This is a genomic window from Acidobacteriota bacterium (assembly GCA_020845575.1).
Classification (GTDB): Bacteria; Acidobacteriota; Vicinamibacteria; order Vicinamibacterales; family Vicinamibacteraceae; genus Luteitalea.
The window spans coordinates 1-57,012 of the sequence record JADLFL010000032.1; the positions used below are offsets into that span (position 1 = coordinate 1).

Below are 57,012 nucleotides of genomic sequence, written 5' to 3' on the forward strand. Positions count from 1 at the left end.
CGACGTGCTGCGCAAGGGCGTCCCGGGCTGCCGCTTCTCCTTCTACGTGATTTCCGCCGCACCTCGTGAGGTCATCTGCGCGGCACTGGAGGGCGTGGTCCCCGAAGACCACATCTGCGGCACCGAACTCGAGTTCGACGAGGACAGCGGCGAGGTCAAGGCCGTGAAGCACGTCCCCGCCGGTTACGGCAAGGTCGCCGTCCTGGAACAGCTCGAGGCACGCGAGGGCACCCTGCCCGTCCACACGATCTACGTGGGCGACGGCAGTTCCGACGTACACGTGATGCTTCACGTGAACAACCGTGACGGCTTCACCATCGCTGTGTCGGAGAACAGGCATCTGGCGCGTATCGCGCGGCGCACGCTTCTCAGCGACAGCGCACTGAGCGTGATGGTACCCATCCTCGGCCACGCGGCCGGCTGGGGCTCCACGCGGATTCGCGAACTCTTCGCCAGCTACGGCCTGACGATGCAGGATTGGGAGCGCGCACGAACCGACAGGGTCACGCTGCGCGAGATACCGGCACTGCTGCGCGCGGAGTCGGCGTGACGCTTGCGGATTCCATCGGCTGGACGGCCACGGCCGTCTTCACCACCTCGTACCTGATGACGGGCCAGGCCCGGCTCCGTCGCCTGCAGATGGCCGGCGCGTCGCTCTGGCTCACGTACGGGCTCGTCACGCAGGCACCACCCGTCATCGGCTCGAACATCCTGGTGCTCAGCGCCGCGTGTTGGGCCGAGTACCGGCAACGTACGGCTGTCACGCGATCGTGATCGCGCGCGTCGTCTCACCATCGATCGCGATCCTGACGTTGATGACGTGAGGTGGAGGAGCCGCAAGGCGTTCGGGCCACTCGATCGCCAGGATGCCTTCTTCGGCCGCCTCGTCGAGGCCGAGATCCTCCAGCGACGCTCCTGACGTCAGGCGATAGAGATCCACGTGGAAGAGCGGCACGCGGCCGCCGCGGTACTCGTGTACGAGCGTGAACGTCGGACTGCTGACGTCTTCACCGCTCACACCGAGCGCCTCGGCGAGACCGCGCACGAACGCCGTCTTGCCGGCGCCGAGATCGCCGTGCAGCAACACGATCGCGCCCGGTACGAGACGACGCGCCAGGTTGCACGCAATCGCGCGCGTGTCGTCTTCAGACGACGATGCGTGCGTCGTCATGCGTCCTCGTCACCCGCATCATCTGCGTCCGACGTCAGCGCCACGACGGCATCGCCCAGGTGATCGAGCAGGTCGGTCGCCACCAGCGCGGTCTCGCCCAGGTCGGCTCTGGCGATGTCGCCGGCCTGCCCGTGCACGTACACCCCCAGACGCGCGGCGCCCTCGGCATCGCGCAACTGCGCCAGCCACGCGGCGACGACGCCCGTGAGCACGTCGCCGGTTCCACCGGTGGCCATTCCCGGATTGCCCGTCATGTTGATCGCGACACGACCTTCCGGTGCCGCGACGATCGTCCGATGGCCCTTGAGCACGACGTGAATCTGCTGTGCCTCGGCCAGCGCGCGCGCGGCCGCCACGCGATCGCCCTGCACCAGGTCCACCGTGCTCCCCAGAAGGCGCGCCATCTCCGCGGGATGCGGCGTGACGATGACGTCGCGCCCTTCGCGGCCGCGCAGGAGCGAGACGTGCTCGCCCGCGCAGGCGTTGAGCGCGTCGGCGTCGAGCACGAGCGGTGCCCTGGCACCGCCGATCACGCCGTGCACGAACGCGCGCACGCCGGCGCCACTCCCGAGGCCCGGCCCCATCGCGATCACGTCAGCCTGCAGGCTCAGCACTCGCGCCACGGCGTCGGCGGTCACCTGGCCGGCCTCGTCCTCCGGCAGGCCAATCGTCATGTACTCGGGCGCCATCGCGGCGAGGATCGGCTGCACCGATCGCGGCGTGGCGACCGTCACGAGACCTGCGCCGGAACGCAGCGCCGCCATGGCAGCCAGGTGCGCGGCCCCGGTCTTCCCCATCGAACCGGCAACGATGAGCACACGACCGAACTGCCCCTTGTGCGCATCCACGTCGCGTGGCTCGATCACCGACCGCACCATCCCCGCGGTGATCACCTCGACCTGTGGTCCGTCGAGGCGGTCGAGAATCATGTCCGGGATGCCGATGTCGGCCACGACCAGTTGTCCGCACATGCGCTGCGCCGGCGGCAGCACATGACAGATCTTCGGTGCGGCCAGCGCCACCGTCGCGGTAGCCAGCACGGCGTCGCCCTGGATCTCGTGCGAATCGGCGTGCAGCCCGCTCGGGACGTCGACCGACACCACCGGGAGCGAGCTGCCGTTCAGATCTCCCACGATGGTGGGATACATGCCGTCGAGGGGACGGCCGAGTCCCGTACCGACGATCGCGTCGACGACGAGATCGCAGGTCTGGATCTCGGAGAAGTGCAACTCCCAGGCCTGCTCGTCGGCGATCTCCACCACGGACACGCCCAGGTGCCCGAGAACTTCCAGGTTGTGCCTGGCGTCACCGCGAACCTCCGAGAGGGGACCGATGACGAAGACGGGCACGTCGGCAACGCGTTCGAGCAGCGTGCGCGCGATCACGAAACCGTCGCCGCCGTTGTTGCCGCGCCCAGCGAGAATCGCCACGCGGGACGAGGCGAGATCCGGGAACAGGGCTTCGATCGCGGCGGCCACCTGCCGCCCCGCGTTCTCCATCAGCACGAGCGACGGGATGCCCACGTCTTCGATGGTGATCCGGTCCGCTTCGCGCATCTGCGCCGTCGTCAGCACTCGCATCGATGCATGGTACCCTCGACGACTGTGTCAGTCGCGGTGAACATCGACGGAACGTTGTACGGTGCGAAAGATGCGCGCATCTCCGTGTTCGATCACGGGTACCTGTTCGGCGAGGGCGTCTACGAGGTCGTGCGGACCTACGGCACGCGGATCTTCCTCTATCCGGAACACATGCGCCGGCTGCGCGCGTCCGCCGATCGCATCGCCCTCACCTGCCCCGTCGACGATGAGGTGATGCTCGGGCGGATCCGGGAGACCCTCGCCGCGGCGGCGCTCGATGGTGATGCCTATGTGCGCATCCTGCTGACGCGCGGCGTCGGAGAGATCGTGTACGACCCCTCGGCATGCCCGTCGCCGTCGGTGGTGGTGATCGTGAAGCCGCACGCCGACCCGCCGGCTTCGGCGCTCGCGGACGGTGTTCGCCTCGCCCTCGCCGACATCGTCCGTAACCACCCGGGCAGCGTCGATCCCGCGATCAAGTCGAACAATCTGCTGAACAACGCGCTCGCGATGCAGCAGGCCTACCGCGAGGGCGCGTTCGAAGCGCTCATGAAGAACCACCGCGGCGAGCTCTGCGAGTGCGCACAGTCGAACATCTTCTTCGTGCGCAACGGCGTGCTCCTCACGCCACCGGCGTCGGCGGGGCTGCTGGTGGGCATCACGCGTGCGTTCGTGCTGGATCTGGCCGCCGGGATCGGCGTCCCCGTCGAGGAGTGCGTGCTGCGCGAGGACGACCTCGCGTCGGTGGACGAAGCCTTCATCACCAGCACCACGCGCGAGATCGTGCCTGTCGTGACGATCGGCTCCCACACGATCGGCGGTGGACGCCCGGGCCCTGTCACGCAGTCCCTGATCGCCGCCTTCACGGCCGCGATCCCGAACCACCTCTCGTAATCGGATTGCCGTCCGCCGGATAGAATCCGGCGGCTGCGCCACGTTTGGCGTGTTCAGACGCCGACGGGTTCCTCGGCGTATTCGGCCATCGGGGGACACGCGCACACCAGGTTGCGATCGCCGTACGGGTTGTCGACGCGTCCGACGGCGGGCCACACCTTGTGGGTGCGCAGGTACGGCAGGGGGAACGCAGCGTGACTGCGCGAGTACGGCCGCGTCCACTCGTCGGCCATCACCACGGCCGCCGTGTGCGGCGCGTGCTTCAGCGCGTTGTCCTTCGCGTCGACGGTCCCGTCGACCACGGACTGGATTTCGGCCCTGATCGCGAGCATGGCGTCGCAGAAGCGATCGAGCTCCGCGCGGTCCTCGCTCTCGGTCGGCTCGCTCATGAGCGTCCCCGGTACCGGGAACGACACCGTCGGCGCGTGGAAGCCGAAGTCCATGAGGCGCTTGGCCACGTCCATCTCGTCGATGCCAGAGGCCTGCTTCAACGGACGCAGATCGAGGATCAACTCGTGCGCCACGCGCCCGTGGCGCCCGGTGTAGAGCACCGCGTACGGGCCTTCCAGCCGCGCCTTGATGTAGTTGGCGTTGAGGATCGCGTGACGCGTGGCCTCGGTCATCCCGTCGCCGCCGAGCATCGACATGTAGGCGTACGAGATCAGCAGGATGAGCGCGCTGCCCCACGGCGCCGCCGCCACCGCGTGGATGCCCGTTGCACCACCGCCCGTCGCCACGACGGGATGCGACGGCAGGTACGGTGCGAGGTGGCTGGCCACACCGATGGGGCCCATGCCGGGACCGCCGCCGCCATGCGGGATCGCGAACGTCTTGTGGAGGTTCAGGTGGCACACGTCGGCGCCGATGAGCGCCGGGCTGGTGAGGCCTACCTGCGCGTTCATGTTCGCGCCGTCCATGTAAACCTGACCGCCGTGCGCGTGCACGATCTCGCAGATTTCGCGGATGGCGTCCTCGTACACGCCGTGCGTCGAGGGATAGGTGACCATCAACGCGGCGAGCGTGTCGGCGTGCTCCGCCGCCTTGGCGCGCAGATCCGCGACGTCCACGTTGCCGTTGGCGTCGCACGCAACGACCACCACCTTCATGCCCGCCATCACCGCACTCGCGGGATTGGTGCCGTGCGCAGACGAGGGGATGAGGGCCACGGTGCGATGCACGTCTCCGCGCGACCGGTGGTAGGCGCGGATCACATTCAGGCCGGCCAACTCACCCTGCGCACCGGAGTTGGGCTGCAGCGACACGGCCGCGAAGCCCGTGACGTCGCACAGGATGCGCTCCATGTCCGCGAAGATGGCGGCATATCCGGCCGCCTGCTCGACGGGCACGAACGGATGCAGGGCCGCGAACCCCGCCCAGGTGATGGGCAGCATCTCCGCGGCGGCATTCAGCTTCATCGTGCACGACCCGAGCGGAATCATCGACGTGTCGAGGCCGATGTCCTTCCGCTCGAGGTGACGGATGTAGCGCGTGAGCTGCAGTTCCGATCGGTGCGTGGTGAAGACCGGGTGCGTGAGGAACGCCGACGCGCGCCGCAGGCCCGTCGGAATCGCCGATGCCGTGGCACCATCGAGTTGAACTGCGCACCCCGTCGAGGCGAACACGTTCGCGACCGCTGACACATCCGCGTCGGTGGCCGTTTCGTCGAGGCTGATGCCAATCGAGCCGTCGGCCAGGTAGCGCAGGTTGATGCGCGCGGCCTCCGCGGCAGCACGCACGGTACCGGCGTCGACACCGGACACGCGAATCGTGTCGAAGAACGCGGCGTTGTGCTGCGTGAGCCCCATCGACGTGAGCACACCGGCCAGTCGCGCGGCACGACCGTGCACGCGGCTGGCGATGTGCGTCAACCCCTCGGCGCCATGATGAACCGCGTAGAACGCGGCGATGTTGGCCAGCAGCGCCTGCGCCGTGCAGATGTTGGACGTCGCCTTCTCGCGGCGGATGTGCTGTTCGCGCGTCTGGAGCGCCATGCGGTACGCCGGCGTGCCCTGGGCATCCACAGACACGCCGATGATACGGCCCGGCGACTGCCGCACGTACGCCTCGCGCGTGGCAAAGAACGCCGCGTGCGGGCCACCGTAGCCGAGCGGCACCCCGAAGCGCTGCGCCGACCCGTAGACGACGTCGGCGCCGAGCTCACCCGGCGGCACGAGCAGCGTGAGGGCGAGCAGGTCGGAGCCCACGGCCACGAGCGCGCCGGCATCATGCGCGCGTGTGATGAGCGGCGCGATGTCGGTCACCGCACCATACCCATCCGGGTACTGCACCAGCACACCGTACACATCGTCGGCCAACGTCGTCGCCTCGGCGGCGAACTCGACGGTGAGGCCGAGCGGCTCCGCGCGAGAGACGAGCAGTTCACGCGTCTGCGGGAACACCTCGCCAACCACGAGGAAGCGCAGCGCAGACGCCGGCTTCTTGCTGACGCGGCGCAGCAGCGTCATGGCTTCGGCGGCGGCGGTCGCCTCGTCGAGCAGCGACGCGTTGGCCACGTCCATGCCGGTGAGGTCGCTGACGGCGGTCTGGAACGTGAGGAGCGCCTCGAGACGGCCCTGCGCGATCTCGGCCTGGTACGGCGTGTAGGGCGTGTACCAGCCCGGGTTCTCCAGCACCATCCGCTGAATCACCGCCGGCGTGTGCGTGCCGTAGTAACCCGTCCCGATGAACGAGCGGAAGGGCGCGTTCATGGATTCCAGCGTGCGCAGCCGCGCGAGGAACTCCGCTTCCGTCTCCGCGCGTGGCTGCACGAGCGGGTCGGCGCGACGAATGTGCGGCGGCACCACCTGGTCGACGAGCGCGTCGAGCGTCGGCACGCCGAGCGCGCGCAGCATCGCGTCGCGATCGGCGGGACCCGGGCCTACATGTCGGAGCGTGAATGCGTCAGGAGCGGCTTGCGCGTCGGTCATGTACTGCTCTGTCACCCGATGTGCTGTTGGTAGGCGGCGGCGTCGAGAAGCGCGTCGACATCAGCGGCCGATGAGGGGCGTACGCGGATGATCCACGCGGCGTGCGGGTCGCTGTTGACCTGTTCGGGCGCGCTCGTGAGGGCCTCGTTCACCTCGACGATCTCTCCGGCTACAGGCGAGAACAGCTCGGAAACCGCCTTCACCGATTCGATCGTGCCGAACACCTCGCCCTGCGTGAGCACGCGGCCCGCCTGTGGCAACTCGACGAACACCACGTCGCCGAGTTGCTGCTGCGCGTAGTCGGTGATGCCGATGTCGGCCGTCTCACCGCTGCTGCGAATCCATTCGTGGTCCCTGGTGTACTTCAGGTCGGCTGGGTACATCGCGTGTCAGCTCCTCGGCCGCTTGTAGAACGGCATGGGGACGATGCGGGCGGCGGCGCGCCGTCCGCGAACCTCGACGTGAATCGGGCGATCGGGCTCGGCCAGCGGTGCAGGCACGTACGCCATGCCGATGGCCTTTTTCAGGAACGGCGTCTGCGTGCCGCTCGTCACCGTGCCCACCGCCACGTCGTCCACGATCACCGGGTAGCCATGGCGTGCGATGGCGCGGTCCACCATCTCGAACCCGACGAGCGTGCGTTCGATACCATTCGTCTTCTGCGCCTTGAGTACGTCGGACCCGTTGAACGACTCCTTCTTCCACCCGACTACCCAACCGAGTCCGGCTTCGAGCACCGTGGTGGTGTCGTCCATGTCGTTGCCGAACAGGCGCATCGACGCTTCGAGACGCAGCGTGTCTCGTGCGCCAAGGCCCGCGGGGATGACACCCGCATCGGCACCGGCGCGCAGGATGCTCGTCCACACGTGCGCGGCCTGCGCCGGCGGCACGAATACTTCGAAGCCGTCCTCGCCGGTGTAGCCCGTGCGGGAGATCGTGCTCCGCACGCCGGCCACTTCACCGGGTTCGAACCAGTAGTACTTCATGTCGGCGAGCGGCACGGCGGTGAGCGACTGCAGGACCTCGGTGGCCAGCGGTCCCTGCAACGCCAGCAGCGCGTAGCGGCTGCTCGTGTTCACGGCGGGCGCATCTGTGAACTCGCGCACCTGACTCTGGATCCAGGCGAAGTCCTTCTCGATGTTCGAGGCGTTGACCACGAGCAGGTAGTGGTCCTCGGCCATCCGGTACACGAGCAGGTCGTCCACGAACGTGCCCTGGGGCGTCGTGAGCGCGGAGTACTGGATCTGGCCAACGGCGAGCCTCGACGCGTCGTTGGACGAAATCTTCTGCACGGCGGCGAGCGCGTCGGCGCCGGCGATCTCGATTTCGCCCATGTGACTCACGTCGAACAGGCCCGCACGCGTGCGCACGGCCATGTGTTCGTCGGTGATTCCCGAGTACTCGACGGGCATGTCCCATCCGCCGAAGGGCACCATCCGGGCCTTGTGCGAGAGGTGTGTCGCGTGGAGCGGTGTCTGTTTGAGACTGGTGGCAGGAGTGTCTGACATGCACGGAAGGCGCGCCCCGGATGGGGCGCGGCCGTTCAACAATACAGGCTCAGGGGCGTGAGGCTCAAGGCAGGCGGCCCGTCAGCTGTTCGGGATCGCGGCGCCCTTCACCTTGATGTTCCGGAACGACACGCGGTTGCCGTGATCCTGCAGGAGGATGTGGCCGCTCTTGGCCTTGCCGAACCCGGTGAAATCCTTGTACTTGCTGATCGCCACCAGCGTGTCGAACTCGGCGCTGGCCCTGTCGAACTCCACGATCTTCGTGCCGTTCAGCCAGTGCTCGACCTTCGTGCCCTTGGACAGGATGCGGGCCGTGTTCCACTCGCCGACGGGCTTCACGGGCTTGCTGGCCGATGCGGTGATGAGATCGTAAAGCGACCCGAACGTGCGGTTGCCGCCGCGCCCTTCCTTGGCATCCGGATGGACGGCATCGTCCAGGAGCTGGTACTCGAGGCCGATCGCAGACCCGCGCCCCGGCGTGCCGAGCTTCTCGGTGACGAAGTACTTGATGCCGCTGTTGGCGCCCTTCGTGAGGCGAACGTCGACCTTCAGTTCGAAGTCCCCGTACTCGTCGAGCGTCACGATGTCGCCGCCATGCGCCGCTTCCCCACCGCCAGACTCGATGACGGAGAGGATGCCGTCCTTGATCTCCCAGCCCCTGGCCGGGAACGTGTCGGCATGCGCGTTGCGCCAGCCCGCCGTCGTCTTGCCATCGAACAGCAGGCGCCAGCCGTCGCTCTGTTCCTGCGCCGTCAGGGTGTTGTCGGCGTGCACGACCACTCCCATGACGGACGGTGCGGCAGAGGCCGCCAGCAGGGACGCGCCCAACGCGAACGAGGCCACCCCCACGACGGGAGCCATGAGGCGGTACGGGTTCGGTGATGACGACATGATGACGCTCCTCGGCCGCGAACACGCGGGCCCTGCAAATAGGTGTATCGCCGCACTGTAGTGCACTCGCCGCCGCGTGTCGAGTCGGCCCCGTGGCGCGTCGCGGACCGCAGACGCGGGTCTTCCCGGAATCGGTCGACGCACATCGTCATCGACGCGATGGCCGGCGTGGACGCCGACGAGCCGACGATTGCCACACGCCGGGCGGCGTACGTCTCCATGGGTTTCATCCCGGTGCGGGCAACGCCTGACCCGGCTGGCGTCACTTGACCCTGCAGGAGGCGGGATCCACACTCCGCGACAGGAGACCACTGCAATGACCAGTGACAAGGGCGAACGCGTCGAAGTGCTGCAGGGCACGCTCGATCTCATCGTGCTGCGGGCATTGGCCACCATGGGTCCACAGCACGCGTACGGTCTCGCCGCCAGGCTCGCGCAGGTGGCAGACGATCCGTTCCCGCTGAACCAGGGCACGCTGTACGTGGCCCTGACGCGACTCGACCAGCGGGGCTGGATCACGGGCACCTGGCAGCGCACCGAGTCCAGTCGCGAGGCGAAGTTCTACAGCATCACGCGCGCGGGCCGGAAGGCCCTCGACCACGAAACGCAGCGCTGGCATCGGCTGGCCGGATTCGTGGAGAAACTCCTACGGGAGCCGCCGTGATCGCCGAGAGGGCACCGAGGCTGTCAGTTCCCATCATGGATTGAGGGGTATGGCGTCGGCGTCTGGCATGGCGTTCCGGTGACAACCCCTGCCAAGGCTTCCCACATGGGCGAGAATGGGCGCAATGACTCCATCCATGGATGCCCTGACTGCCCTTCAGACCCGCACGGCCAGTCCGAAGTTGACCGACCCGGCGCCGACGGCCGCCGAACTCGAACAGGTGCTCAAGGCGGGCCTGCGCGCGCCCGATCACGCCAAGCTGCGTCCCTGGCGGTTCCTCGTCGTCTCCGGCGAGGGGCGCGAGCGCCTCGGCCAGTTGCTGGTCGACGCCCGCGCGCCGGAGACCGACGCCGAGCGCGACTCGCTTCGTGCCACGATGCTGCGGGCACCGCTGATCATCGTCGCAATCGCGAAGATGAAGGAACATCCGAACGTCCCGCGGCTCGAACAGGTGGCGTCGACGGCGGCGGCCGTGCAGAACATGGCCGTTGCGCTGCATGCGCTCGGCTACGCGTCGGTCTGGCGTACGGGCCCGACAGCCTCCGATCCGCGCGTCAAGGCCGCACTTGGGCTCGACGCGCACGACGAGATCGTGAGCTACCTCTACGTCGGCACGCCCGTCGTCCCCGATCGTCCGGCGCCGGAGCATGCGCTGAGCGACTTCGTGGAGTTCTGGAGCTAGCATCTGGATCCGCCAGGGGTGGCCCCCTGGCCTCCATCTGCCGAAGGTCCCTGCCTTCGGCCGTCCCTCAACACGGTTGCCCGCTACCGATGGCCGATTGTCCCGCGCGCCATGACGCCGCAGGCGCGAAGGCGAGCCGGGATCATGGTTTCAGCTTCGGCGGTGGGCCGTCGTGGACAAGGCTTGGATGAAGCGTGGCTGTGACGTTCGTGTACGTGTCTCGGGCGCGGCGGACAGGTGGCCGGACCGCGTCGGGCTCCTCCGGGATCGCCGTACCCGTGAGCACGGCATCGTTGGTGCGCGCATGCGGCGTCTTGTACGCGAGGTAGGCACATAGCGTGTGGTAGCTGATGTCGAGCACGCGGCACGCTTCACGCTTGTTGCCACTGGTGCGCGACAGCACGTAGCGCGCGTACCGGCTCGCCCACCCGCGCATCGTCTCGTCGCCCGGATCGGGAGGCAGAAACGTATCCCTGTATCGCCCCGTGACGGCACCGGGCAGGTCGTCGAGGCGGATGACGTGCGACGCCGACAGCGTCACCGCGCGCTCGATCACGCGTTCGAGTTCGCGCACGTTGCCCGGCCAGTCGTACACGACGAGCGCTTCCATCGCCTCGACGGACAGACGATACGGCTGTTCCCCCGCACACCGGCGCAGCATCATGTCGGCCAGGAACGGCACATCGTCCTTGCGTGCGCGCAGGGGTGGGACGGCAATCTCGATTGCATTGAGGCGATAGAACAGGTCCCAGCGGAAGTCCCCGCTCCGGCAGAGCGCTTCGAGCGGTCTGTTGGTGGCCACGACGATGCGGACGTCCACGCGCCGGCTGCCATGTCCGCCGACGCGTTCGACCGTCGGATCCTGGATCACGCGCAACAGCTTGGCCTGCGCCGACGGCGACAGATCCGACACCTCGTCCAGGAACAGCGTGCCGCGATCAGCGAGCTCGAACTTGCCGCGACGGCCACGCACGCCCGTTGCCGTCCGCTCCTCGATCCCGAACAGCTCCGCTTCGAGCAGCGTCTCGACGATCGCCGCGCAGTTGAGCGTCACGAACGGTCCGCCGCGCCGATCGCTCATCGCGTGTACACGCCTGGCGACCAGTTCCTTGCCAACCCCGCTTTCACCTTCGATCAGCACGATGAAGTTCTTGCTGGCCGCCCTGACGATGCGCTCGTGCAGCGTCCGCATGACGAGCGAGGCGCCGAGCAGATCGCCCTGCTCGGCGCTGAGCGCCTGAACGATGCAGTCCACGTCGACCTTACGCTCGACGTCGCGCAGCAAGGGCTCGAGCGAGCCCAGCAGCGACACCACAGACACGGCCGGGCTCATCATCTCCACCGAACCCACCGCCGTGACACGCAGATCGTCGCTGCCGCCCGGCACCAGCGCGCGGGTCGCGGTGAGCGCGAGCGGTTCGTCCGCCAGGTGAATGGCCGGAGCCACGAGCCCGCACGCCCTCGCCAGCAGGCGCTCCAGCGCTTCCCTCGGGGCTGCCTCCCCGCGGAGAACCAGAACGGCCTCACGCAGGAAGGCGTCGGGTGCAAGTCGGCCTCCTGTCTGGGCCGGCTGGATGGTTCGCTCGGACATGGCCACTCCTGGTGACGCGACAGCGCCTCGACACGGACGTGCTGACACTCCGCTGATTCAAGCCGACGGCCAGCGGATGCCGAAACCTTCATGGTCTTCGGACACGCGATCCGTCTCGACCGCTTCACGCGAGGCGAAGGCACCCGGCGCGGATGGGAAGTTGCTACACATGTCGCCACGCACGCTCCAGCGCCCACGCCGCCTCGTATTGCGGCCCCTGCCGCGTGAGCCGGCACACCTCACACCGCACCACGTGCGCGGTCGACGTCGAACTGCCGTACTGCCCTGTCGCGAGCCGCAGCGTCATGAGCCGGCCGGGCCGGACGGGCGCCGTGAGCCGGCAGCGCAACCCGTGCGCGGACACATCGATGACTTCGAGCACGCGCGCACCCGGCACCTGCGGTGGCTCCGCGGATACGACGTGCGAGCCGTGCACGCGCGCTTCGCGCCGGCGTTCGTTGAGGATGAAGTCGGCCATCAGCACGCCTCCCAGTCCATCGACACGCTCAGACACAACAGTCTGATCCGCTGCGTACTGCCAAGCACCCTGATCGCGTACACGCGATCGCCCGTGCCCGCGACGTAGATCGACGCGGCCGTCGCCGTTCCGCGCGGCGTGACGACGAGGCGCGTCATCGCACCGAGTTGCACCGGCGCGCTCCCCGCCGCGATCGTGCCCGTGCCATCGGCGTTGGGGATGCTCCGTTCGATAGCCAGACGTGCACGCCCTTCCCGGAACACTCGCGTCCACGGCGTGACCGGCCCATCGGCGCCGCTCGCCACGTCGGCCGACGTGATGCCGTTGCCGTTGCCGTCGGCGATCACGCGCCACCGCTCGGGCTCTGACAGATCGAACTCGAGCGCGAGGCTGCGCCGCTGCCGGCGGGCGTCCTGCGCCAGGCGCCGCAGGTCGGCCGCCACGCCGCGCGCGGCTTCACGACTCGCGCGCGCGTCGCCCAGATCGGCGAGCGTCTGCCAGCTCCCTGCCGCGACGAGGCCGACGATCGCGAGCACGATCAGGACCTCGATGAGCGAGGCCCCGCGACGCGGGCACCTCGCTCCCGGCGACTCACTTCGCCGTGGGTTTGGCATCGGCCTGCGCACCGATAGTCAGGTACTGCCGCAGCTTCAGGAACGACTTCTCGCCGATGCCCTGGATGACCATCAGGTCCTCGAGCTTCTTGAACGGGCCGTTCTTCTCGCGGTGCGAGACGATGCGCCGGGCCATGCTGGGGCCGATGCCGGGCAGGGCTTCCAGTTGGACCGCGGTGGCGGTGTTGATGTTGACGGTCTGCGTCGGCGCGGCGGCGCGCGACTCCTGCGTTGCGGCGTGCGACGACACGGGCACTGCCAGCGGCAGCGTCAGCGCCAGGATCAGGGCGATCAACGAACGGGTCATGACACTCCTCCTCCGCCCGCGCGATCGCGGACGTGACGCGCGCAGCCGGGAATGGCCGCGAGCCGAGATGCGCGGCGCCGACATCAGCCGGGAGGTTGTTCCGCTCACGTGACGAACAGTCACACGCCGGGCCGCGCACGACGTCAGGAATAGCAAGGCGCGCGCCAGTCTCGGTACCGCTGGCGGTCCGTTCACGTAACCTGTTGTCTACGAATAAGATGGCGTGTCGCGATGACGGACCGGCGCGGGCCCGCGCCACGCACGACGCGTGCGCGAAGCGGTAACGCCAGAAGACATGCGCAACTGGCGTTGTCGCTCGGCACCGGCATGCCGTATGCCGCGCGGTCTTGTCCGCACTCGACCTGGTGCTCGGCGCCGCCGGTGCCCGGTGTCGGTGAGCGGGAGGACCTGGTACGGATTCGCTGGACCAGCGATGCCGCGACCGCGACGCCTGTCGGGTTCGCGTGCGTGACGGCCGCCGTGCACGCGGCGTTTGACGGCATCGTCGCGCAGGGGACCGATTCGTGCCCGTCACAGTGCCGTCCGGCACGGCCAGTTGCCGGTCCCGGACGACGGCCCTCCCCGCGCGGCGGCAAGGGGGGCGGCACGGCATGCCGAGCATCAGGCCGACGCGCTCCACTGCACGACGAATGGCGTGATGGGTGATCGCGTTCGCCGGCCGGTTCACGAGTCAACGGCGTTACACTGGACCGTCGCCTCTACCGATGCTCGTTCCCGCAGCGCACCATGTCGCGAGCGGCGCGTTGAGTCTGGACGACGCACTCCAGCGTTTCGTGCGCCGATATGGCGTCGCACCGTCCGACCGGTCCCACGTGCTGCGAGCCCTCACCTGCTTGGAAGACTCAGACGCCGATCCTCCGCTGCCCGTCGGCTCGTCGGCCACGCGGTGGGCGGCGATCACGATCTGCTTCACCGCACAGGTCCCATGCGCCGTGCGCAGCTACGTCGAGTGACGTGGCCCGGGTGTGTGTGACGTGGCCGTACCGACACTGAAACGTTCGCTCGGGATGTGGGCCATCGTCGGCCTCGGTCTCGGCTACATGGCTCCGGTCACCGTGTTCGACACCTTCGGCATCGTCTCGAAGGCGACCAATGGCGTCGTGCCCACTGCCTATCTGGTCGGTCTGGTGGTGCTCTTGTTCACTGCACTGAGCTACGGCCAGATGGTACGCGCGTTTCCGACAGCCGGGTCGGCGTACACCTACACGCGGGAAGCGATCCATCCAGGCCTGGGCTTCCTCGTCGGCTGGGCCTCTCTTCTCGACTATCTGCTCCTGCCCGTCGTCAACGCCGTGATCGTTCGCCTGTACATGGAGCAACTCTTCCCCGATGTGCCCGGTGCCATCTGGGTGATTGGTGTAGCCACCGTGCTGGTCGGGCTCAACGTCGTCAGTGTGAGGACCACGTCTCGTGTCAACGGCGTGCTGCTGATCGCCGCGCTCGCAGGGATCGTCGCCTTCGTCGCGCTCGCGGGGATCCAGATATCCCGGGGCCTCGGCACCGGAACGATCTTCACGCTGTGGCCGCTCTGGCACGATGGGGTCCAGTTCCCGGCGGTGCTTGCGGGGACCACGATCGTCGCTTTCTCGTTCATCGGCTTCGACGCGGTGACGATGTACACCGAGGAGGCGAAGGACGAGCGGACCGTGCCGCGCGCCATCGTCCTGACCGTACTGTTCGGCGGCATCGTCTTTCTGCTCGGCGCCTGGTTCGCACAGGCCGCTTTCCCGACGCTCGACGCGTTCGCGTTCACCGACGACACGCTGCCCGAACTCGGATTGCTCGTCGGCGGTCCGGTGTTCCAGGTGATCTTCGTCGCCGTCGCGTTCGCCGCGGCGGTGGCCTCCGGCCTCTCGTCGCACGCCAGCGTCTCCCGGCTGCTCTACGTCATGGGCCGGAATGGCGTGCTGACTCCGAAGCGGTTCTTCGGCAGTGTGCATCCGCGCTTGCGCACCCCGGTGTTCTCGACGGTCATCGCGGGACTGGTGGTGCTCCTGGCCATCGCGCCGACGCTCGATCTCATCTCGTCGACGATCAACTTCGGCGCCCTCATCGCCTTCACCTTCGTCAACATCTCGGTCATCGCGCACTACGCGATCAGGCAGGGCCAGCGACGCACCGTCACCGACATCGTCCGTTTCATCGTGCTGCCGGTGCTTGGTGCGATCGGCACGGGCCTGCTCTGGGTGCACCTCAGCATCGACGCCATGGTCGCCGGCACGCTCTGGTCGGCGATCGGCATCGTGATCCTGCTCGGCTTGACGCGAGGATTCCGCCGGCCGGTCGCCGAACTCGGCATCGATGGCACCGACGCCGTCCAGTCAGGCTGAACGACGACGGGACCACCCGGCAGGTCAGCCACTGCCCCATCGGAATCGACGCGCGTCGTGAAGCCCGTTCGCTCCATCCGATGCGGTGCCCGGTGGCTTGCCGCGCCGTCGCGCTGGCGCGCAGGCGGGCCGGTGGCCCCTCACGTGCCCGTCTGCGTCGCGCGGTACCACTCCACCGTCTGCCTCAGGCCTTCCTCGAGGCCGACGAGCGGGGTGTAACCGAGCAGATCGCGGGCGCGGGTGATGTCGGCGAGGGAGTCGCGGACGTCGCCGGCGCGCGACGGGCCGTACACGGGATCGGCGGTCGCGCCGGTGATGCGCTTGAGTGTGTGGAACAGATCGTTGAGCGAAATGCGTGTATTGGTGGCCACGTTGATGACAGCGCCGCTCACCGCGCTGTCGGCCTGCGAGGCACGCAACGCGCCGTCGACCACGTTGGTCACGAATGTGAAGTCGCGCGTCTGTTCGCCGTCGCCGTGAATCGTGGGACTGCGCCCCTCGACGAGATACCTGATGAACAGCGAGATGACGCCCGAATACGCCGACGAGGGGTCCTGCCGCGGGCCGAACACGTTGAAGTAGCGGATCGTCACCGTGGACAGCCCGTACAACTGCGTGAACATCTGCATGTACTGCTCGCCGACGAGCTTCTGCAGCGCGTACGGCGACAGCGGCGCCGTGGGCATGTCTTCCTGCTTGGGCAGCGGGGCGGCGTTGCCATAGGCCGACGAACTGCCCGCGTACACCACACGCTTCACGCCGGCGTCGCGCGCGGCCACGAGCAGGCTCAGCGTCGCGTCGATGTTGGCGCGGTTGGATGTCAGCGGGTCTTCCACCGAGCGCGGCACCGATGGAAGGGCGGCCTGGTGCAGCACGAAGTCGACGCCCCGCACGGCCTCTGCCGCGAACGCGGGATCGGCCAGATCGCCTTCGAGCAACTCCACATCGTCGATGTGCGCGAGGTTGGCGCGCTTGCCCGTGATGAGGCTGTCTGCCACGCGTACGCGATCGCCGCGGCGGCGCAGCGCTTCCACCATGTGCGACCCGATGAACCCCGCCCCGCCCGTGACCAGATAGAACGCCATCCCGCTGCTCGCCTCCGCGGCGCACCAGCGCCGGATCGTGTGTTCTCGATGTATCGGCAGTGCGGCAGTCGTCCGATAAGCCGAATTCTGTCGGCCCGCGCGTCCTCGCGGACGCACGAGCGGGCGATCATTCCTCTGGGACCGGCATCACTGACGGCCTCGAGCAACCTACCCGGAGGCTTCGGACGGGCCGTCCTCGAACGCCTCCCTATTTGGTCTTGCTCCGTGCGGGGTTTTGCCTGCCACGTCCGTTGCCGGCCGCGCGGTGCGCTCTTACCGCACCTTTTCACCCTTGCTTGCGAGCCGAAGCTCACGTCAGCTGTGTGTTTTCTGTGCCACTTTCCGTCGGGTCGCCCCGCCCGGGCGTTACCCGGCGCACTGCCCTGCGGAGTTCGGACTTTCCTCCAGCAGCGGGCTCACGCCCCTCTGCCAGCGATCGCCTGAACGACTGCCGCAAGGGGGATCATAGCAACGCCGAATGATGAATGCCGAACATTCAGCCATCCTTCTCCTGCGTGATCCCGTACTGTTCCAGTTTCTTGTAGAGGTTGCTGCGCGGGGTGTCGATCACTTCCGCCGTGCGTGAGATGTTCCAGCCGTGTTCGCGCAGCTTCTCCACCAGGAACTCGCGCTCCACCTGCTCCTTGAACTCCCGCAGCGTCGTCGGCTTGGCCGGCGTGGCACGCGCACCGTCAGCGGCGGCGGCCGGTTCGAACGCCACGGGCGACTCCGCAACGGATGCGACACGCGCGTGGTCAGGCACGTACGCGGCCTGCGGAAGCAAGCCCGACTGCGCGACGGGTGCCGGGGCCGCCGCAGGCGCGCTCCCCGCCGTGACGCCGTCCACGCGCAGGAACTGCCGCACGTCCGCCACATCGACGACGTCGCCGCGCGCCATGATGAGGACGCGCTCGATGGTGTTCTTCAGTTCGCGGATGTTGCCGCGCCACCGGTGCTGCTGCAGCACGCCGAACGCCTCGGGCGTGAAGCGCCGCGTGCGGCCGCCATCGGCGGCAAACAGCTCCGCGAAATGCTTCACGAGCAGCGGGATGTCCTCGGGCCTGTCGCGCAGCGGCGGCACCTGCACGGGAATCACGCTCAGACGGAAGTACAGATCCTCGCGGAACGCGCCGTCGGCGATGGCGGCTTCGAGATCCTTGTTGGTCGCCGCGATCACGCGCACGTCCACCTTGAGCGTCCGCTGCGATCCGATGCGCTCGACCTCGCCTTCCTGAAGCACGCGCAGCACCTTGGCCTGCGTCTTCTGGCTCATGTCGCCCACTTCGTCGAGGAAGATCGTGCCGCGATCGGCCAGTTCGAACTTGCCGATCTGCTTGTCCGTGGCGCCCGTGAAGCTTCCCTTCTCGTGGCCGAACAGCTCGCTCTCGATCAACTCCTCGGGAATCGCCGCGCAGTTCACCTGCACGAACCGCTCGCGCGCGCGCAGGCTGTTGCGGTGGATCGCACGCGCCACGAGCTCCTTGCCCACGCCACTCTCGCCGAGCACCAGCACCGTGGCGTTGGTCGGCGCCGCACGGCCGATCGCGTCGAGGACATGCAGCAGCGCGGGACTCTGCCCGACGATGTTGTAGCGCGCGTCCTCGGCGCCGCGCAGCCGCCGGTTCTCCTGTTCGAGCCGGCCCGCGTTGAGCGCGTTACGCACGGTGAGCAGCACGCGCTCGGTCGAGAGCGGCTTCTCGATGAAGTCCATCGCGCCGAGCTTGGTGGCCTCCACCGCCGTCGCCACGGTGCCGTGACCCGAGATCATCACCACCGGCAGCGCATCGTCCTGGGCCCTGAGGCGCGTGAGCACCTCCAGCCCGTCGAGGCCCGGCATCTTGATGTCGGAGAAGACGAGATCGGGCGCTTCGCTCCGCGCCATCGCAAGTCCCTGCTCGCCCGTTGCGGCGAGCAGGCACGTGTAGCCCTCGTACTCGAGGATCATGCGCAGGCTCTCGCGGATGCCCGCTTCGTCGTCAATCACCAGGATGCGTCCGCTCATGTCGGTGTCTTCAGCGTTGCGCTACGGTTCGCGCGAGGGCCAGTTCATGGGATCGGCGAGCAGACGCGCCAACGTGGCCTCGTCGCCCACGTGAATGCCGAGTTCCTGCGCCTTCGCCAGCTTGCTGCCGGCGTCGGTGCCGGCAATGACCAATGATGTCTTCTTGCTCACCGAGCCCGCGACCTTCGCGCCAAGGGCCGTGAGTTGCGCCGTCGCGTCCTCTCGCGTCATCGCCGACAAGCCCCCCGTCAGCACGATGGTGCGGCCCTCGAGCGGCTTCGGCCCGCGGTCGGGCGGCAGCGGCTCGCCCATGTTGACACCAGCCGCCTCGAGGCGCGCGACGAGGCGCTGCGTCTCTGGCGCGTCGAAGAAGCGGCGCACCGACGTGGCCACCACCGGTCCGATGTCGCGAACGGCCTGCAACTGCTCGACGCTGGCCGTCGCGATCATGCCCATCATCCCGAAGGCATCGGCCAGCGCCTGCGCCCCGCGCTCGCCAACGTGCCTGATGCCCAGACCGAAGATCAGACGTCCGAGACCGTTGGCGCGGCTGCCCTCGATCTGCGCGACGAGCGCCGTGGCCGACTTCTCGCCGAATCGGCGCAGCGTCGTCCCCGGCGTGCCACCACCCTCGTCATGCGACGTCCCCTCGCTCTTGCGCGCCTGCGCCTCGAACTGCAGGACGGCGAGCGTCTCGACGGTGAGCGCGTAGAGATCGGCGAAGTCGTGGACCAGCCCGACGCTCACGAGCTTGTCCACCAGCGCTTCGCCGAGACCGTCGATGTTCATCGCCCGACGTCCGGCGAAATGCTCGAGACTGCGGCGCAGCCGCGCGGGACAACTCGGGTTCGGGCACCGCCAGACCACTTCCTCTTCGGGCCGTTCGAGCGCACTCTGACAAACCGGGCAGTGCGTCGGCATCACGAACGGCGCAAGATCCGTCTGTCGCCGCGACACGATCGCCTTGACGATCTTCGGGATGACGTCGCCGCCCTTCTCGATGAGGACCTCATCGCCGGGCCTGATGTCCTTGCGGCGGATCTCCTCTTCGTTGTGCAGGGTGGCGTGCTGGATCGTCGATCCGGCCAGGAACACGGGGTCGAGGACGGCCTGCGGCGTCACGGCGCCCGTGCGACCGACCTGCAGATCGATCCGGATCAGTCGCGTCGTGGCCTGCTGCGCCGGAAACTTGAACGCGGTGGCCCAGCGCGGGAACTTCGACGTGACGCCGAGCCGCGCGCGATCCTCGCGTGCATCCACCTTGATGACGATGCCATCGGTTTCGAACGGGAGCGCCTGACGCGCATCGGACCACGAGGCGCAGAAGGCCTTCACCGCATCGATGCCGTCGCAGCGCGTCCAATGTCCCTCGACGGGCAGTCCCCACGACGCCAGCGCCGCGAGCAGATCCGCGTGCGTCACCGGCAGTACCGCGACGCCACCGCCAGCCTCGTCGCCCGCCGGCACGTCGCCGACAACGGCTTCATAGAAGAACGCGCGCAGTCCGCGACTGGCTACCAGCGACGGGTCCAGATTGCGCAGCGTGCCGGCCGCGGCGTTGCGCGGATTGGCAAACAGCGGCTCGCCCGTGGATTCGCGACTCTCGTTCAGGCGCGCGAACGCCTGGCGCGGCAGATAAATCTCACCGCGTACCTCGATCCGGCCCGCCGGCGCGTGACGCAAACGCAGCGGAATCGCCTGGATCGTCCTCACGTTGCTCGAGACATCCTCGCCGATCACGCCGTCGCCACGCGTGACACCGCGCACGAATCGCCCCTCGTCATAGGTGATGGCGATGCCGAGCCCGTCGATCTTCAGTTCAGCGACGTAGTGCACGTCGCCGGTCTCCTCCAGCCCCTTGCGCACGCGCTGGTCGAACGCGTCGAGTTCCCCATCGTCGTACGCATTGTCGAGGCTGAGCATCGGGCACAGGTGCGTGGCGGTGTGGAAGCCCTCGGCGGGCCGGCCGCTGACGCGCTGCGTGGGTGAATCGGAAGCGACGAGATCCGGGTGCGCCGTCTCCAGATCGCGCAGCTCGCGCATGAGCGCGTCGAACTCCGCGTCGGAGATCTCCGGATCGTCGTGGATGTAATAACGCTCTTCGTGATGCCTGATGAGGGCGCGAAGCGCGTCGATGCGGTCAGCGGGCGCGGCCATGCGCCAGGGTCAGCGATCGCGGGCGAGAACGTAGTCGGCAAGCCCGATGAGCGCGTCGCGCTCCCGGCTCTCGGGGAACGACGCGAGCTGCCGGCTGGCCTGCTCGGCGTACTCGCCAGCGCGGCGCGTGACCTGCGGGATGATGTCGTACTCGCGCATGAGTCCGAGCAACTGTCGCCACGCCTCCTCGGAGATGTCGGCGTCGCGCACGACCTGCTCGATGATGGGCCGCGCCTGATCGGGCACACGGTCGCGCAGGAGGATCATCGGGAGCGTGAGCTTGCCCTCGCGCAGGTCGCTGGCGATCGGCTTGCCGAGCGCGGCCTGATCCGCCGTGTAGTCCAGCAGATCGTCGACGAGTTGGAAGGCGATCCCGAGATTGAACCCGTAGTCCCAGAGCGCCTGTTCCTGAGCCGGCGTGATCGTCCCGACCATGCCGCCGATGCGCGCCGACCCGGCAAACAGGTACGCGGTCTTGCGGCGGATGATGTCGAAGTGCTCGTCCTCGGTGATCTCCGTGTCGCCGTTCTTGGTGAGCTGGTACAGCTCACCCTCGATCATCTTCAGCGTGATGTCGCAGAGCACGCGCAGGACGTCGATCCTGTCGTAGTGCAGCGCCATCCCGAGCGACTTGATGTACAGGTAGTCGCCGAGCAGGACGGTGACGTCGTTGCCCCACCGCGCGTGCACGGCCAGGCGGCCGCGGCGCAGTTCGGAGTCGTCGATGATGTCGTCGTGGACGAGCGTGGCGGTGTGGATGAACTCGATGACCGACGCGTAGAGCACGGCCATGTCGCTCTTGTCGTGCCCGCCGGCCAGCCGGCTGGCCATGAGCATCACCGCCGGACGCACGCGTTTGCCGCCCGTGTTCTGCAGGTATTTGCCGATCTCCGGGATCAACTCGACGCGCGAGTCGATATGGCGGAGGAAGGCCTGATTGACACGTTCAAGATCGTCCCTGACGGGCTCGAACAACTGCGCGAGATCGGAGGGAGACGAAGAAGGCTGCACGTGCGTAACCTGCGGAATCTCAACACATTGGGGTGGCGCTGTCAACGCGCCTAGCGGCTGGGGTCGATGGCGCCGAAGAGCGCCGCGGCGTTGGCCACCGCCTGCCCGCGCGCCTCGTCCGGCGTGAGGCCGCGAACGTTGGCCACGGTGTCCAGGACGGCCATGACGCGCGCCGGCTCGTTGCGCCCGCCACGCTTGGGCGCCGGGGCGAGAAAGGGGCTGTCGGTCTCGACGAGCCACCTGTCGGCCGGCACCCATCTGGCCACGTCCCGGATGGCCTCTGCCCCGGGGAAGGTGGCGATCCCCGAGAACGAGAGGTGGAAGCCCCGCGAGACGGCCGCTTCGGCCAGCGCCTGGTTGCCCGTGAAGCAATGGAACACGCCGCGCACGCGCCCCTCGCCATGGGCGTCGAGCACGGCGAGCGTGTCGGCATCCGCCTCGCGGGTGTGGATCACGATCGGCAGGTCGCGCGCGACGGCGAGCGCCACCTGACGTCCGAACACCGCACGCTGCCTGTCGCGTGGCGCGAAGTCGTAGTGATAGTCGAGGCCGATCTCGCCCAGCGCGACAGCGCCCGTCCGGTCGAGCGCGGCCCCCACGACGCGATAGACGTCCGCCTCGTCCACCTGCCCAGCGTGATGCGGGTGCACGCCGACAGCAAACCGCACGCCCGGCCACGCGGCACGCACGGCGTCGACGCGGGCAAGTTCCACCGGCGTGACCGCGTCGAGGATACACACGGCGTCAGCGACACCCGCGTCCCTGGCGCGCGCGGCGACGTCGGCGAGGTCGTCGACGAAGTCGTCCCCGGCAATATGACAGTGTGTGTCGATCATCGGCTACCGGATGCGCGTGCCGGGCTGCGGCGGGGTTTCGAACGCGATGAGCTGCGCCCGGCCGTCGGTCTCGGCGGCCAGCACCATCCCGTGCGACACGAGGCCCATCATCGGGCGCGGCGCGAGATTGGCCACAAACGCGATGGTGCGGCCGACCATGGCGTCCGGCGCGTACGACTCGGCGATGCCGGCAAGGATCGTGCGCTCCGATTCGGGCCCATCCTGCACCGTGAGCTTCAGCAACTTCCTGGACTTCGGCACGGCTTCGGCCGCCAGCACCTTGCCGACCTTCAACTCCACCTTCACGAAGTCGTCGATGGTGATGAGGCCCGCGTCGGCACTCGCCGGCGCCGGGGCGACGGGTGATGCCACGGCTGGCGCTGCGGCCGGAGCGGCGGCTGGCGGAGCATCGGGGACTGGCTGTTCGGACACGACTGAGACTCCTGCATTCGGAAGTGTGACCACGGCTGGTGTCGCCGCTTCGGCGGGTACGGCGCGCGGCCACAACGCCTCGCCCGCGGTAGTCGTGACGGGCGCGTGACGCCACGCCGCCTCGACGTCGAGCCGCCTGTCGGCCAGCGGCGTGCGATCGCCAAGACGCGCCAGGATCGCCTGCGACGAGGCTGGCATCACGGGTCCGAGGAGCACGGCCGACAGCCGCAGGCTCTCGGCGGCGGTGTACAGCACCTCGTCGAGCGCCGCGGCGTTGGCCGGATCCCTGGCCAGCGTCCACGGGGCACGCTCGGCGAGGTACTCGTTGGTCGCGTCGAGCAGGCGGTAGACGGCCACCGCGCCCTGATGGAGCGCGTACGTGTCCATCGCGTCGCGATACGTCCGCACCGTGGCCGCGGCCAGATCCTGGAGCGGCGACAGCGACGCCACCGGCGCGAGGGTCCCCTGCCTGTAGCGCACGCCCATCGCCGTGACGCGATTGAGCAGGTTGCCCAGGTTGTTGGCCAGGTCGGTGTTGTAGCGCTCCTCGAATCGCTCGACGCTGAAGTCGCCGTCGGCGCCGTACGCGATCTCCTTGGTGAGATAGAGGCGCAGCGCGTCGGCGCCGAACCGGCTCGCGGCATCGAGCGGATCGACGGCCGTGCCGAGCGACTTGCTCATCTTCTCGCCGCGCAGGTGGACCCACCCGTGCCCGAACACCTGCCTGGGAACCGACAGCCCCGCGCTCATCAGCATGGCGGGCCAGATGACGGCGTGGAAGCGCGTGATGTCCTTGCCCACCACGTGCAGGTCGGCGGGCCACCACGTGTCGAACAGCGTGGGATCGGTACCCAGGCCCACGGCCGACGCGTAGTTGATGAGCGCGTCGAACCACACGTACACCACGCTCGACGGATCGATGGGCAGCGGAATCCCCCACGACTGCCCCGCGCGGCTGATCGAGATGTCTTCGAGACCCGCTTCGAGCAGGCGCAGGATCTCGTTGCGCCGCACGTCGGGCTGCAGGAACTCCGGGTGCGCGGCAAAGTGCGCGAGCAGGCGCTCGCGATAGGCCGACAGCCTGAAGAAGTGATTGCGCTCCTTGATCCAGTCGGGACGCGTGCGGTGCACGGGACAGAGCCCGTCCACCAGATCCTTCTCCTGCTTGAACGCCTCGCAGCCGACGCAGTACCACCCCTCGTAGTCGGCCTGATAGAGGTCGCCCGCATCGGCGATCCGCCGCACCATCGTCTCGACGGCCGCCTTGTGGCGCGGCTGCGTGGTGCGGATGAAGTCGTCGAACGAGAGATCCAGCGCGCCCCAGACGTCGCGGAACTGCTGTTCCATGTCGTCGCAATAGGTCAGCGGATCCTTCCCGAGTTCACGGGCACGCCGGAACACGTTCTGCGAGTGCTCGTCGTTGCCCATCACGAAGTGCACGTCGGCGCCGCGCAGGCGCTGATACCTGGCGATGACGTCGGCCGTGATCTTCTCGTACGCCGTCCCGAGGTGCGGACGGCTGTTGACGTAGTCGATGGCTGTCGTGATGTAAAAGCGCGGCATGATGTCGAGTTCAGGGGACCAGTCTGCCCATCTCACGAAGACTGCAATAGGACGCGTCGGCCAGTATGAGGTGATCCACCACGGTGATCCCCATCACCTCGCCGGCCGCCAGCATCCGCTGCGTCAGCAGCACATCCTCCGGACTCGGCTGCGGATCGCCCGAGGGATGGTTGTGGAACAACACGAGGGCCGCCGCACCGGCCAGCGCCGCCTCACGGAAAACGTCGCGGGGGTGCATGGGCGCCGTGTCTGCCGTGCCACGCGTCAGCACGCGCGCGTGCAGCACGCGATGCCGGCTGTCGAGCAGCAGGACTCCGGCCTGCTCGACGTCCACCGCCCCGTATCGCGGCAACAGGTACCGCGCGGCGTCGATGGGCGCGGCCACCTGCAGACGCACCGGCCCGGCCCGCATCACGGCACGCCGCCCCAGTTCCACCGCGGCGACGATCCGCCCGGCGCGCACGGGCCCGATGCCGGAGACGCGCGCAATCGCGGCGGGCGACCCTCGCCCCACGCCACGCAGGCCTCCCAGTTCGCCGAGCAGACGGTTGGCCAGATCGAGCGCACTGACTCCGCGCGTTCCGTGTCCGAGCACCACGGCCAGCAACTCGTTGTCGCCGAGTGCCCCCCTGCCCCGCTCGGCGAGCTTCTCCCGCGGCCGATCGTCGGGTGAGAGGCCCTTCATGACACGGACCCACCCGGCGCCGCACCCGGAGGCACCGCCAAGCCACTCATCGTACTACGCCCACTCGGTATACTCCTGCGCATGTCCGATCGTCCGGGCACGGTTCGTCCCGTGCTGCGTGCCGTGTGCGCGCCCCTCGTTGCCCTCACGCTTGCCGCCTGCGCCGCGCCACCACAGAAGGAGATGGATCAGGCAGAAGGCGCCATCGCCACCGCCCGCGCCGCCGGCGCCGCGCAGTACGCGGCCACCGAGTTCGCCGCCGCCGAGGCGGCGCTCGCGCGCTCGCACGACGCCGTCGAGCAGCGCGACTACCGGCAGGCCCTCAACCAGGCCCTCGACGCCCGCGAACGCGCCCAGACGGCCGCTCGCGAAGCCGCCGACAAGAAGGCGCTGGCGCGCGGGCAGGCCGAGCGCGCCATCACGTCGCTGGAGCTCGCGCTCGCGCAGGCTCAGCAGCGCCTCGGCGCCGCCATCGCCACGCCGCAGACCGGCCGCCGGCCGGTGGCGCACAACGCGGCGTTCCAGGCGCTGCAGCAGGCCGTCAGCGCGGCGACCGATCGCCTGCAAGAAGCGCGCTCACACGTCGAGGCGCAGCGATTCGACGAGGCGCTGACGGTCGCAACCCCGGTGGCCGACCAGATTCAGGCCGCAATGCGCGCGTTCGAGGCCGCGGAGTCGTCGCCGCCCACGCCGCGGCGCGGTCGCTAGGCGCGACGACGGTGGCAGGAATGTGAAAGTGGCGCGTACTGGCGCGCGGCAAGAACTGCCATTCGACTCGCCCGGTGGCCCGCCTTCGACGAGGGACTGGGCTCGATCATGACCAGCCGCTCATGACGTGAGCCAGGTTCCTTCGCAGAGGACTTCGGCCCAGCCGGTGAGGTAGACGGAGTCGTCTCGCCAGTCCACGTGCTGGCGTCCGCCTGGCGCAACGACCTCGACCTGTCGCGCGGCGCCGCCGAACGCGGCGGCCGCGACAGCGGCGGCGCACGATCCCGTACCCGACGAGTGCGTCGGTCCGACGCCACGCTCGTAGATCAGGATCTCCACCTCGTCGGGCGACACGACGTGGGCGAGCTCGAAATTGACGGCGTCCGGGAACGCGGCATGCTGCTGTAAGGCCGCGCCCACACGCAGCATCGTCCTCGAATCGAGCACGTCCACCAGCCACACGGCCTGTGGATTCCCCATCCAGAGGGTCACCAGGGGCAGCACGTCGCCATCGACGGTGATCTGCTGCTGACGCAGGTCCTCGGGACGTCCCATCGCCGCACGGAACACCGGTCGGCCCCGCTCGTCGTGCGACGTCAGGTCGAGGATCTTGTCGCCAGCGTCCGTGTGGATCACGAACGTCGTGCCCACCGGCGATCCCTGTTCGGCCGCGAGCAGCGCCGCGAGTCCGCGCACGCCGTTGCCCGACACTTCCGCGATCGATCCATCGGCGTTGTGCAGCCGCATGCGCGCGCCACCGGCGACCGGCTCGAAAAGCATCAGGCCATCGGCTCCGATACCCGTCGTGCGCGCGCACATGTGACGCGCGAGCGCTGCGGGATCGTCATGGCGGACGTCCGCGAATCGCGCGTAGAGGAAATCATTACCGTAAGCGTGGGCTTTCCAGAAGTGCATGCGGTCCTCGATCTCGATGGACTGGAGAGGGGTCAGAAGTCACGACGGCTGTCGAGCAGCAATGTCACGGGGCCATCGTTGACGAGCGCCACCTGCATGTCGGCCTGGAACACGCCTGTCTCGACGCGGAGCCCCCTCGCGCGCCAGGCCTGGACGGCGCACTCGTACCAGGCCTTCGCTTCGTCCGGCCGCGCGGCGGCGATCCACGACGGACGACGGCCGTTGCGACAGTCGCCCGCCAGCGTGAACTGCGACACGACGAGCAGCGCGCCGCCCGTCCCGGTGATGTCCACGTTCATCCGGCCCTCGGCGTCTGGAAACACGCGGAGGTTGGCCACCTTGTCGACGATGTACGTGAGGTCGGCGTCGGTGTCGCCCACCGTCACGCCGAGCAGGACGAGGAAGCCGACGTCGATCCGCCCGACCACGACCTCGTCGACCGTGACCGCCGCCGATCGCACGCGCTGGACAACGGCTCTCATGCCGTCGTCGTCTGGGTGGCAGTGCGACGCACGACGTGAAGCGGGTGCACGCCGCTCGCGACGGACGGAGCGTCTTCTTCGGCTTCCACACGCCCCGTGCGCGCCATCGTCTCCAGCGGATTCAGGCGCGTGTCGAGCAGGTGACGGGGATGCACGTTCTGGATGGCCTTCAGCATCGACGACTTGATGCCGGGGTGCTCGCGTTCGAGCTCGCCGATCAGGCGCTTGAGGCGCTGGCGCTGGAGGCTCAGGTCGCCGCACGCCGGGCAGCAGCAGCCGACGATGGGGAGTTCGCACGCCATCGCGTAATCGAGCGCTTCCTGTTCGGACACGTATACCAGCGGACGGACCACCACGTGCCGCCCATCGTCCGAGACCAGGCGCGCGGGCATGGCCTTGAGCGCACCGCCGAAGAACAGGTTGAGCAGGAGCGTCTCGATGAAGTCGTCGAGATGGTGGCCGAGCGCGATCTTCGTTGCGCCCTCCTCTTCAGCGATCCGGTACAGGACACCGCGGCGCAGGCGCGCACAGAGCGAACACGGCGTCGCATTGGCGTCGAGGATGTCGTCCATCACCTCGCCGATCTCGGTGTGCTCGACCCGGATCTCCCACCCGCGGTCCTCGCACGCGCGTCGAATCACGTCGTGCTTGAAGTCCTTGTAGCCGGAGTCGACGTTGACGGCGATCACGCTGAACGGGAACGGCGCGCGCTGCCGGATCACGTCGAGCACCTGCAACAGCGCCCAGCTGTCCTTGCCGCCGGACAGGCCGACCATCACGCGATCGTTCCGGGCGAGCAGCCCGTGCTCGATCGAGGCCCTGGCGACCTTCTTCGCGATGCGTGCTTCGAGTGGCGTGGCGTACGACATGGCTGGCTACGGCTTCGGCGGCGGCTGGTACCGATCGTCACGGTACAACGGCGCGATGCGGATGCGCGCGCCGAGAAAGCGACTGTCGCGCACGCCCTCCGCGAACAATGGCACGAACCCTTCGCTCGCGGCGATCGAGATCGCGTACACGCGGTTCAACGGCTGCCCCGGAACGGCCTTGTACGGGAAGCCGCCGGGCATCGGCACGCGGACGGTCTCGCTGTTGTTCGCGCCTGGCGTCACGTGCACGCGCGCGGCACCCGTGTCGATCGTGACGACGGCCGGCGCGGCGCCTGTCGCCACTTCGATGTCGAGCGCCGTCAGCGCCAGCGACGTGAACGCGCCGTCGGCGTGTGGACGCGCAGGCGCCCGGAGGATCAGATCGGCACGCGACTCGCCTCGCACCCAGAACCACTCACCTTCGCGGCCGTACGCGTTGTCGTCGAGGAAGTAGGCCCACACCGCCGGATCGCCCGCGAGCGTTTGCTTGGCCCGCGACGGCGTCACGTTGATCGGCATGTCGTTCACGAGCGAGAGCTCGATGGGCAGCCAGCGGAAAAGGCCGTACTTGGCGTGTGTCTCGGGTCTGAACGACGAGTAGAACGGATTGGCGATGAGCTGCGCCGTGAAGAGACCGCCCACAGCGGCTGCCACCACGGCCGTGCGGACGGTGATCGCGGCGGGCACGAGGAACGCGAAGAGCGCGTAGTAGCCGAGGAAGTACCTGTTGCCGATGGGGCCGCCGCCGCCCGAATACGTGAACGGCATGTAGATCAGGATCGCCACGGACGCGACGGCGAGCGTGCCGACGAGCAGCCACTGGAACGGTTCGCGGCGCTGTCGTCCTGCAACGAGGAACAGCACGAGCGTCAGGACGCCCGGGAAGAAATACGGCACGAGTCCCGTGTGCCGCCCCAGGAAGAAGTACACGATGTTGTGTCGCAACACCGTGGTCAGTGCGTCCGTATTGAAGATGACCTCTGTCAGCAGGCCATCTGTCGCGCGCTTCTCACCCGTCGTGTCGAACGTCAGGTCAGGCGACTGGAACGGGAACCGGCCGTAGAACGTCGAGCGATCGGGACCGCCGCCCTGATAGTTCATGTCGCCGCTGCTGATGCCGTTGGCGAGGAACAACCCGCCCGTGGCAACGAGGAACGCGACGCAGATCCCCGCGACGCGCCACCACTGCCGGCGCCACAACGCGAGCAGCAGCAGCGGTGCGGCCGCAAAGACGTTCAGGGGCTTGGAGAACGTCGCGACGCCGAGCAGTACGCAGGCGACGATGTCCGACCACGGGCTCCGCACGAACGCGCCCCAGCGATCGAGCCACGTGCCTGTCTGCGCCGCCGCTGGCGCCACCTCCTTGTACGCCCACAGGAAGAGCCCGAGCAGCACGAACGACAGGTTGAACAACTCCGGCGTGAGCCAGACGAAGTACACGGGCGCGGCCGACGCGAACAGGAACACGACGGCGTATCCCAGCGCCGCGGACGCCGTGGCGCGTGCGCGCACGAACGCGTACACGGCACCGAAGCACGCCGTGAGGAGGAGCGCGTGCAGCACGAGGAAGCCGTTGGTGCCGACGAGCATGATGAACGGCGCCGCGGCGAGCGGATAGATGAACGACTTGCCGTAGTAGAGCCTGTCGGCGCGCGGGTCTGTGCCCTTCACCCACTTGACGAACGGCGGGCGTCCCTGGAACTCGATGGTGACGCTGCGCCCGCGCTTGAGGAAGATGCCTTCGGGCCCGCTCGGGAACTCGCGCCACACGCGCACGAGGTCCTTGCGCTGGAACTGCATGTCCCGGTCGGCGGCGATGCTGTGGCCCAGGCTGTAGTAGGTCGACTCGTCGCTCTGGAAGCCGAACGCGACGACGGGGAATCGCACAGACAGCGCAAACCCGAGCAGGAGCACGCCGAGCACGATCGTGGCGACGGCTCCCGGCTCGTTCCACACGCGCCCGAGCCGCGCCGCCCCGGGCACGTTCACGCCTTCACCCCATCATCCAGGAACGACAGATCCTCGTGCAGGAGACCCTGTCGCTTCGTGGGCTTCGACACGCGCGCCATCAGGTCATAGAGGCGCTCCATCTTCCGCACGTACGCGTCGATGTCGTAGCGACGGCTCGTGCGCTGCGCCTCGGCGCCGAGCGCGGCACGGCGTACGGGATCGCGTTCGAGCGCCACCACCGCGTCGGCGATGTCGCGCGCGCGCTCCTTCGGCACGACCACCGCGTCGACGCCGTCGCGCAGGATCTCGCACAACCCGTCGGCATCCGTCGACACGATCGGCTTGCCCATCGCGAGCGCTTCGAACGAGGTCAACGGCGTGCCTTCCCACAGCGAGGGAAAGACCACGAGATCGAACGCCGAGAGCACGCGCGCCACGTCGCGCTGGAAGCCGAGGAAGTGCACGCGATCGGCCACGCCGAGCGCCCGCGCCTGCGCCTCGAGCTCACCGTGCAGTTCGCCCTCGCCGGCAAGGTAAATCTGCGCCGATGGAATCTGCTCGACGATCGGACCGACGGCGTCGATGAGGTACTTGTTGCCCTTCGCGGGCATCAGGCGCGTCACGGTACCGACGGCGAACGTCCCCGGCGTGATCCCGAGTGCCTCACGCGCGGCGGCGATCTCCTGCGCGCCGCGCGGACGCCCGAACTCCTCGAGCGGCGCGCCGAGATACACCACGCGCGTCTTCTCCGCCGGCATCTTCCGTGCGCGAATCGTGAACTCCGCCGTCGACTTCGACACGGCGATCGCGAGGTCGGTGTAGGGCGCGAGCAGCGAATCGGCAACCTGCTGGAACCAGGGTGTCGTCGTGTGGTTGGCGTGCTCGTGCAGCAACGCCGCCGTGCCGCGCATTGCTGCCGCGAGACGTCCGAAGGTCGTCGCGCCGTAGCCGTGCAGGTGCAGGACCTGCGTCCCCTTGCGGTCCATCACCTTGAGGAGCGCGGTGAGCGTGGCGGGATCGAACTTGCCCTTGTGCAGGTACGTGACGTCGACGCCGAACTGCTCCAGCGTGTCTTCGGAGGTGTCCTTCTGCCTGAGGCTCACGAGCGACACGTCGAAGCGTGCGGGATCGAAACGCGGCAGCGTCCACGCGAACAGGCGCTTGACGCCGTGCATGCGCGACCCGGCCCATCCCAGGTGATCGCAGACGTGCAGGACGGAAATCTTCTGGCTCACAGCAATCCCTGCGCGCGATACCACGCGATGGTGCGCCTGATGCCCTCGGGCAACCCGACGACGGGGTTGAAACCCAGCTCGGTGCGCGCACGCGTGATGTCGAAGGCGCGGCTCTTCGTGTAGAAGTCCACGCGCCGACGATACAGCGGTGGCTGGATGCGCAACGGCACGCAGACGGCTTCGCAGGCGGCACCCGCGAGCCAGAACGGCCACACGGGCAGGTGCACCGGCAGCGGCGTGACCTTCAGTTCCGTTGCGATGAGATCGACGAGTTCGTTGAGCGTGGTGTAGCGCGGCCCACCGAGGATGTAGGTACGTCCGGCCGCGGCAGGTACCTCGCCGCACAGCCGGAACCCCTCGCACAGATCGTCGATGAACGTGAGGTGATAGAACACCTCGCCCGATCCCAGCACCGGGAAGCGGCGCCGCGAGATGCCCCGGAACATCTTGAGGAAGCGCATGTCGCCCGGACCGTAGATGCCGATCGGTCTCGCGATGACGACCTCGATGCCGCCCTTCACGCCTTCCGCGCGCGCGAGGCGTTCGCCTTCGAGCTTGGTGTCCTGGTACACGTCGCCGGGATTGAACGGTGCGTCCTCGTTGGCGGGCGGATTGGCGACGTGTCCATGGACGCCGCCGGTGCTGCAGTGCACCACACGTGTGGCACCGCCCGCTCGCGCGCCGTCGATCACGTGCTGCACGCCCTGCACGTTGATGGCTCTGTACGCGCTGTCTGGCTGTCCGGCTTCGCGATACGTCGCGGCGATGTGATAGACGATGTCGGTGCCCGCGCATGCGGCGGCGACAGCCCTCGCATCAGTCAGATCGCCAGTGACGATCTCGACACCCGCGTCGCGCAACGCCGCGACGTCTGGCCGCGCCAGGCTCTTCTGCCGCACCAGACCACGCACCTGCACACCCCTGTGACGGAGGTGACGTGCGAGGTGGCCACCGGTGAAGCCGGTGGCGCCCGTGACGAGCACCGTCACCGTCCGTCCTGCCCTCCCGAGGCGGCGGCACCTGCCACGGGCAACACGCGGTGACGCATCGACGCCATCAACATCTCGTAGGCGCGTCGCGTACGCGTGAGATACGACTGCCGGCTGTACTGATCGTCGGCGAGCCGACGGGCGCCATCGACCACACGCCCGGCGAGCGCGGGCTCGACAATCGCCCGCGCGAGGCCATCGGCCAGTGCGTCAGGCGTGGGCTCGACGAGCACGGCGGAATCAGGCGAGAGCACCTGGGTGTGCGTCCGCAGGTTCGTGGCGACGATCGGGCGGGCCGATCGGAGGTACGAATAGATCTTCAGGGGCGTGTTCGTCCCCGAGATCCGCGGAGACACGAGCACGTCGCACGCGTCGACCAGGTGCGGTACCTCCACGGGCGGCCGCTGTCCCGTGAACACGAGTGGCGCGCCGCGTTCGCGCGCACGCGCGGTCATCCCGGCCACCTGTTCGGGCGCGCCGCCTGCGACAAGGACGGCCACGTCGGGCACGCGTGCCTTCAACGCGACGCTGGCGTCGAGCAGCAGATCGAGTCCCTGGTACTGCTCGAAGGTGCCCGTGTAGAGCACGACGGGCTGATCCGGCGTGAGCCCCCACGCGGCGCGCACCGCCGCGCGGCCGGGGCCCGGCGTCGGATCGACGTCGCCGCCCATCACGTTCTCGATGAGGACCGCGCGGTCGCCCACGCCCATCTCGTGCACGGCGTCCTGCAGTTCCTGGCAGATCGTGATCACGACCTGCGACCCACGCACCATGTAGTCCTCGGCGCGCTGGAAGCCCCAGCGCAGCACGCGCGACCGCGAGTACTTGAAGTTGCCGAGTTGCTGCGGGAGGCTCGAGTGCATGTCGTACAGGTGCGGAATCCCGAGGCGTCTGCCGAGCCACACGCCCACCACGCCCATCTCTTCATGGGAGTGGATAGCGTCGTAACGGGTGCGGCCGAGGAAGGCAACCCGCAGGATCGTGAGGACCAGACACGCGTCGAGCACGAGCTTGGTGACCGACGGGCCGATCGGCACGGTCGTCACCAACGGTGGGCGCCAGCTCCTGAAAATCCGGAGGCGTGGGAGTTCCACGTCCCTGCCGATCGGATAGGTCACCAGATCGACGGCATGGCCGTCCTCGACGAGGGCCTTGATGCGGTGATACTCGCTGAATGGCGTACCGCGGGGCTCGAAGAACGGCTCCGGCGCGAGCATCAGGATCCTGAGCGGCGTGGCTGGGGAGGTCACGATACGGGGATTGGGCTGGCGGGTGATGCCCTCACTCGGAACGGGCAGCCGCGCCGCAAAGCTCTCAAGTATAGCCCACGGCACCACCGCCACGAGGGCACGGGCCGGAGTGCGCAGGCGAGTTTGCCCGCTCCTGAGTCGCATGGTACCGTCACACACCGTCCGACCGCCGTGGGCGCGGCCGGCGCCACCTCACCATGTCTCCCCTGTCCGGTCGCGTCAAACGCGCGTCCTCGTTCGCCCTCAAGCTCAGCATCAGTGTTGGGCTCCTGGCCATGCTGTTTCGTCAGACGGACATGAGCGCCGTGCTGGCCCGGCTCCGCCAGGTGGAGCCGGCGTGGGTCGGGCTGGCGCTGCTGGTGCACACCGCCCTGCTCATCGTGAGTGGATGGCGATGGCGGCGGCTGCTGGTCACCCAGGACGTCCACGCCTCGACGTGGCAGCTCACCGTATCCTGCCTGGTCGCCAACTTCTTCAACAACTTCCTGCCGAGCAACATCGGCGGCGACGTCGTGCGCGTGGCGGACACGGCGGGCCTGACCGGATCGCGCACGGTGGCCACGGCTGTCGTCCTGCTCGATCGTGCGCTCGGCTTCATCGCGCTCGTCGCCGTCGCTGCCTGCGGCTCACTGCTGCTCCGGCACGCGCTGCCAGGGACCGGCTACCTCTGGGTGCTGTTGGTCCTCGGGGCCGTCGGTGCGGCGGTCGTGGTATCGCGTCCGGCACTGGTGCCGCGACTGCTCCGCCCCTTGACCCGCGTACGGGAAGAGTGGGTCACCGAACGCCTCGGACGCATCGAGGACATGCTCGGACGCGTCGGGAGCGACAGGGGCCGGCTGCTCCAGGCGTTTGCCGGCGCGGTGGTCGTCCAGGTGCTGGTCGTCCTGTTCTACGTCTGCGTGGCGCGGGGCCTGCACGTCGATCTGCCGCTCCGCGACGCGCTCGTCATCGTGCCCGTGAGCCTGGTCATCCAGCTCGCGCCCGTCTCGATCAACGGATTCGGCGTGCGCGAAGCCGTCTTCTCCTACCTGTTCAAGCGGCTCGGCCACCCCGTGGACGCCGGCCTCGCGCTATCGATCGCCGGGGCCGCCCTCCTCATCCTCACCTCGCTCCCCGGCGGCCTCGTGTTCCTGCTGCGCAAGGAGGGCCTGATGGTCGCGGCCCGGTCGTCCGATATGAGCAAGAGGGAGGTGTAGGCCGCGTCGTTCCGGCGGTCGTCCTCCGGCTTTCGCAGTGAGGACGTTCCATGCACACCATCCGGTACCAGACGCTCGCGACGCTGGCCTTCTGTACCCTGACCGTCGCGGGCTGTGAATCGAACAAGAGCCGCAATCCCCTGAGCCCCACCGTCGCGGGGCCCATTGCCGGCGTCACCATCACGGCGCCCAAGACGCTCGAACCCGTCAACGGGCAGGCGATCACCTCGGGCAACCCCGTGATCCTGCTCATCGAGAACGCCGCGACCACCGGTGAACGTCCGATCTGGCTCCAGGTCGAGATCGCCACCGACACGGCGTTCCAGAACAAGGTCCACACCGGCGACAAGGTCTCGCCCGGATCCGGCGGACGCACGACGTATCAGGTCCCCATCGCGCTGCCGGCCGGCGGCGCCCGCTACTACTGGCGCGCCCGGGCTCTCGATGGCGCCAATACCGGCGAATACTCTGCCGCGTCCAGTTTCGTCATCCAGGACCCCGTCGTGATCGGCATCCCGTCGCCCGCGGGTCCGACGGGCGGCACGGTGGTGACGTCCAACGCCCCGGATCTCACGGTGGCCAATGGCGTGGCGACAGGTCCGCTCGGCGGCCCTGTGGTCTATCGTTTCGAGGTCGCCACCGACGCCAACTTCGCCAACATGGTCGGTGTCCTCGCCGTGCAGCGCAGCGGCGGGTCCACCACGACGGTCCAGCCGACGGGCCTGCAGTACAACACCACCTACTACTGGCGTGTGAACGCCACCGATGGCGTCCTGACGTCGCCGTACTCCCCGACGGCGAGCTTCAAGACGCCCGCGTCGCCGGCGCCGACACCGTCGCCCAATCCCACCAATCCCACGACGCCGACGACACCGACGACGCCCACGACGCCGACCAATCCCGCGCCGGCGCCACCGAGCGGCGGCGCGCGCACGCCCAACCCCGGTCCGGGCCAGCGACTGCCGCTGCCCGACATGTCGTGGGTGGTCGAAGACGTGGCGCGGCAGTACCCGCAGGCTCTGCGCAACTCCTGCCAGGATCACGGGGGCTCCTGGGAGTTCATGGATCGCGTGGTCGACAGGCTGCGCCAGTACGACACCCGCTGGGGCTACAACGGCAAGCGCGGCAACGCCAGCGACCCGTCGCACGACGTGATCGACTACAACTGGGGATCCGATCGCGACGAGGGGACGACCAACGTCTACATCATCGACATCATCGGGGGGCACTGCGGATCGACGCCGTCGCCGGCCTGGATCGATCAGACGGGTGTCACCGCCAGTTCCGGCACCATCGGCCGCTGGACGGGCCGCGGGCGTTTCTGAGTCCCTCATCCCTGCAACCGGGGCGGCGCCCGTCCGCCTCGGTTGACTTCCTTCTCGCCCTATCCAACAATCGTTCGTCCGAATTCCCGGCGGACACGCAATCCCGGTGCGGTCGCCGTGCGCCCGCACCACACGTCAACCACGTCCACGACGACAACGATCCGACGGGGCTCGGAGCGGCTGTTCGACCGTTTCCTCTATGAATTCACGTACTTTGTTGGTCCTGGGGCTGCTGCTCACGCCGGCGCTTGCCGCGGCACAGTCCACTCCCTACGAACAGCGCGGCTTCGTGCAGATCGGTGCCGGAGCCCAGAGCGGCTCGCACGACGTCGTCAGCACGTCGACGTTCACCATCTACGACGAGCAGGGCACGGTGGCCGGCGCGCAGACGTACGGCGGCGGCACCATCCTGAACATCGGCGCGGGCGCGCGGGTGTGGAAGAACCTGGTGCTGGCGCTGAACTACACGCGCAACTCGGACACCATGGATACGGCGGTGGTGGCGCGCGTGCCGCATCCGTTGTTCCTCAACCGGCTGCGTGAAGCGCCGATGCCCGTGAGCGGCCTGAAGCACGAAGAGCAGGCCTATCACGTGAGCCTGAACTGGATGATCCCCATCGGGAAGGACCTCACGCTCGGCGTGGGCGCCGGGCCGTCGTTCGTGGGCGTGTCTCACGAGTTCGCCAGTTCCGCGCGGGTGCAGGAGACGGGCACCGCGCCCGACTTCGCGACCGTGATCGTGCAGGACGTGACGTTCACGCGCGGTGAGAAGACGGGCAAGACGATCAACGTCGGTGCGGACCTCACCTACAACCTGCCGTTCGAGCTCGGTCAGGCGGGCCGCCTGGGCGCGACCCTCGGCTTCAGGTATGCCGGCGGCACCGTGAACCTGCCCACGGGCTCGTCGGGTGACGTGGACGTCAAGTACGGCGGCACCCAGTTCTGGGGCGGCCTCCGCGTCTCCTTCTGATCGCGTTGCCACGAGGATCCACGACCATGAAGCATCTCTTCTCCACCGGTCTCGTCTCGCTGCTCGCGCTCAGCGCCGCCTGCAGCAACAGCTCCAACCCCATGTCGCCATCGGCGACGGGCATCGGCTCCGTATCGGCCGTGCCCGAGGGCACGCCGACGCTCAAAGCCAACACGCCGAGCACGCCTGAGCCCGCCTCGGGTGCCACCACCGAACTCGGCCCCAGCAACACCATCCCCGTGACGCTGTCGGTGACGACCGCCACCGCGACGCACGCCAACACCGTGACGCTCGGTCACCGCTTCCAGTTGTTCGAGGGCACCACGCTGATCGCGGAACCGCTGGTCCCGGCCGGCAGTGGCCGCACGAGCTGGCAGGTGACGGCGCAGCTCAAGTACGACGCGACGTACACGTGGCGCGCGCGCGCGGAACTGGCCGACGCCTATGGGGCGTGGTCACCGACGTGGACGTTCAAGACACCCGCGGCGCCTGTCTCGGGTGCGTTCCGCACGCCCGATCCGGCGCCCGGGACGCGCCTGCCGCTCCCCAACCGCATAGGTGTGGTCGACGCGGCGTTCAGGGCACGCCCCGACCTGGTCAGGCGTTCCTGCCAGGAGCACGGCGGCACGTGGGAGTTCATGGACTACCTGGTCGACGAGCTCCGCAAGGAGGACAACCGCTGGGGCTACAACGGCAAGCGCGGCAACGTGAACGACCCGTCGATGGACGTGGTCGACTACCACTGGGGCGCGGGTCCGAGCGACAACAGCACGCAGGTCTACATCATCGACATCATGTTCCAGCACTGCGGCAACTCGCCGTCGGCGGCATGGATCGATCAGACGGGCATCACGGCCGAGCAGCGCAGCATCGGTCGCTGGACCGGCCGCGGCCGCTTCACCAACTAGCCTCGGCATTTCGCAGGATGGAGCGTCGGCCCTTTTCGGGAAGGAAAGGGCCGACGCTTGCTGTCATCGACGAGGCCCCCGGGGACGAACTGGCTCCGGACGCTCGACGATGACGATCGAGCGCGTGCTGAACGTCAGCCGCCTGTCGTGACGCCAGTCGCGCAACACGTGCCTGAACCTCGCCAGGCGCGCGCGATGCGTCGGATCGAGGGATTCGCCTTCCAGGCGGTCGATGAGGGCCAGTTCGAGCGTCGCGATGGTGGTGTCTGGGGCGAAGGCCAGGAACGCCCGGCCTTGTCCGAGTGACACCAGTTTCACGTCAGGCAGGTCGTCGAACGCATCTTCGCGAACGACGATCAGCGACTGACCGTGGCCGATGGGGAGCAAGTCCACGTCAGGCGGCTCCCCGCTGCCGCCCGCCTCAGCCTCGTCTCTGCCCCGCAGCCTGTCCACGAGCTTCACGATCGCCCACCCGACGTCCGGATCGGTCTGTTGCAGGAATTCCACGGCGTCCTGCGGCAACGTCAACGCCACCAGCGTCGACGGCCTGCCGAACTTGGGCGGTCGTCCTCGGGCCATCGGCCAATTGGACGCGAGGCATTTGCTCAGATCAATGATGATTTTTCGAAGCAATTCATCCGGTGCCGCGAGGACCGGCCCGGAGCGTCGGCTTCACCCGTGAGCCGGATGTAGATAGGGCCGGCCCTCCGGGCCCGGCCGTCGCGGCACCGCTTGCCGTATGATCTCCCCCCGTGGCCGAGGACACGTTCTACAAGTCGTTTTCAGAGAAACAGCTCACCGGCTTCGGCGCCGCACGCCGCAGCCGGATCGAGCGCACGCGCCTCGGCCTGCTCCAGCAGTCCATCCAGCCGCCGGGCCGCTTCGTCGAAGTCGGACCCGGACGCGGCACGCTGGCCGAACTGGCCGTCGCGGCGGGCTGGGACTACACGGCCATCGAGCCCAGCGACATCCTGATCGATGTGCTGACGCAGAAGGGCCTGAAGGTGATCAAGGCCTTCACGCCGCCGATCCCGGGCGACGGCGACTCGCTCGACGTGCTGTATGCCGACCAGGTGATGGAGCACATGCCGGGTATCGATGCGGCGCGCGCCTTCACGTCCGATGCCCTACGCCTCCTTCGTCCCGGCGGCGTCTTCTTCGTCGTCGTGCCGGATTATCTGAAGGAACGGACGTTCTTCTGGGACGTCGACTACACGCACAACTTCGTGACCACCGAGCGGCGGATGCGGCAGCTGTTCAACGATGGCGGTTTTCACGTGGAGCGCGTGGTGCGCAGCATCGGCGTGGCAACGGGGCTGCGGCGTGACGCGCTGGCCGCGGCCGCCGTCCTCGCCAATCTCCCGGGCCTGAACACGTTCTCGCGATGGACGGGCACCGAAGACACTCTCTTCAAGGTGCGCAAGAACCTGTTCGAGACGCTGACCTTCGTCGCGCGCAAGCCCACGACCGGCCGGAACTGATGCACCGTACTTTCCCGTCGCGCGCATGCGACCACTGCCGCATCTGATCGGCTGGCTCCGCTCGCTCTGGGTGCGGGCCGCCCTGACGGTGGCGATCCTGGTCTATCTGGTGCGCCAGGTGGACGCCGGCGATGCGATGCGGGCCATCCTGCACGCCGATCCGCTGGCGCTCGCCGTGGTCGGCGGGCTCGTGCTGCTCGATCGTGCCGTCATGATCTGGCGCTGGGTCCTGCTCCTGCGCGCCAGCGGCACGTCGATCGACACGGCGACGGCGTCACGCATCTTCCTCGTCAGTTCGTTCGTGGGGAGTTTCCTGCCCGCGGGTGTCGGTGGCGACGCCGCGCGTGCCTACGCGCTCGGACAACGGACGTCGCAGCGCGGTGCGGCGGTGGCATCTGTCGCCGTCGACCGCATCCTCGGCGTGGTGGCCATCGCGCTGATGGGTGCGATCGGCGTGGCGTTCTACATGAGCCGGCACGCCGACCCGCAGATTCGTGTGGCCGCCATCACCAGCGCCATCGCGGTGCTGGTGGGGTCGGTGGCGGCCGTGTGGGCCGACCGCTGGCTGCGCTGGCTGCCGCGCACCTGGCACGACTGGACACCTGTCCGCCTGCCCTTGCGTATCGCCGACGCGATGGCGGCATACCGCAGGACGCCACGCGCGCTGGTTCAGGTGTTCGCGCTGTCTGTGCTGGTGCAACTGCTCCGGATTCTCCAGGCGTACGGGCTCGGCCTCGGTCTCGGGCTGACGGTTCCGTTCGCGTACTACCTGGTGTTCATGCCCATCGGCCTGCTGATGCTGCTCCTGCCCATCTCGATCAGCGGGTTCGGCCTGCCGCAGGGCGTGATCATGTGGCTCCTCCAACCCGTGGGCGTCCCCCGCGAGTTGTCGCTGGCTCTGGCAACACTGATCGTGCTGTCGGGCCTGTTCGGCAACCTGCCCGGTGCCTGGCTGTACCTGAAACGGGCGACCTAGGGCCACGGTTGGGCCCCTATGGCACGGCCCGCTTTGACTGGCCACCACAAGATGCTGTAGAGTCAAGCACTTATGGCGCAAGTATACGCGGCCAAGTACCTCGCCAAAGCGGCGCTCTCTGCTCCCCGGGATTTCGTCAACAGCTACATCGGGCGCGTCAAGCCGCTCCACCCGACGGTCCTGATCTTCCATGTCACCTTCGTGTGCGACGCCCGCTGCAACATGTGCAGCAACTGGACGCGTGGCAACCGCAAGGAGGACATGACCCTCGAGCAGATCGAGCAGGTCTTCGACTCCCCGCTCTGGAAACACATCGAGAACGCCAGCATCTCGGGCGGCGAGCCCACCACCCGCAACGATCTGGTCGAGATCGTCCGGGTGCTCATCGACAAGCTGCCGCGCCTGCGCAAGCTGACGCTGAACACGACGGGCCTCACGCCGCACCGCGGCATCCCGATGCTCACGAAGATCGTGCAGATGTGCCACGAGCGCGGCGTGATCTTCAGCACCCGTGTGTCGGTCGACGGCGTCGGCGACATGCACAACGAGGTGCGTCGCGTGAAGCGCGGCTTCGACAAGGCCGAGCAGACGATCGCCGCCATGAAGGAGTTGCAGAAGACCTACCCCTTCAACTTCGGCATCTCCACGACCATCTTCTCGATGAACCTGGACGACGCCGAGAACATCCTGGCGTGGGCGCGCCGCGAGAAGCTGGACATCGTGTTCAACATGGTCCGCTTCACCGAAGCGATGCTCGGCAACGCCGATCTCGCCAAGGACATCAAGCCGGTGAGCGAAGAGGAACAGCGCATGCGCCAGTTCTTCCTCGACCGCGTGCGCCATGACCCGCTGCTCGACGGGCAGAACTACATCTACATGCACTACGCGGACATGATCGCCAACGGCTATCACCGCACCGCGCCGTGCCCGTTCCAGACGCAGGGCATCATGCTGAACCCCGATGGCGGCATGTTCTTCTGCGAGAACAGCAACGTCGTCGGCAACGCCGTGACCGAGGATCCGGAGGCCATCTACTTCAAGCAGGCCTCGCAGGAGCACCGGAACTACATTCGCGACGAGAAGTGCCCGGCCTGCCTCAGTCCCTGCCAGATGAACGTGGCGGCGATCAAGCAGGTGGTGCCGTACGCGAAGTTCCTGGTACGCGCCAGCGCCGAGAAGCGCCGCGCCGCGCGGCGTCCGATCGCCGCCGCGGCGTTGTGAGGTGAAACCGGCAACGGGCAATCGGCAACCGGCAACCGGTCGCCTTGCAGATCGGACCGCACGCCCGCACCGAATAGAGCCGTCGTTCTTTTTCCTCATTGTCGTGACGTGCGTCGCGGCGGTGTGCCTGCCGCTGGCCGCGCAGGCGCCTCAATCGGTCACTCCCGAACGTGCGGCGTTCGATGCGTGGCTGGCCGCGCAGGCGACCGACGCCCTTGCCGCCCGCCGCGCCGTTGTCGCGTCGCTCACGTCGGCGGACGCCGTGATGACGCGGCGTCAGGACGTGCGCACGCAGATGGGCGAGGTGATCGGGCTGCTGCCCACTCTCGACACGCCGGTGCCGTCGACCGTGACGCGGACGACGCGGCGCGATGGCTATCGCATCGAGCACCTGATCTTCGAGAGCCTGCCCGGGCTGAAGGTGACCGCGGCCGTCTATGTACCCGACGGCCCCGGCCCATTCCCGGCGGTGCTCGGTACGGCGGGCCATGCCGACGAAGGCAAGGCTTCGGCGACGTATCAGCACGTGTGGGTCTCGCTCGCGCGCCGCGGATTCGTGGTGCTGGCCTACGACCCGCCGGGCCAGGGCGAGCGCTTCGAGTACCTCGATCCCGTCACCGGCCGATCGCGCGTGGGCGCGGGCACGCGTGAGCACATGATGACGGGTCTGCAGGTGCTGCTCACCGGACGCACGATCGCGGCCTACATGGTGCAGGACGGCCGCCGCGCACTCGACTACCTGCGCGCACGCCCCGATGTCGACGCCACGCGCATCGCTGTCGCGGGCAACTCCGGCGGTGGTACGCAGGCCGCGCTGCTCGGCGCGAGCGAACCGCGACTGGCGGCGGTCGTGGCCTCGTGCTACATCACGTCGTGGTCCGACATGTGGCTCACGCCAGGGCCGCAGGACTCCGAACAGATCCTCCCGGGCTTCCTCACGCGCGGGCTCGATTTCGCGGACTTCGCCGTCGCCGCGGCGCCGCGCGGCTTCCTCGTGAGCAGCGCCATCCAGGACTACTTCCCGATTGCGGGCTCCCGCGGGGCGTCGACGGAACTGCGCGCGATCTACGACGCGCTCGGCGCACCCGATCGCCTCGCGCGTGTCGAGAACGACGCGCCGCACGGCTGGTCGCAGCCCCTGCGTGAGGGTGCGTATCGTGCGCTCGGCGCGTGGCTCGGGCGTCCGGGGCAGCCTGACACCGAGGCACCCGTCACGCCGGAACCGGTCGAGGCACTGCGATCCACGCCAACGGGCCAGCTCGTCTCGTCCGTGGGCTCGCGAACCGTGCGCGAGGTGAACGCGGACGAGGCGCGCGCGCTCGCGGCGTCACGATCGCCCGTGTCGATGGCCGGTCTTCGTGCGCTGGTCGGCGATCTCTCGCAGCAGCGCGGAATCGTCGTGTCGCGACAGCGGCGCGCCGAAGGCGTGCATGTCGAGGATCTCGCGGTCGAGGTCGAACCCGGCGTGCACGTGCGCGCGAGCCTGACACGGCCTGCCACGGGTGGCACGCGCGCGGTGGTGTACGTGCACGAAGAGGGCGCCACGAGTCAGGACGCTGCCATCGCGCGCCTCGCGGCCGACGGCAACGTCGTACTGGCCGTCGATGTGCGCGGCACCGGAGCCCTGTCGCCCGGCACGGGGGACAGCGGGTACGCGGGTGCGTATCAGTTCGCCGCACGAGCCTGGCTGCTCGGCACGAGTGTCGTCGCATGGCAGGCGCGAGATCTCCGTGCCGCGGCAGACGTGCTGAGGCGGGAAGCGCCTGAGGCACGGACGATCGAACTGCACGCCAGTGGACAGACGGTCCCTGCCGCATTGTTTGCGGCGCAGTTCGATCGCTTCGATGCGGTGACGCTCGAAGACGGCCTCACGAGCTACCTGGATCTGGCCACCGCCGACACGCACGATGGCGCGACGCTGACGGTGATCCCAGGCGTCCTGCGCGTCACCGACCTGCCCGAACTGGCCGCCCGTCTCGCCCCAACATCCGTCCGCATCGTTGGTCCACGCAGCCCCGCGGGACGGTAGGGTCGGCCTCCGGGCCGACGATTCACCTGTTCAAGAGGCGGGCTTCCAGTCGGCGAGGCGGTCGTTGCCAGGACCGGTGGTGAGGGTGACGCGTCGGTTGGGGTCGGAGGTCGACACGAGGGCGAGGTCCCAGTCTTCGCCGGCGTGGTGTTCGGGACTCGTCGCGATGACCAGCCACTGACCATCGGGCGAGACGCGCGGGTAGTAGCTCCACTGCGTGGCGTGCGCGTGCGCGGTGCCAACGGCACCCGATGCCAGATCACGGCGCTGGATGGACGAGGGTTCGCTGTCCAGCTGCACGTTGAACAGCGTGCGCCCGTCCGGCGACCACGACGGCCAGCACGCGCCGCCGCTCGACGGCAGCGGGCGGCTCTCCCCGCTCGCCAGATCCAGCACATGGACCTGATAGGACCAGAACTGGCCGATGCGCAGCGTCTGCCCGCCGAACGCCACCTGACGCCCATCCGGAGACACGGCAGGCATGAGCGCACGACCGACGAAGTTGTGCGTGAGCCGCTCGGTCCGACCATCGGCCAGCCACACGCGATACAGGTCGCCGCGCGACTCCCTGTCGGACGAGAAGATCAGCGACTGCCCATCGGGCATCCAGCTCGGGTCCACGTCGTTGCCCGGGTCACGCGTCACGCGCCTGATGTCCGAACCGTCGGCGCGCATCACGTACACGTCGAAGTCTGGCGTGCCTGACTCGGCATCCGGCCCGTAGTGTGCCCGGTTCGACGCAAACGCGATGACGCGCCCGTCTGGTGACCACCGCGGCGATTCGTCGCGCCAGTCCCGTCCCCTCGTCAATGCGGTGACGCGACCGTTCGCGAGATCGAGCGTGTAGATCTTCGGCCTGCCGGAGACGTCCGACTGGAAGGCCAGCGTCCCCGTGGTCACGGCGCGATACGGTTGCGCCAGGGCTGGCAACGGCTCGGCGGGTGCCGCCGTGGCGCCCGACGCCGCGGCCGCCGGACCCGCGTCGGGCGGCTCGTGTTCGACGGCGGCCGCGGCGACAGGCATCTCCGCCCCCCGCGGCTCACCGCAGCCGGCGATCGCCACAACCACCGCCGCGAGCGCGACGGCACCCGCACGCGACACTATGGCCGGCAGAAGGCCATCAGGTGCCAGCCGAACCTGGCCACCCACGATCGCGGCAGTGCGTTGAACGTCCCGACGAAGATCGAATTGTAAGCCGTCGCTTTCCATCCCTTGTGCAGCCTCGAGGCCACGGGGAATCGTTCCGGCACGATCTCCACGTGACTGAAGGGCGCCAGCAGCGCCGTGAACTCGGGGATGGAGTACAGCGTCAGCACCGGCGCATCGCCGTGCTCGAGGCCCACCTTCATGACCGTGGACATGGCGTTCAGCCACGACACGCGGTTGTAGACCATGAAGATCGCCAGCCCGTCCGGCCGCAGCACCCGTCGCGCCTCGGCCACGATCGCCGGCGCATCGGCGGCGTACTGCAACACCCCATGGCAGTAGACGACGTCGAAGGCGTCCTGGTCGAACGGCAGGGCTGCGCCGTCGGCCACGCGCAGATCCTCGGCCTGCAGGCCGTGCAGTTCGAAGTTCCGCCGCGCGAGATCGATCGACGTCTGGGCGAGGTCGACGCCCGTGACCCGCGCGCCGCCACGAGCGAACCGCACGAGATCGGTCCCGATCCCGCAGCCGATCTCGAGCACGCGCTTGCCCGCGAACCCGGCGAAGTCGACGAGCGTCGGCAGGTAATGCAGCTTGTCGAACCGGTAGTCGTCGAGGTCGTCGAAGAACTCGCGCGTGCCCACCGCGTGGGTGGTCATCTCGAGATCATGGATGCGCGTATTCCAGTAGGCGGCAACGTCGGCGCTGGTGACGGGTCCCTGCGGCCGTGCCGCGGTCGAGTGCATCCCGCTATCGTAGAATACCTGCTGCGTGCGACGCGACCCGAGTCGACTCACGACCTCCGAGTTCGACCTCCTCATCGTGGGTGCCGGCATCTACGGTGCAACGGTTGCCTGGGACGCCACACAACGTGGCCTCAAGGTCGCCCTCATCGACAAGGGCGATTTCGGCAGCGGCACGTCCTTCAACAACGCCAAGACGGTACACGGTGGCGTGCGCTCCCTGCAGCGCGGCCACGTCGGCGAGATGCGCGAATACCTGCGCGAACGCCGCGCGCTCTCGCACATCCTGCCGCACCTGGTCCACCCGCTGCCGTTCCTGCTGCCCACGCGGTCGTCGCCGTCGCGCCACAAGCTGGCGCTGGGCACGTATTTCAAGATCAACGACCTGCTCGCCGCCGATCGGAACGCGCTTGCCGATGCCAGCAAGCACCTCCCCGCCAGCCGCATCGTCTCGCGTGAGGAGTGCCTGCGACTGGCGCCGTGGATCGATCCGGACGGCGTCACCGGCGCGATTGAATGGCACGACGCCCAGCTCTCGAACAGCTCGCGTGCCGAGCTCGCGTTCATCAGCACGGCGGCTCGCCACGGGCTCGAAGCCGCCAACTACGTGCAGGCCGTGACGCTGCTGCGCCACGACGACGGACGCGTGGTGGGCGTGATGGCGCAGTCGTCGCAGCCCGACTCACCGCACTTCCCCATCCGTGCGCGCATCGTGCTGCTTGCGACAGGCGGGTGGACGGCGGAACTGCTGCGGTCGCTTGGCGCGTCGCCCAGCGGACGGCGCGTGCCGCAGTGGTCGGTGGCGATGAATCTCGTGCTCGAGGGCAAGGGCGGCACGCACGCCGTCGGCGGAACCGCGCGTGGACGCCTCTTCTTCCTTGCGCCGTGGCGCGGCGCCACGATCGCCGGTACGAGCCACGACCCATGGACGGGCTCGGCCGATCATCTGGCGCCGCGGCGCGACGATGTGCACCAGCTCCTCGATGATGTCAACGCCGCGTTCCCGCGCGCGAACGTGCGCCCTTCTGACGTCCGCCTCGTCCACCGCGGCCTGCTGCCGGCCACGGAAGCAACGACCGCGCGCGTGGTGCTCCTGCGTGAGAGCCCGCTGAACGACCACGCGGAGGACGGCTGCCGCAATCTGTTCTCGCTCGTGGGCGTGCGCTACACGACGGCACGACACTCGGCCGAGCGCGCCGTGGATGCGGTCTGCCGCGCACTCGACATGGCGCGGCCGTGCCTCACGTCGACCACGCGCCTGGACGGCGGCGACATCCACGACTTCCACGCGTTCGTCGGGGCCGCGCAACGCGAAGCCACGGCCGGGGTGCCGGCGGCGCTCATCGAACGCCTGATCTGCAACTACGGCACCGCGTGGCGCGACGTGATTGCCGTGGGCGATGGCGACCCACGCCTGCTGCGGCCATTGGGACACCGCGACGACGGCGCGGAAGACACGGCATCCGGGATGCGGCAGTGTCCGGTGACGGGTGCCGAGGTGCTCTACGCCGTGCGCGAAGAGATGGCGCTGACGCTGACCGACGCACTGCTGCGGCGAACCGAGGCCGGCAGTCGCGGTCCCGCCGGCGACGCGGCCGTGAAAGACGCTGCAGCGCTCATGGCGGGGGAGCTGGGATGGAGCGACGACCGGCGGCGCGACGAGATACAGGCACTGGCGCGCACTTACGACACCGCGGTCGCCACGCGCGGCAACTGAACGGGCGCGTCGAGCGCGTCCGCCCATCGCTCGAACACCATCAGCGAGAACAACTGGTGTGCGTGGTTGGCACGGCCGGCCACGTGCTCCTGCATCAGCCGATCGACTTCACGCGGCTCGAAGAGTCCCCGCCGGCGCAGGCGCTCCGGCGACAGCAGGTCGCGCATCAGCGGCTGCAGATCGCGTCGCAGCCAGTTCTTCATCGGGATGCTGAAGCCCTCCTTGCGGCGTAACAGGATGCCGTCCGGCAGCACGCCACGCAACGCCTCCTTCAGCACGATCTTCCGTTCGTGACCGCGGACCTTCAGGTGGCCGGGCATCGAGAACGCGAGCGTCATCACGTCGGCGTCGAGGAACGGCGCACGCGTTTCGAGCGAGGTCGCCATGCTCATGCGATCCACCTTCACCAGGATGTCGTCGGCCAGGTACGTGCGCAGGTCAGCGTACAACTCGCGATTCACCACATCGCCTGCCTGATACGCACCGAGGGCGTCACGCACTTCGCGATGGACGTCGCCGCCGAGTGACGCTTCGCGCATGGCCGGGGTGTACAGGCGCGCGCGCGACGCCTGGTTCATGAACGTCGACCAGCGGAAGTGCCCGAGGTCGGCCGGGTGATGCGCCACACCGTCGAGGAAGCGCTTCACCTTGTTGAGCGCGCCCTTCTTCTGCTCGGACGGCGGAACGACGCTCGCCGCCCGATCGGCCAGCCGCCACGCCACGTCGGGAGCCACGCGCGACAGCCGCGAGGCGAGCGCCTGCGCCGCATACGCGTCATACCCGCCGAACAACTCGTCGCCGCCATCGCCGGCCAGCACGCCCTTCACATGCTGGCGCGCGAGCCGCGACACCATGTAGGTGGGAAACAGCGACACGTCGGCGAACGGTTCGTCGAGGTGCGCCACGAGCGGATCGAAGAGCGTGGCGACGTCCGCCGTGACGAGATCCTCGACGTGCGTGAGCCCGAAGCGCTCGGCCACCGCGCGGGCATACGGCAGTTCGTTGTAGGTCTCGTCACGGAACCCCATGCTGAAGCTCGTGACCGTCACGCCGCGGCGCACCGCCGCGTCTGCCATGAACGCCGCGATCGCGCTGGAGTCGATGCCGCCCGACAGGAACACGCCAAGCGGGACGTCGGACATCATCTGCCTGTCGACGGCCGTCGCCAGCGCCTCGCGCACGGCCTGCGCGGCGTCTGGCAACGCCCATTCGCGCACCGGCGTGTCGGCGGCGTCCCAGTAGCGCGTCACCTCGACAGCCCCGTCGCGATACACGAGGTGATGCGCGGCCGGCAGCTTGCGGATCTGCGTGAACAGCGTGCGCGGCGCCATGACGTACTCGTACGTCATGAACTGATCGAGCGCGCCGAGATCGAACTCGCGCGAGATCTCGGGGCGCACGAGCAGCGCCTTGACCTCCGACGCGAGGAACAGGCCCTGAGGCGTGTGCGCGTAGAAGAGCGGCTTCTCCCCCGCACGATCGCGCGCCGCGACGAGCGCGCCGGTCCGTTCGTCGTGCAGCGCGACGGCGAACATGCCGCGCAGCCTGGCGAACGCGTCGCCCCCCCACTCCTCGTACGCGTGGACGACGGCCTCGATGTCCGAGCCGGATCGGAAGACGTGACCGAGGGCGCTCAGTTCGGCGCGCAGGTCCGGGTAGTTGTAGATCTCGCCGTTGCCGACGACATGGATGTCGCCCCGCTCGTTGCTGAACGGCTGCTGCCCGCCCTGGATGTCCATGAAGGACAGGCGCCGCATGGCCAGCGCCGCGCCCGGCCGCGCGATCAGTCCCTCGTCTTCCGGCCCGCGATGCACGAGCCTCCGCACCATCTGATGGACGGCGTCGGCAGAGACTGGCGCTCGCGGGTCACGATCGGCGATGGCGGCGATTCCGCACATGGGCAGTTCAGCTCTGCGGGCTTCGGCGATCCCGGACGACTTTGGCCGGCGTGCCGACGGCAATGGCGTAGTCGGGGATCGCGCCGACGACCACGGCTCCGGCACCGATGATGGCGTCGCGACCAACCGTGGATCCGTCTGTCACGACGACGTGCGCGCCGAGCCAGACGTGATCGCCGATGTCGATGCCAGCGGCGGTGCGCCCCTGATCGAGCACGGGCACCTCGACGTTGTCGTAGAGATGATCGCCGCCCACGAGATACGTGTACGCGGCAATCAGCACCTTCCTGCCGACACGCACCCGCGAGGCCGAGAAGATCTCGGTGTTGAAGCCGATGTTGGCCTCGTCCTCCACGACGATGTCGCCGTTCTTGCAGCTCAGGATCGCGTGGCGACCGAGGAACACGCCGCTCCCCAGCGTGATGCCCGTGTTGTCGGTCCCCTTCGCGTCGAGACAGCACCCATCGTCGATCACGACGTTGTCGGCGATGTGGATCTTGTGAGGATGCCGGAGCACGACGCCTGTGCCGAACACGACACCGCGCCCACACGATCCGAGGAGCAGGGGGTACAGCTTCGAGCGAAGGAAGAGTCCCAGCGCGCCGGGCACGCCCCAGCACAGGAGCGTGATGCACTCATACGCGAGCAGCGCTCCCAGTCCCGGTCGCCCGATCACCAGATCGGCGTAGCGCTGCGCCTTCGACTTCTTCTCGTCGAACAGTTCGCGCTGGATCACCGTGATCCGCGTGTCGTGATCGCGCGGCGTCTTCACCCGCGCGACACCTCCCGCGGACCCGCACCGATCTGGACGGGCACGTGCAATGACTCGGGATGTTCGGCCGATGCCTCGACGATGTCGCGGATCGCGTAGGTGGGTTTGTCCTGCGATTCGTGATACGTGCGCGCCTGCAGTTCGGCGAGTAGCCCCATCGTCAGCAACTGAAGTCCGGACGACACGAGCAGGATGCCGAAGAGCAGCAGTGGACGATCGGCGATGCCCTGATGCAGGAAGAGGCGCACGAACGCCAGGTACACCATGATGAGCGCACCGAGGCTGCCGAGAATCACGCCGATCAGGCCGAAGATCTGCAGCGGCCGCGTGGCGTAGTTGAGCAGGAACTTCACCGTCAGCAGGTCGAGGATCACGCGGATCGTGCGCGAGAGGCCGTACTTGGACGTGCCCGCCCGCCGCGCGCGATGGTTCACGACCACCTCCGACACCTTCACGCCGAACTCGCTCGCGATCGCGGGGATGAACCTGTGCATCTCGCCGTAGAGCCGCAGCGGCTTGACGACCTCGCTCCGGAACGCCTTCAGCGAACAACCGTAGTCGTGCAGGTCGACGCCCGTCGCGCGCGAGATGAGCTTGTTGGCGATCACCGACGGGATGCGCCGCGTGACGAGCGTGTCCTTCCGGTCCTTGCGCCAGCCGCAGACGATGTCGAAGCCTTCCTCGAGCCTGGCCACGAGCATCGGGATGTCCTTCGGGTCGTTCTGCAGATCGCCGTCGGAGGTGATGATCACGCTGCCGCGCGCATATGCGAAGCCGGCCGAGAAGGCGGGGGTCTGTCCGAAGTTCCTGCGGAAGCGGATGACGCGGAATCGCGGGTCGCGCGCGGGCAGGCGCGCGAGGGCCTCCGCGCTGCCGTCGGTGCTGCCGTCATCGATGAGCAGCACCTCGTAGGCGCGGCCCCAGCCGTCGAGCGCCGCCGTGATCTCGTCGAACAGGGCCTCGATGTTCGGCGCCTCGTTGTAGATCGGGATGACGAGCGAGATCTCGGGAGGCATCAGGAAGCGCAGGATTATACTGCACCGGCCGGCTGCGTCCGACGCTGGCGGAGCACCGCGTAGACGAGGGCGCCGACCACGAGCAGTGCGGCAAGCCCCAGCGATACGGGGCGCAGGTTCTCGTCGAGGAACGTCATCGCCTGCTGCCCGTACCAGCGGGCCAGCAACGCCTCGCCCGTGTAGCGGAAGCCGCGTCCCAGCGCGATCGCCGCGGCGAACTGCCAGAGCGGGATCTGCACGACGCCGGCCAGCAGCACGAACACCTTGAACGGCGCCGGCGGCGGCAGGATCGACGGCACCAGCACCGCGAGCAATCCCCAGCGCTGGAACGTGGCACGTGCGCGGGCCATCCGCGCCTCGCTCACCATCTTGCGCAGGAGACGCTCGCCGCCCTTGCGCGCCAACAGGTACATCGCCACGCAGCCCACGACCGATCCGGCGGTTGCCATCAACGCGTGGACCAGCCACATCGACGGCTCGCGGCTCACCATCCACACGAGCAGGAGGTCTGGCACCTGCGGCAGGGACAAGAGCGACGAATCGAGGAGCGCGACAAGGAACAACCCCGGCGCCCCGAGGGCCACGGCGAACGACTGAACGGCAGCGACGACTTTTGACATGCAGCAGACCCACCCCTGGCACTCCGGTGGGCGAGGTACTATGGCGGGATGGTCGGTCCCCGACCAACCCACTGATTATTCCACAACGCGTCCCGTGCCCGAATCGACACCTCCGTCGCGCCTGACACTGCCGCCCCCGCCGCGCATCCCCGGACAGGCCATCTTCCTGGTGGCGGCCGCGGCGGCCCTGCTGCTGGGTGCCGTCGCCACCAACTACTACGCGGCACACGACCTGACGCTCAGTCACTACGACGCGAAGGCCCACCTGGTCGTCGCACGGCGCATCTTCGACAGCCTCACGCCTGGCTGGCGCCAGATCGGCGCCGTCTGGCTGCCCCTGCCGCACGTCCTCAACGCGCTGCCCGTGCAGGTCGACGCGTGGTACCGCACCGGATCGTCGGGCGTCGTGATCTCGATGCTGTCCTTCGCGGCGGCCGCCGGATCGCTCGCCTGGCTCATCGCGAGTCTCACGGGATCGCGCGCCGCCGCCGTTGCGGCCGTCGCGGCGTTCATCTATCAGCCGGACCTGCTCTACCTCCAGGCCACGCCGATGACCGAGCCGCTCCTGCTCGGACTGACGGTGAGCGGCATCGCACTCCTCTATCACTGGACCATGTCGACGCTCCACCGGGCACCGGGCACCGCGCAGCGGGCACCGGGCGGTGAGCTGTCGGCAACCGGCAACCGGCAACCGGCAACAGGGCATGGCACGCCGGGCACCGGGCACCGGGCATCGGACATCGGCGACAGTGTCGGGACAACGCCGTCAGCGTGGCGACCGGGGCTGGTCCTCGCCTTGGCGTGTCTCACGCGCTATGAGGCGTGGCCCATGACGACCGCCGCGGGTCTCGTGGCGCTCCTCACGCTGTGGCGGGGCGGACTCGGCTTCTGGACGGCATGCACCGCGGCGCTGCGCGTCGGCGTGTGGCCGCTGGGCGCGCTGGTGCTCTTCCTGATTCTGAGCAAGGCCACTGTTGGTGCGTGGCTCGTGACGGGCGGATTCTACGAAGCCACCAACCCCGCGCATGGGCTCCCCGCTCAGGCGCTGGTACAGGTCGGCTGGGGGCTCGGTCGTGTCGGAGGCTGGCCGCTGGCGTGGGCCGGCGCAGCAGGCGCGGCTGTCGTGCTGCTCCAGGGATTGGTGCGAAAGGAATATCAGGCGCGCTGGTTCGCGCTGGCGCTGGCCGGGTGTGCGGCGTTGCCGTACCACGCGTTCGTGAGTGGTCACCCGTTCCGCATCCGCTACATGATCGTGCTCATCACGGCGGCGGCGGCATGTGTCGGGCTCCTGATCGGCACGCTGCCGAAGGCGTATCGCACGGCCGCCGCGGCACTGGTGCTCGCCGTGCTCGCGTTCGACAGGCAGCCGCTGGGCCTGCGATCACCGATGGTCGAAGAGGCACAGTGGGATCGCGCCAATCAGCGCGAACGCCGCGAAGTGACCGCCTGCCTGATGGAGGCCTGGCGCGGCGAGCCCATCCTCATCAGCATGGGCTCGCTCGCCCACGACATGCAGGAAACCTCGACGAGCGGGCTGGCCATCAAGCACTACATCCACGAGGGAATTGGCGAGATCTGGTACGAGGCCCTGAAGAGCCCCCGCCGCCACGCCGCCTTCGTCCTCATCGAGGAGAAGGCGGAGGGCGGAGATGAGCTGTATCGCATGGCTCAGGAGGACCCGGCGTTCCTCGCCGGTTTCACGCGCACATGCGACGGCGGCGGTGTGGTGCTATTTCAACTTGAAGCCAACCGTGAACAGCACCGTGTGGCCTCCGAGGTCGAGCTTGTCGCCGTAGAAGCCGAGTGACGAATCGAGGCCGGCCTTGGCCGTGGCGTAGCGCCACTCCCCACCCATCAGGACGCTCGTCCCGAGGGGCATCCTGAAACCTGCCAGGAACACTGGCCCCATCTCCATGCCGCTGTCGGTAAAGCTGTCGCGGAAGATCTCGCCGTTGTCGAAGTCGAGGAACTCCCCCACTTCCGTGTACTGCCACCTGTTGAGCTGTACTCCACCACCGACATAGGGCTGGAAGCTTCCGTCGCGCGAGAGCGGGAACAGCTTCGCCGTGAACGACAGCGGGATGTTGCGCAACTTCATGTCGGAGTCGATCTCCGTCCCGTCATCGTCCACGTAGCGGTCGTAGATCGTGGGGACGGTACGCGCGTAGAAGTTCAGGCCGGCACCGACCTCGACGAAGGACCCCAGGCTGACGGCCACGTCGCCACCGACCGTCCCGCCATTGAAGTCCGCCAGGTCGAAGACCAGGAAGCTCAGGTTCTGCCGCAGCACATCGTCGCGATCGCGAGCCTCCTCGCCCTTGACCACGAACCCGCCCAAATTGAGGCCGACGACCACGTCCTGGGCCATCGCCGTCCCGGCGCTTGCGAGTACCATCAGCAGCCCGCCGGTCATCACGCGTCGAATCATGACAAGTACCTTCCCCGATGCCAGATGGCGAACCCGGAGGCCACGCCCCATGCGTGCGACCGCTGGCATGCGTCCTGTGACGAGAGAAAAGCAAGGAATGTGCCGCGCCGCGTGTCCTCGCGACGGGTCAGGCCGGCAGCGTGTACCCGCGCGCGCCGTAGAAGCCGGAGAGCAGCTCGAGCATTTCGTCGTGGATGCGTCCGTTGGTGGCCAGCACAGGCGCCATGCGTGACTGGAACCGCGCACCACGCCAATCGGTGACGCGGCCGCCCGCCTCCTCGACGATGAGAGCGCCGGCGCAGGAATCCCAGGGCTTCAGGGACGACTCGTAGAAGCCGTCGAAGCGGCCGGCCGCTACATAGCAGAGATCCAGCGCCGCCGATCCCAGGCGACGCACCGCCCGGCTCCGTCCGAGGAAGTGTCCGAAGAGCGCCACGAGCGCCTCTCCCGTCTCGGGCCGCTGCACGTCGTACGGGAAACCTGTGACAAGCAGGCTGTCGATCACCGTGTCGGCAGCTGTCACGGTGATGCGCTCGCCGTTCAGGCGCGCGCCCTGCCCCCGCTCCGCCGTGAACAGCTCGCGGCGCGTCGGGTCGTACACGGCGGCCACGATCGTCTCCCCATCGAGCTCGAGACCGAGCGACGCGCAGAAGATCGGCAGTCCGTGGGCGAAGTTGGTGGTGCCATCGATGGGATCGAATACCCAACAGTAGCCGGGAGCGGTCCGGCGCAGCAGGTCGTCCTGCTGGAGCTCCTCACCGAGAACGACGTGATCGGGGAAGCGCTCAGCGACAAGGGCGCGGAACATGCGTTCCACGGCCACGTCGACCTCTGTCACCAGGTCGATGGCGCCCTTCTTGTCGATGCGCATCGGCCCGCCGAAGTGGGCCATCTGGATGGCGCCGGCCTTCTGCACGGCGTCGACAGCGGTGGCGAGCAGGAGCGGGTCCGGAACGCTCGTCATGCGTCCTGCACCGCGAGGCGCTTGCGCATGCGGACGGCCATGCCGCCTTCAGGCCGGCGCGTGAGGTCCACTTCGTCCATGAAATTGCGCATGAAGAAGATGCCGCGCCCGCTCGACTTGAGCAGATTCTCAGGGGCGAGCGGATCGGCCACGTCCTCCGGTTCGAACCCGCCACCCTCGTCTGCCACGGTGATCTCGAGGATTTCCGGCGCGGCCGCCGGGAGCAGCGAGAAATCGACGTGCACGTGTTTGGCCGAATCGAACTTGTTCCCGTGGCGAATGGCGTTCACCACCGATTCGCGCACCGACACGCCAACCCAGTGGCAGGCATCCTCGTTCAACCGCGCCGACGCGCACAACTCGTCGCAGACCACTTGCACGTAGTCGAGCACGTCGATGTGGCTTGGCAGGACCAGGGAGAGTGTGGACCGATCGGAGGCCATGTCGTCGGAGTTGGCGAGGATCATACACGCTCCGCCGCGCGTGGCGGTTTGCTACAGTGAAGCCCGCATGTCCGCCGAGTTCACCAAGTCCGTCACCGTCCGGCCCGCCACCGCCCTCGAAGGCGTCGTGCGCGTCCCGGGAGACAAGTCGATCTCCCATCGATACGCGATGCTGGCCGCGCTGGCCGACGGCGTGTCGCGCATCACCCACTACGCGCCGGGCAACGACTGCCGCAGCACGCTCGCGTGTCTCGAGCAGCTCGGCACGGTGGTCTCGCGACACGACGCGTTCGACAGGGAGACCGGCGCGAAGGTGCCGACGATCCAGATCGTCGGCCGCGGGTTGCGCGGGCTCCAGACAGCGTCGGAGGATCTCGACTGCGGTAACTCGGGCTCCACGTTGCGCATGCTCGCCGGCATCCTCGCGGCGCACCCGTTCACGAGCGTGCTCACCGGCGATGCCTCGCTGCGGCGACGTCCGATGATGCGCGTGGTGACTCCGCTGCAGGAAATGGGCGCCACGGTCACCGCCTTCAACGGACGGCCGCCACTCACTGTCGTCGGCGGCAACCTGCATCCGATCACGTATCGCCCCGAGACGCCGAGCGCGCAGGTCAAGACCGCCGTACTGCTGGCAGGACTGCAGACGCCCGGCCTCACGACGTTCGAGGAACCCGCCGGCACGCGCGATCACACGGAGCGCGCGCTCCAGGCGTTCGGCGCGACGGTGGACGTACAAGGCCTCGTCATTCGTCTCCAGGGCGAGCAACGCCTCACGGCGCGATCGCTGGCCGTCCCAGGCGATCCCTCGTCGGCCGCATTCTGGGCGTGCGCCGCCGCGGCCCTGCCCGGCTCGTTCATCGAGCTCAGGGACGTCGGCCTCAATCCGAGCCGCACGGCCATCTTCGACGTCCTCCGCCGGATGGGCGCCGACATCGAGTTGCAGGCCGATCGCGAGGATGCCGAGGAGCCCGTCGGCCGCGTGCGCGTGCGCCACCACGGCCTCCGTCCCATCGAGCTGACACCAGCCGAAGTCCCCGGGCTCATCGACGAACTCCCCGTGCTCGCCGCGCTCTCGACGCACGGCGGCGACCTCAGGGTGACGGGTGCCGGCGAGCTCAGGGCCAAGGAGAGCGACCGCATCACGGCGCTCGTCGACGGCCTGCGCGCCCTCGGCGCCGATGCCGATGAACTGCCTGACGGCTTCCACGTCCGCGGATCGCGACGACTGCTGGGTGGCGAAGTGAACGCCGCCGACGACCATCGCCTCGCCATGGCGTTTGCCGTCGCGGGCCTCGGCGCGCTGGAGCCGACCATCATCCGCGGTGCCGA

Annotated in this window: 53 protein-coding genes, 1 other RNA gene and 1 pseudogene (1 of these 55 only partly in view); 19 read left to right on the plus strand and 36 right to left on the minus strand. The window is 68.4% G+C overall.

What is annotated here, in order from left to right; genetic code table 11:
* Together IT182_08820 and IT182_08825 are read left to right on the plus strand one after the other, a co-directional pair.
* On the plus strand, positions 1-550 hold a 550-nt coding region (locus tag IT182_08820), incomplete at its 5' end, for a haloacid dehalogenase-like hydrolase (protein MCC6163437.1).
* Positions 547-774, plus strand: coding sequence for a YgjV family protein (locus IT182_08825; GenBank protein ID MCC6163438.1), 228 nt, complete (start codon positions 547-549; stop codon positions 772-774). The genes IT182_08820 and IT182_08825, both read left to right, overlap by 4 nt.
* Here IT182_08825 and tsaE read toward each other — a convergent pair.
* Positions 761-1,171 (minus strand): tRNA (adenosine(37)-N6)-threonylcarbamoyltransferase complex ATPase subunit type 1 TsaE, encoded by a 411-nt coding sequence (gene tsaE / locus IT182_08830; protein MCC6163439.1) that lies wholly within the window; start codon positions 1,169-1,171, stop codon positions 761-763. The two genes, IT182_08825 and tsaE, sit on opposite strands and share 14 nt — an antisense overlap.
* Positions 1,168-2,751: an NAD(P)H-hydrate dehydratase gene (locus IT182_08835; GenBank protein ID MCC6163440.1), complete on the minus strand. Its 1,584-nt coding sequence runs from the start codon at positions 2,749-2,751 to the stop codon at positions 1,168-1,170. The genes tsaE and IT182_08835 overlap by 4 nt, the downstream gene beginning before the upstream one ends.
* Before the next feature lie 36 nt (positions 2,752-2,787).
* Here IT182_08835 and IT182_08840 point away from each other — a divergent pair, with 36 nt between their 5' ends.
* On the plus strand, positions 2,788-3,645 hold the full coding sequence (locus tag IT182_08840; GenBank protein ID MCC6163441.1) for an aminotransferase class IV: 858 nt from the start codon (positions 2,788-2,790) through the stop codon (positions 3,643-3,645).
* Positions 3,646-3,698: 53 nt separating this feature from the next.
* Here IT182_08840 and gcvP read toward each other — a convergent pair whose 3' ends face one another.
* The 4 genes from gcvP to IT182_08860 form a co-directional block, all read right to left on the minus strand.
* A complete protein-coding gene (gene gcvP, locus IT182_08845; GenBank protein MCC6163442.1) occupies positions 3,699-6,572 on the minus strand; it encodes an aminomethyl-transferring glycine dehydrogenase in 2,874 nt (957 codons plus the stop codon).
* 11 nt (positions 6,573-6,583) lie between these two features.
* Positions 6,584-6,955 carry a glycine cleavage system protein GcvH gene (gcvH, locus tag IT182_08850; GenBank protein ID MCC6163443.1) on the minus strand — a complete coding sequence of 124 codons (372 nt, stop codon included), beginning with the start codon at positions 6,953-6,955 and terminating at the stop codon, positions 6,584-6,586.
* A 6-nt stretch (positions 6,956-6,961) separates the two neighbouring features.
* Positions 6,962-8,080 (minus strand): glycine cleavage system aminomethyltransferase GcvT, encoded by a 1,119-nt coding sequence (gene gcvT, locus IT182_08855; protein MCC6163444.1) that lies wholly within the window; start codon positions 8,078-8,080, stop codon positions 6,962-6,964.
* A gap of 81 nt (positions 8,081-8,161) precedes the next feature.
* Complete coding sequence (locus IT182_08860; GenBank protein MCC6163445.1) at positions 8,162-8,941, minus strand: DUF1080 domain-containing protein; 780 nt, start codon at positions 8,939-8,941, stop codon at positions 8,162-8,164.
* Positions 8,942-9,287: 346 nt separating this feature from the next.
* On the opposite strand from IT182_08860, the gene IT182_08865 reads away from it, so the two are divergent.
* Complete coding sequence (locus tag IT182_08865) at positions 9,288-9,635, plus strand: PadR family transcriptional regulator (GenBank protein MCC6163446.1); 348 nt, start codon at positions 9,288-9,290, stop codon at positions 9,633-9,635.
* A 136-nt stretch (positions 9,636-9,771) separates the two neighbouring features.
* The gene (locus IT182_08870) at positions 9,772-10,317 is read left to right on the plus strand and encodes a nitroreductase family protein (protein MCC6163447.1); all 546 of its coding nucleotides are present in this window, start codon (positions 9,772-9,774) and stop codon (positions 10,315-10,317) included.
* 142 nt (positions 10,318-10,459) lie between these two features.
* Here IT182_08870 and IT182_08875 read toward each other — a convergent pair whose 3' ends face one another.
* The 4 genes from IT182_08875 to IT182_08890 form a co-directional block, all read right to left on the minus strand.
* The gene (locus IT182_08875; GenBank protein MCC6163448.1) at positions 10,460-11,908 is read right to left on the minus strand and encodes a sigma-54-dependent Fis family transcriptional regulator; all 1,449 of its coding nucleotides are present in this window, start codon (positions 11,906-11,908) and stop codon (positions 10,460-10,462) included.
* Positions 11,909-12,071: 163 nt separating this feature from the next.
* Entirely contained in the window at positions 12,072-12,386 is a 315-nt protein-coding gene (locus IT182_08880; protein ID MCC6163449.1) for a PilZ domain-containing protein, read from the minus strand.
* On the minus strand, positions 12,386-12,922 hold the full coding sequence (locus IT182_08885) for a hypothetical protein (GenBank protein ID MCC6163450.1): 537 nt from the start codon (positions 12,920-12,922) through the stop codon (positions 12,386-12,388). The genes IT182_08880 and IT182_08885 overlap by 1 nt, the downstream gene beginning before the upstream one ends.
* Positions 12,923-12,977: 55 nt before the next feature.
* Positions 12,978-13,391, minus strand: coding sequence for a helix-hairpin-helix domain-containing protein (locus IT182_08890; protein MCC6163451.1), 414 nt, complete (start codon positions 13,389-13,391; stop codon positions 12,978-12,980).
* Positions 13,392-14,032: 641 nt separating this feature from the next.
* Here IT182_08890 and IT182_08895 point away from each other — a divergent pair.
* Positions 14,033-14,281 (plus strand): hypothetical protein, encoded by a 249-nt coding sequence (locus tag IT182_08895; protein ID MCC6163452.1) that lies wholly within the window; start codon positions 14,033-14,035, stop codon positions 14,279-14,281.
* Between the two features lie 54 nt (positions 14,282-14,335).
* Positions 14,336-15,658, plus strand: coding sequence for an APC family permease (locus IT182_08900; GenBank protein ID MCC6163453.1), 1,323 nt, complete (start codon positions 14,336-14,338; stop codon positions 15,656-15,658).
* 140 nt (positions 15,659-15,798) lie between these two features.
* Here the strand turns inward: IT182_08900 and IT182_08905 are convergent, their stop codons facing one another.
* From IT182_08905 to radC, 9 genes and pseudogenes are all read right to left on the minus strand, one after another.
* On the minus strand, positions 15,799-16,743 hold the full coding sequence (locus IT182_08905; protein ID MCC6163454.1) for an SDR family oxidoreductase: 945 nt from the start codon (positions 16,741-16,743) through the stop codon (positions 15,799-15,801).
* Between the two features lie 60 nt (positions 16,744-16,803).
* An RNA gene (gene rnpB / locus IT182_08910) (RNase P RNA component class A) lies at positions 16,804-17,195 on the minus strand.
* 44 nt (positions 17,196-17,239) lie between these two features.
* Positions 17,240-17,641: a hypothetical protein gene (locus tag IT182_08915; GenBank protein MCC6163455.1), complete on the minus strand. Its 402-nt coding sequence runs from the start codon at positions 17,639-17,641 to the stop codon at positions 17,240-17,242.
* Positions 17,621-18,745, minus strand: a pseudogene (locus tag IT182_08920) (sigma-54-dependent Fis family transcriptional regulator). Before IT182_08920 ends, IT182_08915 begins: the two are co-directional and overlap by 21 nt.
* A 21-nt stretch (positions 18,746-18,766) precedes the next feature.
* Positions 18,767-20,902: an NAD-dependent DNA ligase LigA gene (ligA, locus tag IT182_08925; protein ID MCC6163456.1), complete on the minus strand. Its 2,136-nt coding sequence runs from the start codon at positions 20,900-20,902 to the stop codon at positions 18,767-18,769.
* A 9-nt stretch (positions 20,903-20,911) separates the two neighbouring features.
* Positions 20,912-21,913, minus strand: a complete 1,002-nt coding sequence (locus tag IT182_08930) for a polyprenyl synthetase family protein (protein MCC6163457.1) — start codon at positions 21,911-21,913, stop codon at positions 20,912-20,914.
* 50 nt (positions 21,914-21,963) lie between these two features.
* A complete protein-coding gene (locus IT182_08935; protein MCC6163458.1) occupies positions 21,964-22,749 on the minus strand; it encodes a TatD family hydrolase in 786 nt (261 codons plus the stop codon).
* A 3-nt stretch (positions 22,750-22,752) separates the two neighbouring features.
* Positions 22,753-24,744, minus strand: coding sequence for a methionine--tRNA ligase (metG, locus tag IT182_08940; protein MCC6163459.1), 1,992 nt, complete (start codon positions 24,742-24,744; stop codon positions 22,753-22,755).
* A gap of 10 nt (positions 24,745-24,754) precedes the next feature.
* Positions 24,755-25,429, minus strand: coding sequence for a DNA repair protein RadC (gene radC, locus IT182_08945; GenBank protein ID MCC6163460.1), 675 nt, complete (start codon positions 25,427-25,429; stop codon positions 24,755-24,757).
* A gap of 81 nt (positions 25,430-25,510) precedes the next feature.
* Between radC and IT182_08950 the strand changes: the two genes are divergently transcribed.
* Complete coding sequence (locus IT182_08950) at positions 25,511-26,137, plus strand: hypothetical protein (protein ID MCC6163461.1); 627 nt, start codon at positions 25,511-25,513, stop codon at positions 26,135-26,137.
* A 120-nt stretch (positions 26,138-26,257) separates the two neighbouring features.
* On the opposite strand, the gene dapF is transcribed toward IT182_08950, so the two are convergent.
* From dapF to IT182_08985, 7 genes are read right to left on the minus strand one after another with little or no spacing between them, the layout of a single operon-like run.
* Positions 26,258-27,052, minus strand: coding sequence for a diaminopimelate epimerase (gene dapF, locus IT182_08955; protein MCC6163462.1), 795 nt, complete (start codon positions 27,050-27,052; stop codon positions 26,258-26,260).
* Between the two features lie 32 nt (positions 27,053-27,084).
* Positions 27,085-27,534, minus strand: coding sequence for a D-tyrosyl-tRNA(Tyr) deacylase (locus IT182_08960; GenBank protein ID MCC6163463.1), 450 nt, complete (start codon positions 27,532-27,534; stop codon positions 27,085-27,087).
* Positions 27,531-28,403 (minus strand): tRNA 2-thiocytidine(32) synthetase TtcA, encoded by an 873-nt coding sequence (ttcA, locus tag IT182_08965; protein MCC6163464.1) that lies wholly within the window; start codon positions 28,401-28,403, stop codon positions 27,531-27,533. Before ttcA ends, IT182_08960 begins: the two co-directional genes overlap by 4 nt.
* Positions 28,404-28,409: 6 nt before the next feature.
* Positions 28,410-30,392 (minus strand): hypothetical protein, encoded by a 1,983-nt coding sequence (locus IT182_08970; protein ID MCC6163465.1) that lies wholly within the window; start codon positions 30,390-30,392, stop codon positions 28,410-28,412.
* Positions 30,389-31,588 carry a glycosyltransferase family 4 protein gene (locus IT182_08975; GenBank protein ID MCC6163466.1) on the minus strand — a complete coding sequence of 400 codons (1,200 nt, stop codon included), beginning with the start codon at positions 31,586-31,588 and terminating at the stop codon, positions 30,389-30,391. The genes IT182_08970 and IT182_08975 overlap by 4 nt, the downstream gene beginning before the upstream one ends.
* Positions 31,585-32,577: an NAD-dependent epimerase/dehydratase family protein gene (locus IT182_08980; protein ID MCC6163467.1), complete on the minus strand. Its 993-nt coding sequence runs from the start codon at positions 32,575-32,577 to the stop codon at positions 31,585-31,587. Before IT182_08980 ends, IT182_08975 begins: the two co-directional genes overlap by 4 nt.
* Entirely contained in the window at positions 32,574-33,827 is a 1,254-nt protein-coding gene (locus tag IT182_08985) for a glycosyltransferase (GenBank protein MCC6163468.1), read from the minus strand. The genes IT182_08980 and IT182_08985 overlap by 4 nt, the downstream gene beginning before the upstream one ends.
* Before the next feature lie 275 nt (positions 33,828-34,102).
* Between IT182_08985 and IT182_08990 the strand changes: the two genes are divergently transcribed.
* The 4 genes from IT182_08990 to IT182_09005 all read left to right on the plus strand — a co-directional run bounded on the left by IT182_08990 (position 34,103) and on the right by IT182_09005 (position 38,226).
* The gene (locus IT182_08990; GenBank protein MCC6163469.1) at positions 34,103-35,023 is read left to right on the plus strand and encodes a flippase-like domain-containing protein; all 921 of its coding nucleotides are present in this window, start codon (positions 34,103-34,105) and stop codon (positions 35,021-35,023) included.
* Positions 35,024-35,073: 50 nt separating this feature from the next.
* Positions 35,074-36,348, plus strand: a complete 1,275-nt coding sequence (locus IT182_08995) for a hypothetical protein (GenBank protein MCC6163470.1) — start codon at positions 35,074-35,076, stop codon at positions 36,346-36,348.
* Between the two features lie 199 nt (positions 36,349-36,547).
* On the plus strand, positions 36,548-37,318 hold the full coding sequence (locus tag IT182_09000) for a hypothetical protein (protein MCC6163471.1): 771 nt from the start codon (positions 36,548-36,550) through the stop codon (positions 37,316-37,318).
* Positions 37,319-37,344: 26 nt separating this feature from the next.
* Entirely contained in the window at positions 37,345-38,226 is an 882-nt protein-coding gene (locus IT182_09005; GenBank protein MCC6163472.1) for a hypothetical protein, read from the plus strand.
* 63 nt (positions 38,227-38,289) lie between these two features.
* On the opposite strand, the gene IT182_09010 is transcribed toward IT182_09005, so the two are convergent.
* Positions 38,290-38,805, minus strand: a complete 516-nt coding sequence (locus IT182_09010; protein MCC6163473.1) for a hypothetical protein — start codon at positions 38,803-38,805, stop codon at positions 38,290-38,292.
* Positions 38,806-38,978: 173 nt separating this feature from the next.
* On the opposite strand from IT182_09010, the gene IT182_09015 reads away from it, so the two are divergent.
* The 4 genes from IT182_09015 to IT182_09030 all read left to right on the plus strand — a co-directional run bounded on the left by IT182_09015 (position 38,979) and on the right by IT182_09030 (position 43,933).
* Positions 38,979-39,707 (plus strand): class I SAM-dependent methyltransferase, encoded by a 729-nt coding sequence (locus IT182_09015; GenBank protein ID MCC6163474.1) that lies wholly within the window; start codon positions 38,979-38,981, stop codon positions 39,705-39,707.
* Between the two features lie 25 nt (positions 39,708-39,732).
* On the plus strand, positions 39,733-40,683 hold the full coding sequence (locus tag IT182_09020; protein ID MCC6163475.1) for a flippase-like domain-containing protein: 951 nt from the start codon (positions 39,733-39,735) through the stop codon (positions 40,681-40,683).
* A gap of 72 nt (positions 40,684-40,755) precedes the next feature.
* Positions 40,756-41,904: a radical SAM protein gene (locus tag IT182_09025; GenBank protein ID MCC6163476.1), complete on the plus strand. Its 1,149-nt coding sequence runs from the start codon at positions 40,756-40,758 to the stop codon at positions 41,902-41,904.
* 103 nt (positions 41,905-42,007) lie between these two features.
* Entirely contained in the window at positions 42,008-43,933 is a 1,926-nt protein-coding gene (locus IT182_09030) for an acetylxylan esterase (protein ID MCC6163477.1), read from the plus strand.
* 30 nt (positions 43,934-43,963) lie between these two features.
* Here IT182_09030 and IT182_09035 read toward each other — a convergent pair whose 3' ends face one another.
* Both IT182_09035 and IT182_09040 read right to left on the minus strand, forming a co-directional pair.
* Positions 43,964-45,034 carry a PD40 domain-containing protein gene (locus tag IT182_09035; GenBank protein MCC6163478.1) on the minus strand — a complete coding sequence of 357 codons (1,071 nt, stop codon included), beginning with the start codon at positions 45,032-45,034 and terminating at the stop codon, positions 43,964-43,966.
* Positions 45,034-45,825, minus strand: coding sequence for a methyltransferase domain-containing protein (locus IT182_09040; GenBank protein ID MCC6163479.1), 792 nt, complete (start codon positions 45,823-45,825; stop codon positions 45,034-45,036). The genes IT182_09035 and IT182_09040 overlap by 1 nt, the downstream gene beginning before the upstream one ends.
* A 25-nt stretch (positions 45,826-45,850) precedes the next feature.
* Here IT182_09040 and IT182_09045 point away from each other — a divergent pair, with 25 nt between their 5' ends.
* The gene (locus IT182_09045; GenBank protein ID MCC6163480.1) at positions 45,851-47,539 is read left to right on the plus strand and encodes a glycerol-3-phosphate dehydrogenase/oxidase; all 1,689 of its coding nucleotides are present in this window, start codon (positions 45,851-45,853) and stop codon (positions 47,537-47,539) included.
* On the opposite strand, the gene asnB is transcribed toward IT182_09045, so the two are convergent.
* From asnB to IT182_09065, 4 genes are read right to left on the minus strand one after another with little or no spacing between them, the layout of a single operon-like run.
* Positions 47,506-49,437, minus strand: coding sequence for an asparagine synthase (glutamine-hydrolyzing) (gene asnB / locus IT182_09050; protein ID MCC6163481.1), 1,932 nt, complete (start codon positions 49,435-49,437; stop codon positions 47,506-47,508). The genes IT182_09045 and asnB overlap by 34 nt on opposite strands.
* A 7-nt stretch (positions 49,438-49,444) precedes the next feature.
* Complete coding sequence (locus IT182_09055; protein ID MCC6163482.1) at positions 49,445-50,209, minus strand: acyltransferase; 765 nt, start codon at positions 50,207-50,209, stop codon at positions 49,445-49,447.
* Positions 50,206-51,225: a glycosyltransferase family 2 protein gene (locus IT182_09060; GenBank protein MCC6163483.1), complete on the minus strand. Its 1,020-nt coding sequence runs from the start codon at positions 51,223-51,225 to the stop codon at positions 50,206-50,208. The genes IT182_09055 and IT182_09060 overlap by 4 nt, the downstream gene beginning before the upstream one ends.
* A gap of 14 nt (positions 51,226-51,239) precedes the next feature.
* Positions 51,240-51,845 carry a DedA family protein gene (locus IT182_09065; GenBank protein ID MCC6163484.1) on the minus strand — a complete coding sequence of 202 codons (606 nt, stop codon included), beginning with the start codon at positions 51,843-51,845 and terminating at the stop codon, positions 51,240-51,242.
* Positions 51,846-51,939: 94 nt separating this feature from the next.
* Here IT182_09065 and IT182_09070 point away from each other — a divergent pair, with 94 nt between their 5' ends.
* On the plus strand, positions 51,940-53,652 hold the full coding sequence (locus IT182_09070) for a hypothetical protein (protein ID MCC6163485.1): 1,713 nt from the start codon (positions 51,940-51,942) through the stop codon (positions 53,650-53,652).
* Here IT182_09070 and IT182_09075 read toward each other — a convergent pair.
* The 3 genes from IT182_09075 to IT182_09085 all read right to left on the minus strand — a co-directional run bounded on the left by IT182_09075 (position 53,575) and on the right by IT182_09085 (position 55,680).
* Entirely contained in the window at positions 53,575-54,273 is a 699-nt protein-coding gene (locus tag IT182_09075) for a hypothetical protein (GenBank protein MCC6163486.1), read from the minus strand. The genes IT182_09070 and IT182_09075 overlap by 78 nt on opposite strands.
* A gap of 127 nt (positions 54,274-54,400) precedes the next feature.
* Positions 54,401-55,237 (minus strand): inositol monophosphatase, encoded by an 837-nt coding sequence (locus IT182_09080; protein ID MCC6163487.1) that lies wholly within the window; start codon positions 55,235-55,237, stop codon positions 54,401-54,403.
* Positions 55,234-55,680, minus strand: a complete 447-nt coding sequence (locus IT182_09085; protein ID MCC6163488.1) for an ATP-binding protein — start codon at positions 55,678-55,680, stop codon at positions 55,234-55,236. Before IT182_09085 ends, IT182_09080 begins: the two co-directional genes overlap by 4 nt.
* A gap of 67 nt (positions 55,681-55,747) precedes the next feature.
* Here IT182_09085 and aroA point away from each other — a divergent pair, with 67 nt between their 5' ends.
* On the plus strand, positions 55,748-57,012 hold the 5' portion of the coding sequence (gene aroA / locus IT182_09090) for a 3-phosphoshikimate 1-carboxyvinyltransferase (protein MCC6163489.1). It continues 58 nt past the right edge of the window; the window shows 1,265 of its 1,323 coding nt (coding positions 1-1,265); the start codon lies at positions 55,748-55,750; its stop codon lies off the right edge, out of view.

What these genes read in the sequence shown, in the direction of transcription:
- IT182_09010 (MCC6163473.1), bottom strand. Translation starts at nt 38,805, where the DNA reads ATGGCCCGAGGACGACCGCCCAAGTTCGGCAGGCCGTCGACGCTGGTG.
- IT182_08870 (MCC6163447.1), top strand. Translation starts at nt 9,772, where the DNA reads ATGGATGCCCTGACTGCCCTTCAGACCCGCACGGCCAGTCCGAAGTTG.
- IT182_09005 (MCC6163472.1), top strand. Translation starts at nt 37,345, where the DNA reads ATGAAGCATCTCTTCTCCACCGGTCTCGTCTCGCTGCTCGCGCTCAGC.
- radC (MCC6163460.1), bottom strand. Translation starts at nt 25,429, where the DNA reads ATGAAGGGCCTCTCACCCGACGATCGGCCGCGGGAGAAGCTCGCCGAG.
- IT182_08960 (MCC6163463.1), bottom strand. Translation starts at nt 27,534, where the DNA reads ATGAGAGCCGTTGTCCAGCGCGTGCGATCGGCGGCGGTCACGGTCGAC.
- IT182_08990 (MCC6163469.1), top strand. Translation starts at nt 34,103, where the DNA reads ATGCTGTTTCGTCAGACGGACATGAGCGCCGTGCTGGCCCGGCTCCGC.
- IT182_08890 (MCC6163451.1), bottom strand. Translation starts at nt 13,391, where the DNA reads ATGTCGGCGCCGCGCATCTCGGCTCGCGGCCATTCCCGGCTGCGCGCG.
- IT182_08865 (MCC6163446.1), top strand. Translation starts at nt 9,288, where the DNA reads ATGACCAGTGACAAGGGCGAACGCGTCGAAGTGCTGCAGGGCACGCTC.
- gcvP (MCC6163442.1), bottom strand. Translation starts at nt 6,572, where the DNA reads ATGACCGACGCGCAAGCCGCTCCTGACGCATTCACGCTCCGACATGTA.
- gcvT (MCC6163444.1), bottom strand. Translation starts at nt 8,080, where the DNA reads ATGTCAGACACTCCTGCCACCAGTCTCAAACAGACACCGCTCCACGCG.
- IT182_08915 (MCC6163455.1), bottom strand. Translation starts at nt 17,641, where the DNA reads ATGGCGCGCGGCGACGTCGTCGATGTGGCGGACGTGCGGCAGTTCCTG.
- IT182_08875 (MCC6163448.1), bottom strand. Translation starts at nt 11,908, where the DNA reads ATGTCCGAGCGAACCATCCAGCCGGCCCAGACAGGAGGCCGACTTGCA.
- IT182_08950 (MCC6163461.1), top strand. Translation starts at nt 25,511, where the DNA reads ATGTCCGATCGTCCGGGCACGGTTCGTCCCGTGCTGCGTGCCGTGTGC.
- ligA (MCC6163456.1), bottom strand. Translation starts at nt 20,902, where the DNA reads ATGGCCGCGCCCGCTGACCGCATCGACGCGCTTCGCGCCCTCATCAGG.
- tsaE (MCC6163439.1), bottom strand. Translation starts at nt 1,171, where the DNA reads ATGACGACGCACGCATCGTCGTCTGAAGACGACACGCGCGCGATTGCG.
- asnB (MCC6163481.1), bottom strand. Translation starts at nt 49,437, where the DNA reads ATGTGCGGAATCGCCGCCATCGCCGATCGTGACCCGCGAGCGCCAGTC.
- IT182_08900 (MCC6163453.1), top strand. Translation starts at nt 14,336, where the DNA reads ATGTGGGCCATCGTCGGCCTCGGTCTCGGCTACATGGCTCCGGTCACC.
- IT182_08935 (MCC6163458.1), bottom strand. Translation starts at nt 22,749, where the DNA reads ATGATCGACACACACTGTCATATTGCCGGGGACGACTTCGTCGACGAC.
- IT182_08835 (MCC6163440.1), bottom strand. Translation starts at nt 2,751, where the DNA reads ATGCGAGTGCTGACGACGGCGCAGATGCGCGAAGCGGACCGGATCACC.
- IT182_09065 (MCC6163484.1), bottom strand. Translation starts at nt 51,845, where the DNA reads ATGTCAAAAGTCGTCGCTGCCGTTCAGTCGTTCGCCGTGGCCCTCGGG.
- IT182_09085 (MCC6163488.1), bottom strand. Translation starts at nt 55,680, where the DNA reads ATGGCCTCCGATCGGTCCACACTCTCCCTGGTCCTGCCAAGCCACATC.
- IT182_08880 (MCC6163449.1), bottom strand. Translation starts at nt 12,386, where the DNA reads ATGGCCGACTTCATCCTCAACGAACGCCGGCGCGAAGCGCGCGTGCAC.
- IT182_08895 (MCC6163452.1), top strand. Translation starts at nt 14,033, where the DNA reads ATGCTCGTTCCCGCAGCGCACCATGTCGCGAGCGGCGCGTTGAGTCTG.
- IT182_09020 (MCC6163475.1), top strand. Translation starts at nt 39,733, where the DNA reads ATGCGACCACTGCCGCATCTGATCGGCTGGCTCCGCTCGCTCTGGGTG.
- IT182_08905 (MCC6163454.1), bottom strand. Translation starts at nt 16,743, where the DNA reads ATGGCGTTCTATCTGGTCACGGGCGGGGCGGGGTTCATCGGGTCGCAC.
- IT182_09000 (MCC6163471.1), top strand. Translation starts at nt 36,548, where the DNA reads ATGAATTCACGTACTTTGTTGGTCCTGGGGCTGCTGCTCACGCCGGCG.
- IT182_09075 (MCC6163486.1), bottom strand. Translation starts at nt 54,273, where the DNA reads ATGATTCGACGCGTGATGACCGGCGGGCTGCTGATGGTACTCGCAAGC.
- dapF (MCC6163462.1), bottom strand. Translation starts at nt 27,052, where the DNA reads ATGCACTTCTGGAAAGCCCACGCTTACGGTAATGATTTCCTCTACGCG.
- metG (MCC6163459.1), bottom strand. Translation starts at nt 24,744, where the DNA reads ATGCCGCGCTTTTACATCACGACAGCCATCGACTACGTCAACAGCCGT.
- ttcA (MCC6163464.1), bottom strand. Translation starts at nt 28,403, where the DNA reads ATGTCGTACGCCACGCCACTCGAAGCACGCATCGCGAAGAAGGTCGCC.
- IT182_09060 (MCC6163483.1), bottom strand. Translation starts at nt 51,225, where the DNA reads ATGCCTCCCGAGATCTCGCTCGTCATCCCGATCTACAACGAGGCGCCG.
- IT182_09080 (MCC6163487.1), bottom strand. Translation starts at nt 55,237, where the DNA reads ATGACGAGCGTTCCGGACCCGCTCCTGCTCGCCACCGCTGTCGACGCC.
- gcvH (MCC6163443.1), bottom strand. Translation starts at nt 6,955, where the DNA reads ATGTACCCAGCCGACCTGAAGTACACCAGGGACCACGAATGGATTCGC.
- IT182_09025 (MCC6163476.1), top strand. Translation starts at nt 40,756, where the DNA reads ATGGCGCAAGTATACGCGGCCAAGTACCTCGCCAAAGCGGCGCTCTCT.
- IT182_09040 (MCC6163479.1), bottom strand. Translation starts at nt 45,825, where the DNA reads ATGCACTCGACCGCGGCACGGCCGCAGGGACCCGTCACCAGCGCCGAC.
- IT182_08860 (MCC6163445.1), bottom strand. Translation starts at nt 8,941, where the DNA reads ATGGCTCCCGTCGTGGGGGTGGCCTCGTTCGCGTTGGGCGCGTCCCTG.
- IT182_08995 (MCC6163470.1), top strand. Translation starts at nt 35,074, where the DNA reads ATGCACACCATCCGGTACCAGACGCTCGCGACGCTGGCCTTCTGTACC.